Genomic DNA, 48,100 nt, shown 5'->3' on the forward strand with positions numbered 1-48,100 from the left:
TTCCGCAATTTGTCATCCCCGCGAAAGCGGGGATCCATCTTCTTTTTCTTCTTCATCTAAATCCAAATCTAGATCAAGGTCATCTTCGTCAAAATCTTCATCAAGCTCTAAATCATTGTTCTTAGTTTCATTTGGTTTTTTTATTGCGGTAAGTTTCTTGTTTGGTTCAAGATCAAATAGATCATCATCTTCTAAGCCTAAATCATCCTCAAAATTGACTTGGTTTTTTGATTCAATAATACTCTCTTTGGGCTCTTCTTCAATTATGTCTTTATCAAAATCCTCATCAAAAAGATCATCTTTGTCGAGTTCTTCTTCATCAATATCTTCCTCAGGGACTATTTCTTTTGTTACTATGGGGTGAGGAGCCTCTTTGACTTTTGCTGTTTTGAGCGGGGGTTCTTCTGTTGTTTTTAATACAGGGGTCTTAATAGGTTCGTCATCTTTTAGTACGGGTTCTTCTAATATAGGCGCTTCTTGTTGGTAAATGGGTGGTTCCACTTTTACTGATTTTTCTTTTTCAAAACCTACAACTCTAACAATAATCTTGCCGTCTTTTTTCCCGGGTTGGCCGAGTATTACGCGGCCATCGGCAAGCACGATTTGGATGGCATCTTCTATCTTTTGTTCAAAGGAGACTACATCCCCAGGTTCAAGGCTGTAAATCTCAGACATGGAAAGGCTTGAATTGCCGATTGTTGCATGTACGGGGAGTTTGACCGAGTTAAATATTGAGGGTGGGATTTTGTGTATGGGGAGTGGGGAGGATTTTTTGTTTTGATTTAAATCTTTTAAAATGTTTTTGATAAAAGCTCCGCTATAACCGAACGTTATTCTTCCTATATTGCCATTTATGCTTAAATCTATAGGAAAATATACAAATGTTGATTGCAGGCTGATACTCTGGTCCGGCGTTAAGTTTGGCGCCCCGATTTTTAAAAACTGAGGATTTTGTAATACGTCTTTGAAAATAGTGTAATAGCTTGGCATGTATTCATTAAGGAAAGCATCCAAAACAATTTCTTCCGCTTTTGTCAATCCTCTTGACAGCCTTGATGTGTCTTGGCTTCCCAAAGCAAAATTTATCAATGAATCTATAGTTTGTAAATCAAAGGAGATAAAAATTTCATCGTTATAATTTTCGGTTATAATTTTGCCCTGAAAGATTAGCATGTTTGAAGATTTTATAAAGTTTGAATATACATTTTGATGGGCTTCTACGGAATATATTTCTGTCCCGGTTCGCATTTTTTCTTTAAGGGCTTTTGAAAAAGTTAAAGCAAAGTTGTAATGTAAAAGATGTGCTTGTTTTAATTCCTCTTCAGAGAGCCTGTCAAACCCATACAGGCCTAATTTTATCTTTTTGACAGTTGTTTGTGGCGGCTTATAGGTTGTCCAGTCGCCAATCATAGGCGTAAGCTTTAGGCTTCTTTTCTGCGGAGATATATCTGCTTTATTCTTTTCTGCCATTATTTTTTTAAGATCCTAGTCTGCTTATTACCTGGGAAATCATGTCTGATGCGGCTTTTACCATTGATAAGTTTGCGCTCATTGCTCTTTGATATTCAAGGGCTTTAATGCTTTCTCCCGTATAAAAGACATTTGATCCTTCTAATTGACCTGATTTAATGTTTCCTGCTGTGCCTCCTACCGTTAAAGGAATCGCGGGAGACCCTGATGCTAAGCTTTCTGCAAATGTTGTGCCGCTTTTTTGTTCAAGCCCTGATGGATTTTGAAAGTATGTTAATGCTATTTTATAACCTGTTGAGCCTCCCTTGTAAAGCAATTCCCCTGTCCCTTCATTCCATGAATAATCTTGTTGCCAGTCTCCGATCAATCCTGTTATAGGTGCAATAGTTCCCGCTTCATTTAAACCATAAAGTTGCATCCCTTTATCTGTTACTAAATTTCCGTAACTGTCAATAAAAAACTGTCCAGCCCTTGTATAAAGATATGATGAACCCCCATTATTTGAAACTATAAAAAATCCTCTTCCTTCTATACCTAAATCTCCCGGCGCGTTTGATTCAGCAAGCGCCCCTTGAGAAAAATCTAAACTTATATTAGCAATCCCGACCCCTTGTCCCAGTTGTACGGGGTTTGTTCCTCCGATATTGGAAAATGTGGACGCAGGAGTTCCGGATCTTATTAAATTTTCAAATATGGATTGAAAAGATGGGGAAAGTCCCTTATATCCTGTGACATCCATATTTGCAATGTTGGTAGACGTTATGTCCAACGCGGCATTGTATATTTCCATCGCATTTTGGGCCCGGCTCATAATATCAAACATGGAATTACCCCCTTATCGACAATAAGTTTTCAGGAGGGACTATTTTGTCTCCTATTTCAATTGAAAGGGAGCCTCCCTGAACAGAGACCCCTTTGACAGTTCCACTTACTTTTTCCCCGGTTTTTGGATCGACGGCTTCGACTATTTTACCTATAAGATTTGCTTTGGCAACCATCTGATCAAAGACTCCCGATGTTCCAAAAAGTGAACTGGCTGTCTGATTTTGAAAGGGATTGGTTGGCTGAAGTCCGCTCCAAAAAGTATCTTCAGTCTCGTTCTCTTCATTACTGCTCATCATTTTTAATATTTCTGATGTTATAAAATTTTGAAAAGAGGGGACGTCTAAAGATTTTTGTCCCGTGGCAGACGGCTGAAAAATGCCGTTAAAAGTATCCAGAGAAGAGGCATTTCTGTTTAGTATAAGATCATTTGCAAAATTATTAACCGGCAAAGAAATTTCCGTCATGTTCTTGTACCTCCACGATTTTTATTTGATCAAACTTAATATTTGCCAGATCAAGAGCTTCTTCTAATTCGTCAACTGAATCTTGAAGACTTTTCCTAAGTTCCGAAGAAGCTGATATTTGAATTGAAATAAGCCCGTTATGGCTTGCAAAAGAGAGTCCTATATTTCCTAATTGTTCTTCTTTAAGAAGGAGAGATAGCTCAACTCTTCTTTGGCTTTTAACCAGTTTTGCTTGTTCTACTATCTTATCAATTAATATTTGCAAGTCTATCTTTGAAACAGTATTTACATTTGTGTTTGCTTCAAGATTTCCCAAAAAGAATGTGGGGATGATTGTTGGGTTGGGGATAAATTTTATAAGCGCCTCTTTTATATCTTTTACATTGTTTAATATAAAATTATTGTCCTGTTGAGCGTTGCTTGGATCTCTTTGCGAGGTTAAAGAACTTTGCCAAGATTCATCTTTATGGAAGTCGGAAATTTTTTGTGCTTCTTTTGATTGATTTTTAGCCCCATAATCGGCATCTATGTTTGTTGTAAAATTAAAATTTAAAGGGAGAAATCCTACAAGTGACTCTAAACGTTCCCACGTTTTTGATGAGATCAGATTTTTTGTTTTATTTTTCAAGTCAGTTTGAGCTTTTTCTAATTTTTCATTAAAAGAGCCATCTGCACGACTTTGTTCTGCATTTGAGGAGTTTTCAACTCGGCTGACTTGTGAAACTTCTGTCACATTCATGCCTCCATACTTATTTTCGTAACAATAGAGATAAAACTTGTAAAGAAGTTTCCTGCCGCGGGGGAGACTCGAACTCCCAAGGGTTTCCCCATACGCACCTTAAACGTACGTGTCTGCCATTCCACCACCGCGGCATGCTTAAAAGTATATCATGCTCTTAGTGCGTCGACAACGTAATCAAGCTTCATACCGCGTGAACCTTTTACAAGTAAAACAACCCCTTTTTTAAGAGTGGTTCTTAGAAATTCTATCACTTTTTTGTTCGATGTAAAGTGGTAATTTCCTTTTATATATTTTGACTCTTTGCCTATTGTAATTAATAGGTCTATTTTCAGCTTTTTAGCTAGTTTTCCTATGTCTAAATGTAGTTTTTTTGAATTTTTACCAAGTTCCAGCATATCGCCCAGTAGCGCGATTCTTGTTTTAGCCTTATAGCTTGCGAACATAGTAAGAGCGGCTTTCATTGCCAACGGGTTCGCGTTGTAGCTATCGTTTATTATCGTAATGCCATCTCTTCTTTTTATGATTTCCATTCTTTTGCTTGAGGGTTTAAATTTTCTTAATCCCTTTATTATAGATGAATCATTAACCTTCAAAAGTTTTGCGATTTTAACAGCAACAAGGGCGTTTAATAAATTGTGGTTTCCCGGAAGCCTCACCCTGATTTCAGTAGTTATATTATTTTTGAGGCTGTTTCTTCCGAAAGTTATTATATTTACCCCTTTTGGAATGGCTTTTTTCATGTATTTAAAATATTTATCATCTTCTGGAAGAATTGCCGTGTTGCCGGGCTTTAAGAAAGAAAAAATTTCCGATTTTGTTTTTGCTATCTCTTTTTTGTTTTTAAAGTATTTCAAATGTGCTTCGCCTATATTTGTGATTACCGCTATTGTAGGCGCTGTAATTGCTGCAAGCTCTTTTATTTCGCCTTTTTTTTGCATCCCCATTTCTATGACTGCTGCTTTATGCTCCGACCTTAGATTCAAAAGGGTAAGCGGAACGCCTATTTCATTATTGAAATTTTCTTTTGTTTTTAATGTGTTTAGCTCTTGAGAAAGGACTGAGGCGATCATATCTTTTGTTGTTGTTTTTCCCGCGCTTCCTGTTACGCAGATTACGGGGATATCAAACTTCATCCTGTGATAATGGGCGATATCTTGAATGGCCTTTAGAGTGTTTTTTACTTTTATGACAGCGGCTTTTTTAGTTGAAAAAGATTTTGAAACGATTAATGCTGCTGCTCCTTTCTTAATTGCTTTGTCTAAGAAATTATGGCCATCAAACTTTGGGCCTTTTAAGGCAAGAAAAGCATCCCCTTTTTTTATTTCGCGAGTGTCGGTTGAAATGGAATTTATTTTTTGATTTAGATTTCCGTTTAGCAGTTTACCATTAGCGGCTTTTAATATTTCTTCTATAGAAAACATGATTGTATCATATCGATTGCTTGCAGATCGTGATCCCCCTTAATAAGCCATTCTTTATACTTTTCAATATTTAGGTTGTCGTCGCTCATATAAAACTTTTCCTGTATTTAAGATTTTGTTGATAAAGGAGCCTTCTTTTGCTTTTAATGTTTTTACTTCATCTGGAGTATATACAAATATATCCATAGGATAAATAATATCTTTAAGAAGTTTTCTCACTTCTATATCTCTTTCATCGCGACGAAGAGGGGATTCTTTAATGACTAGTAAATCTATATCACTGTCTTTCCCTGAAGTTTCTGATGCTGTAGACCCAAACAGGACTAATTTTTCCATATTAGATCCGGATACGATTTTTTCTACTATTTTATTAATTATAGATTTATAATTTTCCATTATTTATAAATTATAACACATAAGAAAAGGTTTTGTGCGGCCTCATATCGGGGATTTGCTTTAGGCTGAAACGAAAAAGCTATCTCCCGCCGATAACTATCTCGGGAATTCTAATTGTCGGTTGGGCGTCTGATACGGGCGCGTGGTCATACTTTCCGCAAACCCCCACCTGAAAACCGAGATCTGATCCTACCATGTCGATTGTTTCCAGAACTTTTGGCCCGTTTCCCGTAAGAATTGCTCCTCGGACGGGCGATGTGATTTGCCCGTTTTCTATAAGATAAGCTTCATTGATTTCAAAAACAAAATCCCCGTTTGTAATGTTTACCTCTCCTCCTCCCATCCTTTTGACAAAAAGGCCGTTTTTGACCGAACTGATAATTTCTCCAGGATCTGTTTTTCCCTGAGCTATTAATGTATTTGTCATGCGTGGCACAGGTTTTGTACGAAACGATTCTCTGCGGCCGTTTCCTGTTGGTTTTATTTCAAGTTCTCTTGCCGTGTACCAGTCATTTAGATAGCCTTTAAGAATCCCATTTTCTATTAAAATTGTTTTTTGGGCATGAGTCCCTTCATCGTCAAACGCGTAAGATCCAAATTTTCCTTGTAGAGTTGTGTCATCCATGACGGTAACAAGAGGGGAGGCGACCTGTTTTCCGATTTTGCCGCAAAAAATTGAAGTCCCTTTCATTATAAAGTCGGCTTCAAGCGCATGTCCGCATGCTTCATGGATAAGGGTTCCGCCGGCTTCGGAAGATAGGACTACCATCATTTTACCGGATGGGGCATGCGGGGCATCAAGCATTTTTATGGCTCTTTCTGCTGCCTTTTTCGCATATTCTGCGGCAGGATAAAGATCAAACAGTTCAAACCCGACAGTTCCTCCGGGAGCTTCGTAGCCTGTTTGCAAAACGCCATTTTTCTCGGCGATTACGTTTATAAAATATCTGGTGCGGATTCTATTATCTTCTACGTATATCCCTTCGGAATTTACGATGGTTACAGCCTGATTAGAGTCTGAGTATCTGACAGTGACCTGTTTTATTTTATTTCCAAAAGATCTTGCCGTTTTATTTAAAACCTCAATCATTCCTATTTTTTCTTCTATGGGGATTTGATCGGGTCTTTTTTTTATTGTTTCTAATTGAGATGAAATTTGAGGTGTAAGTTCAAAGTCGGCATTTGATTTTTTCCCTTTTATTAACGATGAAACTTTTATGGCGGCTTCTTTTAACGCGGTAAAAGATGTCTCTGTTGTTGATATATATGATGTCTCTTTGTCTGATATCAGCCTGATTCCGGCGCCCATATCTCTTCCGGATAAGATCTTTTCTATTTTGTCGTCTTCACAGAGGATTGAATTGCTTCCTGTCTCTTCAATAAAGACCTCAGCAAAATCTCCGCCGTTTCGTAGGGTTATCTCTAATAATTCTTTTAATTCTTCGCGTGAAAGCATGATTATTTAAGTCTCTTAATAAAGTTGAAAGGAGTTGTTATTTTAATGTTTTTAAAAAATCCTATTTCTAATAGATGCTTATCTCCTGTTACAATAAAACTTGCATTCCCATCGATAGCTGATGATAAAATCATGTTGTCGGTCGGATCTTTTGTTATTTTATTTACTTTGGATGAAACATATGTTAATTGTGTCAACTTTAAGATGTCTTGTTCTATTTTATAGAGGTGGTCGTTTGGTATGTTGAATTTGTCTCTTAAAACCTTTTGTATCTCCCACAAAATGTAATCAGAGGATATGATTATAATTTTTTTATTTCTTGCAAAGGCTATTATTTTTTGAGGAATTCCACCAAATAATATAGCTGAAATATAAACATTAGTGTCAAGAACAACCTTTTTCATCTCTTTGGACTTCTTATCTCGTTAATTGCTTCCTGTATGTTTTTTTTCTTTATTTTCTTTGTTTTTGCAAAATTTTTCCCCCAGAAGAATATTTCATCCCAATAATCTTGTTTTGGTTTTTCTAAAACAACTTCGTTGCCGTTTATCAGCTTTACCCTTAATATATCGCCTGTTTTTAATGGCATTTTTTTTAGTGTATCCGTTGGTATTTCTATAAGACAATTTTTTGCTATTTCATCCTTTGTCATTTTACAACCTCCTACAAGGCAACTCTTTTATTTTTTAATTATAAAGCACTTTTGCTTTTTATTCAAACTTAGATTTAGCGTTTGCTTGGGTGAGGACACAAGGCTGTCCTGCTTGTCTTAGGGCTTATTTCTTAGGGATTATACTCTCTAGCATTCACCCCGATTAGAAAATCGGGGTTCATACCTGAATCAATAACTAACAAATTGTCAAACATTACTCGAGTATGAAGGGCTTGTTGCATAATAGCAGTTTTTGCAATTTGTCATCCCCTCGAAAGCGGGGATCCATCTTGTTTTCTGAGAAATAGATTCCCGTTTTCACGGGAATGACCATTTTGCAACAGTCCCATGAATAATCGGGGTTAAAGTGACGTTATTTAGGGCGGAGCGAGGATTCTATGAAATTATATTTTTCTAAAACTCTTTCCGAGCAATTCTCCTTATTTACCATATCGAGCTTTGATTGAGCTTCGGTAAATAAATTAAAATCCATTAAAATTCCAGCTTGTATGATTAAAATTACATCTCTTTCCCATGGGAAAGCCAGTTTTAATTGAAGATCAAAGTATTTTAGTGCTTCGGGAAGATTGTGTTTTTTTAATTCAATTACTGCTTTATACTCATTTAATGTTCTTAATTGTAAATTAGATAGTTCTGATTTTCTTGCATCTAATTTTTGCAAAGTTTTTATTGTGTTACGAGGATCGTTTAACCTCAGATATAGTCTCGTGAGAATTAATAATGCTTCGATGGCTTCTTTGCTGTTTGGAAAATGATATTGTATGTCGTTGAATTTGATAAGCGCTTTCATATCTTTCCCCTTATCTAAGAGAGCTAACCCTTCATCCAATAATATTTCACTTGCAGATTTCTCATGGCCTGCCCCTTCAAATCCGAAATGGTGTCTGTCCAGCGCCTCCAGCGGGCTGGCCTCGTCGGCAGCGGTGATATCTATTTGTGTTGCCACAATTTTATCTTGTCTTACTTCTAATACTACGCTCCATACATGATTATGATTTTGTAAATATCCAAGAAAGAGATTCTCCATCTTCCCATTTGCTTTTTTAATTTCTGTAAATACAGCCTTAAATAAAGTTATATAATTTCTGCAAACTCCTCCACCTTCTTTTATTCTTTCCTCAAGAGGCTTATCAGGTCGATCTATTTTATCGGTTTTATCTTGGAATCTTAGCAGACTCATTGTTATTTGAGCTGCCAATTCGAGCGCCTGTTTTGGGGTTAGCGATTGAATCTCTGTACATCCTAATTGTGATGCTATGCTTTTAATGTTTACATTGAAAGTATTTTCATCGCTTAAATAGTAATAATCATAGTTTGTAACTCCGTATGGGTTTGTAAATATTGATAATTCAGATCCAAGTGATGGTTTGGTGGTTGCTTCGTTAGGGTTGAAATTGTCATATGGAATAGTTTCAACAGGCAAACTATCAAAGGAAAATCCCTTTCCTGTGAATTCAGAGGATTGAGCTATGGCCAGGAAATATTCAAGTTGTAACGACATTCTATCAACTATTTCCATATTATTTTCTTCCCTGGGGAAATATTTAAATGCTTTTGCTAGAAATTCTTTGGCTTTTAAAAATTCGCTATTCGCACGATAAAAATCATATAATTCATAGTTAACAGCAAAACTTTCTGGATATAAAACTTTGTTTCTATTTATGAAAAAATCTAAAGCATCTGACGCATTGTTAAATAATTGTGACCATGTTTCTCTTTCATCATTGTTGCTCATAGATAGCCCCATAAAAGAGATTGCAAATAGTGTCTTGCTGATGAAAAAGAAGGATCTAGTTTATGTGCTTTTTCGGCGTATTTTAATGCTTTATCTGGATTATTTAATTCCATAAAACATGTTCCAATATTAAGCAATATTGATGAATCGTTTGGCGATAGGCGGAGCGCTTTTTCATAGAAATCTATAGCTTTTTGATATTCTCCTCTTTCTAAATTTATTGTTCCCATCAAATAGTTATAGTCGTAACTATTTGAATCTTCACCCCGATTAGGAAATCGGGGTTTAGTTCTAAGGGTTTCTTCTAGGCGATCAAGAAGAAGCGCTGATCTTTCAAAGTTTTCTTTGCCACCCTGGTAGTAAATGGCATTATTTAAGGCAAGACTTATTGCCGCATCATCAGGATATAAAGAGTTTAACCTTGTTAAAAGTTCTTCCGCCTTTTCATATGCCATACATACAATATATGTATTAGCTAAACTATAAATCATAGATCTACTTAGAGGATTTTTTGCTAATCCTTCTCTCATTATTTTTATCCCTTCATCTGATTTCCCTTCATTTGCTAGATGGTTGGCTAGGTTTATATATGCTCTGACATCTTCAGGGTTCTTACTTATACATTGTCTTAGCATAGGCTCTATCTTACTTTTTATTCTATCTGCTTCCTCCTTTTTATTAGACAACATCAAGCTTTCATATAATGTTGCATAAGCCTGATAAAGATTTGTTGCTGAAAGATCAGATTCTCTTGTTAAAACAAGAGTTAGAATGTCTATCGCTTCACTGCAGCTATCAGTTGTTCCGGATGTTGTGCATATAAATCTGGCAATATTGATCAGCTCTTCACCGTTTTTATTTAGCTGCTCTAGCCCTTCTTTTGTCTTGGTAGCGCTTGCAAAAGCCAAACTAAAAGAATCTCTGGCTTTTGCAAGGCCATCTGATTCTGATAGATATATTTTCCCTAATTCATAATAGAGCTCTGAGTTGCCAGGAAATTTTTTTAATCCTTCCTCTAAATATCTTATTGCTTCACCTGTATTATTTGATAGGCTTGATATGTCGATAAAATTTTCATAGTCTGCTGTCCCATCTTCTATTTTTGTTTTTATTTTTAACATCAAATTTTCTTTTTCAGTATCAAAACTTATTTGTTCCCCTTTAAAGGTAAAGAGGGTCTCTTCTCCATTTTTAAATAGAATTGTTACTTTGCCTGTTTGTAGGTTTAGATTTTCTGGATCAGCTTTAATCATTTCTGATAAAAGTTCATAAGCCTCTGTAAGCTTGTTGTTGTCTATAAATAAAGATACTAAGGCAAATTTTACGTCTGTATTGTCTGTAAAACGTTTTAAAGCCTCTCTCCCCAAAAGTAGGGCTTCCTGTAAATCGCCAAGATCTTTTGTCATATCTATTCTTTCGAGGAATTTCTCAGGAGTCATGGTTGTGGGGAGTTGTTCAATTTTGGCTTGCAGGTCTAAAATGGTTGGCAAGGAAGCGGTAGTCGGCGGATGAATTTCGGCAACCTTAGCCCATTCAAATATTTTATCAGCATTATTTATATCTTTGCATTTTACGTATATGGGGAATATGATTCCCAATATCTCTTTTTGTATCCGCGTGTTAAATTGCGAGCCAAAAGCAAGCAGCCTTAACTCGGCGGCATCTTTAGGATTGTTTTGGGTTATGGGCGAATCTATGGGGACATTTTTTGCTTCATTTAAAAAGACCGTGAAAGCTTTTCCCATATTGTCGGGATCTAATTGATATTCTATATATTCCTGTTGAATTAATTCTTCAGCTGCCAATCTTTTTGTTTTGTCGGTAGGGGTGATCCTGTTAAGCTGAGCGTCTTTGTCAAAATAAAGTTTCCAGGCTGTTTCTTCCGAAATCCCTTCTCTGTCAGCATATTCAGAAACTTTTTGGCTGGCAAGAGCGGCCTCTGTTTCGTCAATTACTTCTCCTTCGACTCCTGATTGGGAACCTTTTTCGCCCGTTAATTTCCATCCCCTAGCTGCGATCGCGATAAAATCTATTTCCTGCGGGTTTATGCCAAGCGCTTTTAATTCTTCAGAATTTAATCCGTCTGAAAGATCGACTTTAACAGAATCTTTTGGCTGGGACTCGGAAGAGGAGGTTAAAGTTATGGTGTCTCCTTCTGTTTTTGCGTATACGAATGTTTGATCGGAGTTGTCCCCTTTGTCATTTGTCGCTTTGAGCTTTGCCAGTTGTTCCTGGCTTAAGTTTTTGTTGCCATATTTTAATATAGTGGCATAAGCATCACTATTAATTTTTGGTTCGCCCATAGATTTCCCCAAAAAATAAAATAACCCTACTAACAGGCATGCCCTCAAAAGGAAGACAAATTAACCCCCGATTATGATAATCGGGGTTAAGGTTTTTTGTATCGGGTAATATTTATTTTTCTATAGTATTTATCGTAATACCCAGCCAAAAACTTGTGCGATTGCAAAATAACCTGAAATTTCCATAAAACCATCCTGATAACTTCGCAAAAGAGAAAAGGGGGAATTTAAAATGACACTAGCCAACTATTTTGCGTTTGAAAGACCTAATCCGATTCCTGGTCGTTTATCTCAACAATTAAAGGCAACGAAGATTTTTAAGCGATTGAATATTCCAAATATCCGTCTGTCGGTCATTGAAGATTTTGCCGGTCATATAGTTAAGCGGTTTATTCCTGGCAAGGTGGATTTAAAGGAGTTTTTAGCGGATGTTTCAGGCTATGATTTTGGCAAAACGGCAAAAAAGAATTTTGGAGAATTTACTTTTAAAGCGGTATTCCCTTCTATTTTAAAAGCGGCAAGAAAAGTAGGATATGAATTATATCCTGACAGAAAACTGGTGAATAGTAATCATTTTGAAGATAATTTAAGAGTTATCTTGAGCAAAATGTCGGGAGTTACAAGGCTTATGATAGTTGGTATTATTGTCATGGGAAGCAATAAAACAATTCTTAGAGCTTTAAATGGATCTAAGACGCAATCGGCAATGACCATTTCTCTTGCAGCAAGGGTTATTGCCGCATTGGTAGTGGATAATCCAATAATGGAGAAGAAGGTCGGGGTTCCAACAAGGCCAAAACATATTCAAAAAGATCAGCCGGAAAAGCCTGATTTTATGTCTCTGCCAAATGCTTACAACAGTGTCGATTCTCTCCCCCATGAAGCTTTAAGACATCCTGATGTTGTCTGCATAGGAAGCGGACCCAGCCTTGCCGCGGTTGTTGAAATATTAAGAAAACATCCGAATAAAAGTGTCTTGATAATAGAATCAGGCGGACATTTGTCGAATGAGGAAAAAGGCGGACTCACTCAAATGAGAAGAACCGTTTTAGGATATGAACAGGCTGGATTGACGACCGCATTGGGTTTTGATTTTTCAAACGGTATTTCGAATGCTCTATTTGGGGCATCAATCCCCATGCCAAATTTGGTAGGGGGAGGACCCGGTATTTTTAGCGGGACAATAGAAGATCCAGAACCTTATATAATACGGCAGATTTTTTCCGGAATGAATGTTGATCATTTAAATGAAAGAGCTGAAGAGATGCTTGGGGTTGGCCTGATTCCAAAAGAATTAATGCCTCAGGGAAGTATAGAGTTTTTAGAAACAGCCCTCTCAATGGGTTATAGCGGCCGTCCTCTTAATGGGATGAATATGGCAAGAAGACGACCTAATCAGACGCTTTGTGAAGGAAGGGCAGAATGTCCGTCTCAATGTCCGATCGACGCAAAAGAGAACCCGTTTTTAAGAGAGGCTTTGCAATATCCTAATGTTATACTTGTCGCAAATACGGAGGCGCAAAGAATAGAGTTCAAAGGTGATGAGCCTGTTTTAATTCCTGTTATTTCTAAGCTTTCTGGTAGAAAATTTAATATAAATGTAGAGGGTGAGGCTAGAATCCTTGTGGGGGCGGGGACTTTTGGTTCTGCAAAGCTTCTTGCAAGATCAGGCATTTCTCCAAAGGGGAGGATAACATTTCATCCAGCGTCAGAAGTTTCAGCCTTTAATCCTGACATGGGGCTTGTTGATCCAAGAGGGAGACTTCAGTCTTTCCTTGTCGAATTTCGAAAAAACATAGAAGGAGTTCAAGGGGCCAATGAAGGAGTAAGACCTTATTTTCCTCTCCTTCTTTTAGCATCCCCCGGAATAATAGGAGAGAGAGCTGTTGAATTATTAAATTTATATCCACGGACAGAGACTTACGGAATAATGATGAGTGAAGGAGATGATTCCGGCGGATCTTTTATCCGCATTCCTGGTTTTAATGAATTACAGATGATTTACAAAATGAGCCAGGAAGACAGGCTTCGCATGAAGATGCTGGCGTTTAAAACACTTGAGATAGCTGCCCACACGAAAAGGGGCCTTTTTTTAAGGGCGCTTACTTTTCCTCTTTTTCCAAGCAAGCTGGCGGGAGAATTTTCTCAATTAGGATTTTTTCACAGAGATGAAATTGAAAGGTTTAAGGGACATCTACTTGATAATAAAACATTCATGTTGAATTTAGGATTTCATCCGTTGGGATCTTCGACTGGAAATATTGACAGGAGAACAGGGTTGCTTCTGGGGAGAAAAAGGACATATGTTATTGATGGCTCAAGCATTACAATAACAAAAGTAAACCCGACAAAGACAATTGTAGTTAATGCAATGGATAAAGGAGATAAAATTGCAAGAGATATGTAGCAGTGGTAAACTTATGACCTGTGGAGTTGATTGATTAGTGGATATTTCTCTGGTTCCGCGCGGATATTATCGAAGAGGGAATTTTTTCTCTAAAATAATTCACGATACACTACATAAGAAAACCCTCTCTTCTTCAGGCACGCCTTTTTATGTTACAAAACAAAATGTCTTAATTTCTCCATCCCAATATTTAGGGCATATTGATAGTTATGTAAGACGGGCGGAAAAGCTGGCTTTGAGCTTTGAACCAAAAGATCCTTTAGGAGCTTGCAGAATAAGGAGCGCTTTTTCTCTTGCAAACAAAACTCATTATGGACAATTTAGATTGAGTGGTGAGCCTTATATTATTCATCCTCTTTCAGTTGCTGAATTTTTAAGAAAACGTGGTGCAGACGAAGAGACTGTTGTTATAGCTTTGCAACATGATATTTTGGAAGATGGAATTATTGACGGGAAAAAAGCAACTAAAGAGTTTTTGGCAGGAGAGATGGGAGAGGCTATTTCTTTTGGCGTTGATGGTGTAACTCAGTTGGGAAAACCTTCTCTGGTAGATAAGCATTCCAAACATGTTGAATACGCGATTAAAAATATCAGGGTAATACTTGTTAAACTTGTTGACAACCTTCATAACATGAAAACACTCCGTTATAAGAAGCCTGAAAGACGAAGGACTATATCAATGGAAGCTTTAAATGTATATGCTCCTCTTGCAAACCGTCTTGGAATATGGGATGTTAAACGTGAACTTGAAGATCTGGCCTTTAGATGGCTTGATCCGAAAATGTTTAGGAAGATCAGATCGAAAAGAAAAACTCTAATATCTTCCAGCGTAGAAAGAATTTCAGAGATTAAAAAAACGTTGCTTCCCGCCTTGCAAATGATAGATCCCGATGTGAGACTGGTTTTAGAAACAAGATGTATATATGAAATTTACCAGAGGATGCAAAAAAGGAATATTTTAGATGTGGAGCATTTATCCCCCGCTGATATCTGGAGGGTTAATGTTGTTGTTTCTGATAGAGAAAAATGTTTTACCGCCTTGGATTATGTCCATAGGATGTACCACCCGGATAGAAATAATTTTCCCGACCACATAAACTCTCCGGAACCAAATGGAGCGCAATTTTTGCATACATATGTGATGGTTCCAGGCTTTGGTATGTTACTTGTTCAAATAAGAGATCCACAGATGCAGGCATATTATCATTCCGGAATTATAGCAAATCCTTCGCTTATGAAGGATTCTTCATGGCTGGTCGGATTGCTTAAAGACTTAAGAAGCCAGATGCTTACTGTTGATGATGAAGTTTACAATGTGATGGAGCAGCATATTTTGCCAATTACTGTTTATACCGATAAAGGAGGAGAATTTCAGACTCTTTTCGGCTCAACGGTGTTGGATGCGATCAGAGTATTTGGTGAAAAATCTTTTTTACATGCCCTTGTTGATGAAGATGAGAAGAGTCTTTCTCGTCAGCTTGCCGATGGGTGTACCCTATCTATTAGGACAGCGGAAAATATTACGGCGAAGCTTACATGGCTTAATAGTCTTAATACTTTAGACGCGATCCATACCCTGCAAGATTATTTAAAGAGCTTGAGTGATGAAGAAATTTTATCAAACGCTAAAAAAGCTTTGGATAAAGGCAGCCAAAAATTTTATTTGCCGGCGGAGGTCTTGATTAAAACAAGGCTTTTTAAAAAATATATTTCTTCTTTGGGGTTTGGCTCTGTAGAGGAGTTTTTAAGAAAAGTCGGCATTGGGGAGATACGCGTTCAACATGTTGTTCCTCAGATGAATAATGAAATTTATAGAGAAGAATTGTTAAAAGCTGAAAAAAAAGAATATGCGCCATATTATTATTTTATAAGAACTCTGGACAGATCTCAGATTTTAAGCCGTCTTTCCTGGTCTCTTTGCACGCGATTGGGTTTTAATATGGTTGAATTTTCTCCTGTTTATACAGGTGAGGTTTTTAGAGGGAGAAGAGAGGTTATTGTTGTTTTTGGAGTTGAGCTTTATAGGGGAGGGATTGATGATAATATGGTCTCTGAAATTCAACGGTTGCAAGTGCAGACGATAGCAGAAAGGGTTCTTCTTTATGACCCTAAAATAATAAAATATCCCAATATTGGGTATGGAGCGTTATCGAAAAATGAAGTTGATGCGTTGATTTTATTGAAAATTAAAACAAAGTAGTGACATAAATTAGGATTTTCCCCAACTATCTCCAGCCCCAATATCCACCACAACAGGAACATCAAGCGGGATCGCTTTTTCCATCTCTTCCTGGACGATCTTTTTGATCGTTTCTATTTCATTTTCTTGAACTTCAAAAACAAGTTCATCATGTACCTGCAATATGAGTTTGCAGTTTACAGTGTACAGTTTACAGTAAATATTAATCATTGCTATCTTTATCATGTCAGCTGCGGTTCCCTGGACTTTAGTATTAATCGCTGTCCTTTCTGCAAATCCGCGGAGGCCCTGGTTTGGTGAATTGATATCGGGAAGAGGGCGCTTTCTTCCAAGCATTGTTGCAACATATCCGTTTTCCTGCGCCTCTTTAATTGTCTTATCCATAAACTTTTTTACTCCCGGGTAACGATTGAAATATTTTTCAATAAATTGTGCCGCTTCCGTCTTTTTGATATTTAAGTTTTTAGCTAATCCAAAATCCGATATCCCGTAAACTATGCCAAAATTGACAGCTTTGGCAGAAGAGCGCATCTTTTTTGTGACTTCATTAATTGAGATGTCAAAAATTTCCGCCGCGGTTGCCGTATGGATGTCTTCGCCGGATTTAAATGCTTTTATCATGTTTTCATCTTGCGATAGATGAGCCAAAACCCTAAGTTCTATCTGCGAATAATCAGCGGCAAGGATTTTATACCCCTTTTTCTGCGGAACAAATGCCTCTCTTATTTTTTTTCCCATATCGGACTTTATAGGAATATTTTGCAGATTGGGTTTTGAGCTTGAAAGGCGACCCGTTGCCGTTATTGTTTGGTTAAAACTTGTATGGATTCTTCCCGTATCTTGTCTTATAAGAGTGGGAAGGGCGTCGACATAAGTCGATTTTAATTTTGCTACTGTCCTGTATTCCAAAAGTTTCTCGGCTATTTCAAAGTCTTTGGCCAAAGTTTCCAAAACTTCCGCGTCGGTCGAAGCCCCTGTTTTTGTTCTTTTTATCATAGGGAGTTTTAATTTTCCGAAAAGAATCTCTGAAAGTTGCTTCGGTGAATTTAAATTAAAAGTCTCTCCCGATATTGCAAAAATGTTTCTCTCAAGATCTTTTATCTGTTCATCCATTTCATGGCTTAATTTTTCAAGCTCTTTTGAATCGACAAAAACCCCTGTTTCTTCCATTTTAATTAAAACTTCAAGGAGAGGCATTTCAACTTCGTGAAAAAGTTTTTCCATTTCCTCTTTTTTTAACAGGTCTTCAAAAACAGTTTTTAAACTAAAAGTAACCTCCGCGTCCGAACAGCCGTAATCTTTTGCTATTTCAACAGGGACTTCCGCAAAGTTGTTTGCTTCCGCTTCTTTTCCTATCAGTTCATCAAGTTTTATCATCTCATGACGCCCAAGATACTGCGCACCTGCCCGTTTCAAGCTGTACCTTTGGACAGTTGGATCAATCAAATATGCCGCGACCATTGTGTCAAAATATGGTTGAGCGACTTCAATGTCGTATTTTAAAAGAACTTCGACATCATATTTTAAATTATGACCGATTTTTAGGGTTTCTTTATTTTCTAGTACAGGCTTTAACGCGACCATGGTCTTTTTGATGTCAAGGTTTTTTTTCTCTTTATGCCCTAAAGGTATGTAAAAAGCCTCCCCACGGTTCATTGAGAAAGATATCCCTATCAGGTTTGCGGAAAAAGTGTCAAGGCTATCTGTTTCTGTGTCAAAAGCGAACGAATCGGCTTTATGAAGTTTTTCACAAAGTTCTTTTAAGTCTGATTCGTCTTTTACAAGTTTAAAATCAAACTTTGATATTTCCATGCGTTTTGCTTCAACTTTTTCTTCGTTTGTTAGAGTCTGTTTTTTTTTATATTTGTTTATGAGAGACTTAAATTCAAATTTTTCAAAAGCTTCGACAGCTTTATCCCAGTTAATCTCCAGTTTTTTTGAAAAATCTACCTCTATCGGTGCATCTGTTACAATAGTGCCAAGCCTTTTGCTTAAAAGTCCTTTCTCCTGTTCGTTTTTTAGCGTCTCTTTCAATTTTGGCTTTTCAATCTTATCCGCATTGGCAAAGATATTGTTTAGCGTTCCGTATTTTTGCAGAAGTTCTGTTGCAGTCTTTTCACCAATCCCCGGCATCCCCGGAATATTATCAGATGTATCTCCTTTTAGAGCTTTAAAATCGATTAACTGTGTGGGGGCAAGCCCGTATTTTTCTATAACCGCTTTTTCATCATAAACTATAATATCGGAAATTCCTTTTCTTGTTGTCAGAACTTTTATCCTGTCGTTTACAAGCTGGAGGGGATCCAAATCACCGGAGACTATTTCAACATTAAACCCTTCTCTTGAAGCTTTTATGGCGAGGGTTCCTATGACGTCATCCCCTTCAAACCCTGCAAGCTCAAGCATGGGAATATTTATCTTTTCCACAAATTCTTTTATAAGGGGCATTTGCTCATAAAGAGAAGGAGGCGCCTTTAACCTTTTTGCCTTGTACTCTTTATATTCTTTATGGCGGAATGTTGGCTCTCTTCTGTCAAAAGCAATTGCCAAAAAATCTGGGTTCTCTTCAATTATCTTAAGGAGCATCATCGTAAATCCATAAATTGCGTTGGTAACAAGTCCTTCGGAGTTTTTCATAGTATCGGGAAGAGCATAGAAGGCTCTATATGCGAGCGAATTTCCATCAATTAGTATTGCTTTTTTTGGGGGCATTACGAAAGTTATTATAAGTGGAGTGAGGGAGGAAAGCAATATTCTTCTGAAGTTCGGGCTTCTTAAAGAAAAAAATTATTGATAAAATAAATAGTATTTTTGCTAAACATCCTCAAGCAGAGGAATCTATTCTTATATGGTGTCACGCGCAAAAGGGACTTTTAAGAAAGGTTCTGATATAGACCTTGTACTTAAAGGGAAAAACTTAGACATTTCTTTGGTGAATAAGATAAATCTTGAAATTGATGATTTTTTGCTGCCATATTCTTTCGATATATCCATTTTAGATCAAATAAACAATTCAGAACTGATTGATCATATCAAAAGAAACGGGATTATTTTTTATTTTTCTAAAAGGGCTTCAGACTCAAAAGCGGATTAAATCTTTTCTCCGACCTGATATCTTACAAACCTGCTGACAACAATCTTTTCGCCTATTTTTGCGGACAGGTCACCTAGAAGGTCTTTGATTTTTATTTTGGTCTCTTTTATAAATGGCTGGTCCATAAGACAATTTAATTCATAAAATTTTTCAATCCTGCCGGCAATAATTTTTTCCATGGCGGCTTCGGGCTTACCTTCCTGTTTTGCCTGATCCAATAGGAGCTCTTTTTCTTTGGCTAATATCTCTTCCGGAACATCTTCCCGAATTAAATATTGAGGAGCTTGCGCCGCTATTTGCATTGCGACATCTTTTGCAAATTTCTGAAAATCATCATTTTTTGCGACAAAATCGGTCTCACAGTTAACCTCAACCAAAACCGCAATTTTTCCGCCGAGATGCACGTAAGAAGCTATTGTTCCTTGAGCCGCGGTTCTTTCAGCCCTTTTAGCTACGGCAGCCAATCCTTTTTTTCTTAAACTGGTGACGGCTTCTTCCATGTTGCCAGCAGCCTCTGCAAGGGCTTTTTTGCAATCCATCATACCGCATCCAGTACTCTCCCTGAGTTTTACTATCATTTCTGTTGTTATTTGAACCATTTTTCAAGATATCCTTTCTTATTCTATTTCTATTGTCTGATTGTTACTAAAATCCGGTTCTTTCTTCAACTTCTTTTTCTTCCTCTTCTTCAACAATTTCAGGGGCTAATTCACTTAAACGTTCTTCTTCGCTTAGCATTAAAGCTTCCTCCATTGTTTCTGTGTCCATGCTGTCAACCGCATTTGCCTGATCTTCTTCAGGAATTGCGATATCTGCATTTCTTTCTTCTGGAGGTTTTGCGAGCTCCCTTGCCACAAGGACCGCCTCTGCAATAATTGATGTTAAAAGTTTTATGGAACGGATTGCATCATCATTTGCAGGTATGGGGAAATCTATATTGTCAGGGTCGCAGTTAGTGTCTACGACTGCGATTACAGGAATGCTGAGTTTTTTTGCTTCGGCAATTGCTGTTGTTTCATTTTGGCTGTCTATTACAAAAATGACGTTTGGAAGTTTGTTCATGTCGCGAATGCCACCAAGTCCTCGGATCATTTTTTTGTGCTCTCGTTTTAAGGATGCAACCTCTTTGCGTGGTAGGGTTTCAAACATACCGTCTATCTCCATTTTTTCAATTTCTTTCATTCTGGAAATAGTCTTTTTGATGGTTTTGAAATTTGTGAGAGTTCCCCCAAGCCATCTATCTTTGACATAAAACATGGAACATCTTTTTGCTTCTTCTTCAATGGCCTCTTGCGCCTGTTTTTTTGTCCCTACAAAAAGCACGCTTCCATTATTTTTTATGACTTCTTTCACAAATTCAAAAGCTTTTTCAATTAATGGAATAGTTTTATGAAGATCTATAACATGTATTCCATTTCTGGAAGAATATATATATTCCTCCATTTTGGGGTTCCAACGTTTACTTTGATGTCCGAAGTGTACCCCAGCTTCGAGCAATTCTTTCATTGTTACTACTGGCATGAAAAATTAAATCCTCCTTTATTAATACATACAAAACTTAATTTTATCATGAAAATATGGGCTTGGCAATTAGGAAAAGATCGGAAAAAAGTGGTGAAAACAGGAAATTACGCCGCGTTTTTTTCGATAATCATGTAGGAAATCAAAATATGCCGTGTGATCTTAAAAAAATTGTTGTTTCTTCTCCCACCTCAGTTTATGCAGGGGAGATTCCTGCTTCCACAAAACTTCTTACTGTTTTTGGACGGGTAATCCCGTTTGCGATGGATAGCACCTTAAAAACAGCTTCGTTTTGCGCATCTTTGTTTAAGCTAAACAATTTTCAAAGAGAACTATTAAGGACAAAAGATATGCGTGTGGTTGATTGGGAATCTTTTGTAAGGCAGGGAGCAAAAGAAGATCAGTTTGCAAAAGAGCTTGCGGTAAACGGGCTTGAAGCTATACGAGGGATAAAAATTGTGGGGATGTATGGGATGGGGAGGCTTATGTCATTAAGATATGTAAGAGGTGTTGCAAATGCCTTTATTGAAGTTACAACTAGAGTTGTTTCTGATGTGGGGAGGGTTGTCAGATTTTTAAGCATAGAAGCAGATGGCAGAAAAGATGTGTCGATTGAATTGAGGGAGAGGGAGAATACAGAATTTGAACATGGGACACAGGTTGAGGTAAGGAGTAGTCTCCTTACTAACCTTAATAATAAAATATTGGAGGGGATTCATAATACATTTAGATTTGTAATGGATGTTGATGTTAAGGCAAATGCCGCGCGGGTTAATAATCCTCAAGAGTGGTTGAGCTTGAAACATGGAGATATAAACAAGGAATCAAAGGGAAAGTTAGAGATACAAGTATCTGGCGATAGTTTTAAGGTAAAAGACAGCGGCCATGGAATGGGGGCTGACAGATTGGTAAAAGGATATTTGGGGTTGGGGAGTTCGGAGGGGAGCTTGGAGAGAGAATATAGGGATGACATACAAGAGGCAGATATTTATTACTCAAGAGATTGTTCTAAAGGAGAGCAAAGAGTTATTAGTAATGGGAGAGTCAGTTTTTTGATGTGTGGGGTGGAGATAATAGGAATAGATATCTCAGGGGTTAATATTGAAAATAATTTGGGGATTGAGCTTGGAATAGGGATCAGGCCTTCTCAATCAAAAGATAAAATTAAACTGGGAGGAGAAGAGGTAAAAAGGATAAGTGAGTTGATTAAGCAGGTTTTGACGATTGCGGGGGAACGCAAGTGGTCAATCTTAAACAGTATAGCAGCGGCGCTGGAATCAAAAGAGCTTTTGTTTGAAATGGGGGAGAAAGATGCCCTCCTTAAGTTCATGTGCGTGGAGGGGAAAAAGGTCAGTGAGATGGAGGCTTGTTTCGAAACCCTCCTATTGCCTAACGAAAGAGGATTTGTTGATCTTAAAGTTTCAAGAAGAAAGGTTTACGTAAGAAGGGAACTTTTGGCTGAGTTTAAGATAAGCGATGCGGGGGTAGAGACCTATGACTCCACATTGTATGAGAGTAGAAGGGGATATATTGTACATTGGGCGGAATTTAACAGTGATGATGTGTGGGTGGAGGTAGGAAAGAATGTGATAATAAACAGGAAGTATCAGGGCAATAAATTGATGTTGAATCTGAGAGCCGGATTTTATGTCGGATATGGAGATAGGGAGATGCCGAAATTCAGATTGCTGTGGCCGTGGGAAGTTGATAATAGCGCCGATAATAGCATGGGGGAAGCAGGGGGAGTTGAAAATACTCATGCAAAAAGAGAGTTAAGCAATTATACGGATTTTTTGAGTAGACTTGGTGAACAAGATAGAAAGGGGGCTGCTGTATATCTGAGGATTTTTGGGGATAGTAAGGAGGCAAGGAGGTTAATTAAAGGTGTAATAAAGCGAAGAGATAAATTGGGAGCTGGACAAATTCCATTGGAAAAAGTTTTATTTAGGGCTAAGGAGCTTAGTAAGGCTAACGTTGATTTTTATTGTATTGCAGGGAGAGAATTTGTCAGATTTTCCAAACCTTTGGATCATATGTGTGAATTATATGAACTTGTGAATGGAAGACTTATTAAAACGGGAATTTTTTCTGATTCCTTAGAACTTTATCATTTTGAGGATGAATTATTCATTGTTGAAAAGAAATTTGATGATAATGGAGGTGAAAGCTTTATTATCTGGCTAAAAGGCAGAGATGGGAAGTTAAGAAGAGTTTTTTCCGGCAATAATAAATTTATTAATCTCTATTCGCATGAAAACAGAATTGTTGTTATTTTTCAGGATAATAGCAGTCGGGATACTCCGTTTGTTGTCTGTGAAGGGTCAAAAGATAGGCTGATATTTGAATATAAGTTTGAAGTTCCGAGGTGTCGGGCTTTTAATTTTTCAGGTGATTCCGTGATAACAGCTGTCGGAAATGTAATTGTAGATAAAACAATTGATGGTGATTTAAAAGAGATTACATTTGGAGAGAAATCTTTGTTATTTGTTTGTAAATATGATGAGGGTTACTTGATTCAGACCTTTTCTTCTTGTGAAGATAAGAAGATATTTCTTTTTCGCCAGGGGGAAGCAACTCTTGAGATAGATTCTCCCGGATTCATGCAAAGAGCAAGAGTTGTCGGGGATAAAATATTCTTGAATGGAATCACAGATAGCCATGTTAATGCTTTTTTTGAGATGGGATTAGATTATAAATTAAAAGAGAGTAGCGCTAAAGAGTTTTTTCTTTTAGATGGTGAAGCCGGATGTTTTTCTTTTTCTAACATGAATAAAATTGATAGGGAGACTTCTTTTTATAAAATAGGGACGCCTCTTCCCGTTTTGATGGTATTTTTTTTAGAAAAAGAAGGCGGTTCTCGCTTTTCAGATTTTGCTTTCTTAGAAGAAAGAAGAGATATTTATAGGTGTGCAGCCATTCCTGCTCATATCCCTACCAAAAAAGCATGGTTTTCATCCAATGATGAGAGAGAAACATATGAGAATCGCCGTCATGAGATGCTCTGCCGTATTGTGGCAGGGGATTATTCAAAAGGAGTTCAAAATCTTGAACTGTTTGGATATTTTCCTGCAAAAGCTGTTGAAAGTTTGGGAGATGAATTGGTTCTTAAAATTGAAGGGAGGCTTTCAACTAGAATTGGTGAAGCATTTAGGTTTCAAGAGGCATATTTGTCATTTATTGAAAAGTTATGGTATGCAAGTTATGGAGAAATAGAAGGAGATCTATTCAGGCGTGTTGTTTCAAGATGGGATATCTTGGTAAATGTCTTAGCGGGGGATATTGAAGAGCTTGAAAGGATCCTGGAGTATTTTGATGAGAAGGGTATCTATATGTATCTTTATAATGGAAAGGAGCTTCCGGATGATCCTGAAGTAAAAGGATTTGTTCATCTTCTAACCCGCGAAGATTTAAAGGTAAGAGAGGCCAATCTCCCTGCAACGGTAAGGGAAATTCCAAAAAGAGGGGGATGGACTGGGATTGTAGAGAGGCATGATTTGGCATTTTACTATTGGGCGGGGCTTTATGATCCCGGCTGGTCGCAAGAAAGAGAAAAGCACGCTAGATTACTTGCAGATTGGACAAGGGGTTATTATAAAGGAGATAGGATCGATCATAAAGTTTTTAAGTCTTACGTAAGGAGCGAAGTAAAAGGACAGGATTTAAAAAGGGATATTTGCGGAAGAGAGTTTATCCAAAATGGGATAGACGCGGGGGCCAAGAAGATGGATATTTTGACATCTACTCAAAGAATAGGGAGAGATTTATATCATTTTGCAACCTATCGGGATGATGGGCGAGGATTATCAGATTCAGGGGTTAAAGAGTTGTTATTGAATTTAGGCGTTTCAGACAAAAGGGGCGGGGGATTAGAAGGTAAAAAGAATATAGGTAAGAACGGGATAGGCTTTGAAAGCGCGTTAAATGATAATGATGTGGTTGTAGTAAAATCGTCATCAGGAGATGGAAATTATGTGGAAGTAGAGCTTCGTGGGAATAACCTTGATGCTCAAGTTTCAAAATATATTAATGGTTTAACTGATGCGGGAGTGAGCGGCTTTGAGGTCTCTGTAGGGAAGAAGATAGGGTCTGTATTTGATGAAGAAGAAAATAAGATAAAGATAGCATTTAGAGAGATGGCGCTGGAGTTTAGAGTAAGGGATATGGCGGGATTGGTCGATCCTGCTGTTTTAAATATTTCTTATAAAGGGGTTGGGATAGCAGAAAGAATTTTAAACAAGGAGAGTCTTGCATTAAAAGGGAGGGGGGTATATTCATTGTTAAAAGTGGAAAAGGAGCATGAGGATAGAGTTGTTCAAAACGGGTTGATAGTAAATCATTCTAAGGAGAGATATTTAAAATATTTTCCTGAGTTTTTAAAAAGATATGTGGAAGATTGCGCTTTTGAGATTGGAGAAAATGAGGAATTGACAAGAGGGAGAGATGATGTGATGGAAGATGAGAGGGTGGTTGCAAATATCTTTATACAACTTGCTATGCAAAAAGCCATAAAAGAGTATCTTCAGACTGGAGAAGAGTTTGGAAATTTACCGAAAGATTATCTCTATTCGCAGCATGTAGAGCTTGGGAATGGTAATTTGGAGGGGAATATTCCCATGGAGGTAAAAACCCTGGCAGAAATTATAAATGGAGGGGATATCAATCTTGTTGATTTGACGGGATATCAGGGGAGAGAAGAGGAATTGACAATGCTTATGACTCTGATTGGAATAAAAGATAGCGATGGGAAGATAATTTCTTTACAAGATGTGCGAGATTCTGTTGCGAGAGGCGCGTTGTTGGAAAGCTCGTTAATATCATCTTCATTTAGAATGATAATGACAAGCGCAACTAGAAGAAGAAGAGAGTTTCTAGAAGCGTATCAAGCAGAAAATGAAAGAGAAGATGTTGCCTATCTGCCTACGCATCTGGAAAAGTTTCAAGCGATGATGCTTGAGATATATCAGGCTATGGGATTACATGATCCGAAAGTCGTATTTTATTCAAATCCTAAAGAGATAAGGATTGCAACCTTTGGACCGAATGTCTTTAAGTTTAGGCGGGAGGCGATTGAGGATGATGCGAAAGAGTTGAATAAAATATTGGCATTGAGGCAGGAAGGGCTCCTTGCTAAACTTGCAATGAGAGGAGAAGATTTGGTCATTAGAGACCTTGCCTATAGGGCGGACACAGCAATTAAGATGTTATCTTCTTTAATAGAAGGCACGGGAATTCATGAAGAAGTACATGAGCATTTTGTCAGACTGGGAATTCCTGAGGGGTGGAGTCATGGGAAGAGATTTAAAGATAGGGCGATCGGCTTTGTCGATGTGATGTTAAAAAATGGTTATAATCCTCTTATTCCCCAGTAGACATCCTAAATTATCTATTCCTCAAAACCCTTTGATTATAAAGCTAAATCAGGTTAAAATTAGATATGGTTGAGCTTAGTTTCCATCAAGAGATAAATCAAGAATTGCAACTTATGCTTTCCCCTAAGTTACTTGCCATGCTTCGCATTTTGGCCCTCCCTTATGTTGAGATAATAACAGAAATAGAAAAAGCCTCGGAAGAAAACCCTCTTGTTGAGATACAATCCAACGAAAAGTTGATGGAATATCTTGAGTACCTGGGATCTAATAAAAAAATCAGGAAGCAGGTCGATTTTGATGAGTATCCGGGATTGGAGAATATAAAAAATACGCCTAAAAAACTGAAGGCTTTTTTATTGGATCAACTGAATTTAATTGATCTTGATGATAATAAATTTGATATTGGCCGTGAGATTATAGAAGAGATAGATGATCGCGGTTATATAAAAAATTATAATGAGGTTAGAGATAAAATCGTAAAAGATTTTAACGTCTCTTTTCATGTTGTAGATGAAGTTTTAAAAGTGATTCAGACATTTGAACCTGAAGGTGTTGGCGCTAGGGATTTTAAAGAGTGCTTGTTGTTACAGGTCCAGAATTTTGGGTTTGAATCTGATAAATTGCAAAAGCTTATAGAAAAAGTTATAAAAAATCATCTTGAAGAGATCTCAAAAAACAATGTTTCTAAAGTGGCGGAGATTTTGAGTATATCCCAAGAGGGGGTTTCCCAGGTAATGGATTTTATAAAAAAAAATCTCAATCCTAATCCGGGTTTAAATTTCGGAGATGAAGCGCAAAGAGTTATTCCATCTTTTTCCATAGAGGTTACGGAAAAAGGCGAAGAGGTAAAACTTGTTAATCTTGAAAAGGAATACGGTCCTAAAATAAATATATCTGAAGAGTATCAGAAAATGCTAAAAGATTCTAAGACGGATAAAGAAACAGTGAAATTTTTAAAAGATAAGCTTGAAAAAGCAAAAGAATTAATAGAAAACCTTCGCAAAAGAGGGGAGACCTCCCAATCAATTATGAATATAATTATAGAGGTGCAAAAAGGGTTTTTTAAAAAGGGGGCGCAAATGCTCCTTCCTTTGGCGCAAAAAGATTTGGCCGAAAGATTAGGCCTGCATCCTTCTACTATTTCTAGGGCATTATCTGGCAAATATGTGCAGACTCCAAAAGGACTTGTTCCGCTTAGTTTTCTCTGCCAAAGGGAGCTTAGCGGTTTTTCTCCTATGGCAATAAAGGGTAAAATTATAGAGATAGTTAAAAATGAAGACAAGAAAAACCCTTTAAGCGATAAAGAGATTTTAGAAACATTAAAAAAGCATTTTGTTGTTGTAGGTAGGCGAACCGTGGCTTCATATCGTAAGCAGCTTGGGATTTTATCGGCAGATGAGAGGATCTCTTTGTGAATAAAAACGAGAAAAAAGCTGTTATTTTAATTGTAGATGATGAAAAGTCATTGCGTGATTCAATGCAGATGCTTTTATCTGATAATTATGAAGTTATTTTTGCTTCTCGGGGACTTGAAGCCATAGAAAAAGTTAAACAGTTTTTCCCTGATCTTGTATTGCTTGATATTCGACTGCCGGAGATTGACGGACTTGAAGTTTTGCGCCGTATTAAAGATATAGATCCTGATCTTGATGTTGTTATGGTTACTGCCATGAATACCGTGCAGTATGCCGTTGATGCCATGAAGGCCGGAGCATATGATTATATAACCAAGCCTTTTGATGTCGGGACAATCTCTTCTTTGATATCAAAAATTTTGGAGCAAAAAAAACTTAGAAATCAGAATATATTTTTGAAAGAGGAAGTGGATAAAAGATATCGATTTGAAAAGATGGTTGGGATAAGCCCTGAAATGCTGGAGCTGTTTTCAGTTATTTCTCAAATTTCAGAAAATGATTCGACGATTCTTATCTATGGGGAATCAGGGACGGGAAAGGAACTTGTTGCCCGCGCGATTCATAATCTTAGCAAACGGAGTAACAATCTTTTTGTCCCGGTAAATTGTGCGGCAATTCCTGAAAATCTTTTAGAATCAGAGCTTTTTGGGCATGAAAGAGGCTCTTTTACCGGGGCGGTCGAGAAAAAATTAGGCAAGTTTGAAATTGCTGATGGGGGAACCCTTTTCCTTGATGAAGTAAGCAGCCTTCCTTTGGCAATGCAGGCAAAGCTTTTAAGAGCCCTTCAGGAAAAGGAGATCGAACGGGTAGGCGGCCAACATCCTATTCCTGTTGATGCAAGAATTGTATCGGCGACAAATATAAATCTTTTGGAGGCTGTCAAAAAAAATGAATTTAGAAATGATTTGTATTATAGATTAAATGTTATTCCTATAAATATTTCTCCTTTAAGGGAAAGGAGAGAAGATATTCCTGTTTTGTTAAAACATTTTCTTGATTTTTATAACGTTGAGTTCGGTAAAAAAATCAAAGGGTTTTCCGTCGATTGTGAAGATGCTTTAATAAGTTATGATTGGCCCGGCAATGTAAGGGAATTGCAAAACCTTATTGAGCGTTTGGTCGTTTTATCAAAAGATGATGTAATCTTGGAAGAAAAACTTCCTTTAGAGATTAGACAGGCGGGGGGAGACGGGTTTATAGAAATAGATCCTGGCCTTGACACTATGAATCTTCGTTTGGCTTCCATGAAATTTGAGTCGGAGTTTATTAAAAAGGCGTTGGAAAAAGTTGGAGGGAGAAAAAATAAAGCGGCCGAGCTTTTGGGGATTCATCGTAATACTCTTATTCAAATTGAAAAAAAATTAAAAAAACAAAATTGATCCTATCTAAGAATTATGTTAGCATTTAGAAAATGAAGGAGATTTCTTTTTGTTCCCATGCACAAGAAAAATTCAAAATACTAGAAGAGCATGGGTTTTCTGTTAGCAAAGAAAAAGTATTGGATGTTATTAAAAAACCTGATAAAAAAGAAAAAGGATTTAAAGATAGATTCATAGCTCAAAAAGCCATAGACTTTAAGCATGTTTTAAGAGTTGTTTATGAAGAAAAAGACAATTTAATAGTAATAATTACTTTTTATCCAGGGAGGCGAAGTTATTATGAAGGTTAGATATAATAGGGAAGCGGACATTGCTACACTTGAACTTAATTCAAAAAAAATTGATCATGCTCAAGAAGCTCAAAATATTATTATACATTTTTCAAAAGATGACGAGCCCGTCCTACTTGAAATATTAAATGCAAGCGAATTTTTGACTGGGATAACAAAAGCAACTATTCGTTCGACAAAAGAAAAAGCTGTTAAGCTTTAGAAGCCTCAACTGGTTGAATGATTGTTGTTGTACGGAGTATAATAACTTTATTATTTTTTGAAAGGGGATAATATTATGAATTTTGATATAAAAGATAAAAATTTGGCTTCTGTTGGAAAAAAACGGATTGAATGGGCAGATAATGATATGCCCGTGTTAAGACAGGTTAAAGAGAAATTTACAAAGGAAAAGCCGCTCCTCGGGCTTAAAATGTCTGCATGCCTCCATGTTACGGCAGAGACTGCAAATCTGGTTAGGACATTAAAAGCTGGTGGCGCTGATATCGTTCTTTGTGCGTCAAACCCTCTTTCCACCCAAGATGATGTTGCAGCCTCGTTGGTTTTTGATTATGAAATATCTGTTTTTGCCATAAAGGGTGAAGACAATAAGACCTATTATCAACATCTTTATGCGGCGCTCGATCATAAGCCTCAAATTACAATGGATGACGGAGCTGACCTTGTCTCGGCAATTCATAAAGAAAGAGCTGAACTTATTCCCCAGATTATAGGGAGTATGGAGGAGACAACAACCGGAGTTATTCGTCTTAAAGCAATGGAAAAAGATAAGGCTTTAAAGATCCCTATTATTGCGGTAAATGACGCGGCAACCAAAAATCTTTTTGATAACAGATATGGAACCGGACAGTCGACAATTGACGGGATTATTCGCGCGACAGATGTCTTGCTCGCGGGTAAAAATGTGGTGACAGTTGGATATGGCTGGTGTGGAAAAGGTTTTGCAATGAGGGCCAGGGGGTTGGGGGCTAATGTTATTGTGGCTGAAATTGATCCTGTTAAAGCCCTTGAAGCTGTGATGGATGGATTTCGTGTTATGCCTATGGTAGAAGCCGCAAAAGTTGGAGATGTTTTCTGTACGTTGACGGGAGATATTAATGTGATAGATGTCCATCATTTTGAAGTTATGAAAGATGGCGCTATAGTTTGTAATTCCGGCCATTTTAATGTGGAAATAAATATTGAAGGATTAAAGAAAATCGCAAAATCTGTGAAAGAGAATGTCAGAAATTTTGTTGATGAATATACTTTGAAAAACGGGCATCGTATTAATCTTTTGGCTGAGGGACGTTTAATTAATTTATCTGCCGCAGAAGGGCATCCTGCCTCTGTTATGGATATGAGTTTTTCTACCCAGGCGCTTGCTTCCGATTTTTGTATTAAAAATAAAGGGAAACTTGAGCCTAAAGTTTATTATGTTCCTCAGGATATAGAGGATTGGGTTGCAAAACTAAAACTTAAATCTATGGGTATAGAAATAGATGTTTTAACCGCTGAACAGGAGAAATATTTGGCTTCTTGGAGTGAGGGGACATAATATAAACCCAGATTATTCATAATCGGGGTAAAGAGAATAGGGAAAAAGGGCAACTTAGAAGGAGTAGGTTTTGATAAAGGTGACTGATGTATAATATGGCAGATGATAGACTTATAGAAGCTATAGAGAGTATCCGCAGGGACAGAAAAGATCCTCTACGCTATATCTTTTTTACCTTTTTAAATGGTATAGCTTATGGTTTTGGCATAGGCATAGGAATGACGGTTATTCTTGGATTTATCTTGTTTGTTTTGACTCATGTTATTTCTGGCATGGTAGATATCCCTTTAATAGGACATTATTTTAATGAACTTGGAAAGATAATAGAATCTTATAGCGTCCAGAATGCTATAATAAGAAGATAGATGCAATTTTTTATTATAACAGCGTCAGTTCTTTTATTTGATCAGTTTTCGAAATTTCTTGTTCATCGCTTTATGTTTGTAAACCAAAGCATTCCAATCATAGAAAATATTTTGCATTTAACTTACGTTCAAAACAGTGGGGCTGCTTTTGGTTTGTTTAGAGGTAAGATTTTATTTCTTTTAATAACGGGAGTACTGGTTATTGCCGCGATTTTTTATTTTCATGAGCGGCTAAGATTTGATGATCATCTTCAAACGCCTCTTGCTCTTCTTTTGGGTGGGAGTCTTGGCAATATGTCAGACAGGGTTTTTCGCCGTTATGTAGTCGATTTTATCGATTTTAGAATATGGCCAGTTTTTAATGTCGCGGATGTTATGATTAATGTGGCGGTCTTTTTTATAATTTTTATTGTTCTTAAGGAGGGAAAATGACGTGCATCCAATTTTGCTTAAAATAGGCAGTATGACTATTTATTCTTATGGATTTATGTTGGCGCTAGGTTTTTTAGCCAGTATTATCCTTGCTTGTTTTTTGGCGCGTAAGATATCTATTAAGCCAGAAAATATTTTAGATGTTGCAATGTTTGTTTTTATTGGGGCAATTATCGGCGCCCGTACTTTTTATGTAATATTCTTTTGGTATGAAATTAGAAACCCATGGGAAGCTTTTATGATATGGAACGGCGGTCTTATATTTTATGGCGGTCTTGTTTTTGGCCTTTTAGGGCTCATTTGGGCGTGTAAGATATTTAAAATTTCAGTTATGGACATGCTTGATATTGCAACTCCTGCCACTTTTTTGGGATACGCAATCGGAAGAATAGGTTGTTTTTTAAACGGATGTTGTTATGGTGTAAAATGTTCTCTCCCTTGGGCTGTAGAGTTTCCTCATCTTTTAGAGCTTCGTCATCCTACTCAGATTTATGCCTCTATTTCTGGTTTTATTATAATGGGTATTTTGTTGTTTTTGTTTTATAGAAGAAAGTTTCAGGGACAGATTTTTGCTCTGGGAATCATTTTTTATCCTTCTTACAGGTTTTTAATAGATTTTATAAGGGATAATACACGCTATTTATTTGGTTTAACAAATGCCCAAATAGGATCAATTTTTATTATTATTTTCGGTCTTATACTTTATGGAATATTTAGTAGACGCGTCGAAATTAAATAGACGGCTTGACATTTTTGTTTCGTCCTTGGATGTTGGGCTTTCAAGATCTCAGGCTTGCAATTTAATAAGAAACAATGACATTTTGGTAAATGACAAGGCTTCTAGACCTTCCTATAAATTAAAAATAAATGACAAAGTATCTGTCAATATTCCCAGGCCAAAAGAACTGAAGACTGGAGCAGAAGATATCTCTTTAGATATTATTTATGAAGATTCAGATATTATTGTTATAAATAAACCTCGCGGGATGGTTGTTCATCCTGGAGCTGGCAATTATTCCGGGACTTTGGTTAATGCTTTACTTTATCATTGTAAAGATTTATCGGGAATAGGAGGTGTTTTGAGACCGGGAATTGTCCACAGACTTGATAAAGATACGTCAGGCGTTATTATTGCGGCAAAAAGTGACGAGGCCCATAAAGCTTTAAGCCGTCAATTTAAAAACAGGACAATTAAAAAGATTTATTTAGCTTTGGTTAAAGGGATCGTTAAAGAAGATTCAGGAGTTATAGATGTACCTATAGGAAGGCATCCCGTGAATAGGAAAAAGATGGATGTGGCAAGTCCACAAAAAAAGCAAAGATTTCGGAAGGCTATTACACATTATAAAGTTATTAAAAAATTTAAAGATGTTACTTTGCTTGAGATTGAACCTAAGACGGGGAGAACTCATCAGATAAGAGTTCATTTGGCAAGTATCGGACATCCGGTTGTTGGCGATGTTTTGTATGGAGGTTCAAAGTATAAGGCTCAAAGTACGGAAAAAAGCGGGCAGTTGTTGCATGCCAAGAGTATTAGGTTCATGCATCCAACAACTGGAAAATATGTTGAGTTTGAGGCAGACGTTCCTGAAGACATGAAAAGTTATTTATGACTCAAATAGTAGCAATTTCCATCTGTCAAAAAAACGGTGCAGGCCGTAATCTGTGTGTATTGTTTTTTGTTTAAAATATTATAAACGATGACAAGAATCCTATTGCAGATGGGAATAGAACCAAAAGTGATTGCTCTCCTCCCATATCAATGCCGGTTACCTTGAAACTTGTATAGACCGCTAACCCGATCAGCAAACTTACCCCACTCCCTTTTAATATTCTTTTTATGATGATCATTTTAATCATCTCCTATATTTATATCGGGGGGCTATTTTGGAAATTTCAGGTTAAATGATAATATATTGATGAAGGGAGAGCGCCAGGAAGGGCTAGAAAAGTGAGGAATGTGCCCCGATATGGGGTTAAAGAGAGGAAAAAAAACAATAGGGGTCTGTTGCATAATGGTCATTCCCGTGTGGCTCCCCGCTTTCGTGGGGATGACAAATTGCAAAAACTGCTATTATGCAACAAGCCCAATAGGGGTTATAGGAGATTAGAAATGATAAGCAGGGAGAAAGCCATAAAAATTAAGGCGCTTGCGATTGATATCGGAAACAGTTCTACCGCTTTTGGATTGTTTGAAGGTGAGCGGCTAAAAAAGCGTTGGATTTGTGATACAAAAAAACTTAAAAAAGCTGATTTGAAAATTTTTAAGGATTGCAAAGTTGTTGTCTCTTCTGTTGTTCCATCTGTTGATAAGCTTATAAAAAAGATTTTATCAGGGGCAAGATTTATTGATCCTTCCAAGTTTGATTTATTAAAAATTAAAATTAGAAATAAAAAAGAAATCGGAGCGGATAGGGTTGTTAACGCTTATGCGGCAAAAAAACTGTATGGATATCCTGTCATAGTTGTGGATTTTGGCACGGCAACTACCTTTGATGTCGTTTCAAGTAAAGGTGAATACATTGGAGGCTCTATAGTTTCGGGCATTCGAATGACCTGCGATGCGCTTTCTGAAAAGACGGCAAAACTTCCTAATATTACAATCAAGCCCCCCAAAAAAATAATTGGTGGTTCAACTGTTGAGGCGATGAGATCCGGAATTTTATATGGCTATGTATCTCTTGTTGAAGGAATGATTGCAAGGCTTCAAAAAGAGATGGGCGTAAAAGTAAAAGTTGTCGCAACAGGCGGTTATGCAAAATTAATTGCGCAATATGCTAAAGGGATAGATGTTGTTGATATGAACTTAACGCTTAAGGGGTTGTCTCTAGTGTAGGGTATGAAATTATTAGCGAGAGATAAGAGGCGTTGTAGTCATTAAAATAAAAAGTTATCCCTAATCCTGAAGGGGTTTGTTCTTTTTTAATCGGTTGGGTGCAGAAAGGTGTTTTTAAGAGTAAAGATTGTGGTTCCCAGATCCCACCAATAGGATTATTTTCCATATCAATAAATGCAAAAGCTACTTCACCTATATTTTCATCAGAAGTGATACTATTTCCTACTCCATCTACAAATCCAATTAAACTAAGGCAAGCTTTCTCGCCAGAAGAAAGATGTCCAATTATATCCTGCGGGTAACCGTAAAATATGCCAACATTTCCTGTTTGGCTTGGGTTGTTTCCCCAGAAAGAGGTATTGTGTGTATCTGGATTAGTTGGAGAAGTTCCACAACTTTTACCAAATGAATCGCAAATCCATGTCCAATTTTTTGATTCCCATACAGTGGTTAAATCTGGTTGAGGTGTTGGAGTAATCATTGGAGATGGTGTTGGCTCAGTTGGGAGTGTCGGAGTTGGAGTAATTATTGGAGATGGTGTTGGCTCAGTTGGGAGCGTTGGTGTTGGGGTAATTGTTGGAGTAGCTTCTGGAGCTAGAGGATCTAAAACAATATTGCTGTTGCTTTCGCAATTGATCAATGATGCAACTAAAAATAATAATATAATATTATTCGATTTATTAAATCCAATGTTCCTGTGTAGAATTAAATTTGATTCTCTTCTATGACAAGTTGGGGCTGTTATTGGTCTCATGAATAATTATCGAAAAAGAGTGAGAGAATTTCACCCCGATTATTCATACCTAAGGATTCTCTCAACAACCTACTAGAATTCTGTTCATCCATGAATAATCGGGGTTCAAGTAATTTTAAAACAGCCCAGGTTTTATCCTTATTTTCTGCAATCTCATCTTAAAATTTTCGATAGATATATGTGATAACAAGGGAAAGGCATGACTTGTAGAGTGAAAAAAAACGATGAACCCCGATTGTTTACTGTAAAACTAAAAACTAACCCGACTATCATAATCGGGGTAAAAGAGAATAGGCTTTGAATGTGAGGAGATTTTAAGTGGTAAAAATATCTCAATTTGGACAGAAGGCCCCTTTAAAAAGAATAAAAGAGATAATCCTTGGACAAGCTTCCCCTAAAAAAAAAGATTATTATGCGCAATTATCCAGAGCTGGTTTTGAAAAAAATCGATAAATAAATTATGGGAGGCAAACATAGAATTAGATGGTTTGCTTAAATTATCTAAATATTGTTATACGTTAAATGAAGGAGAATTTGCGCTTTATTATTCGGATTTAGTTGCTCATTTTTTAAGTAAAAAGAGTGTAACTGTTCAGTATTGTATTGACCTTGCCAAGATATGTGATAGTAACGGAACTCGTATATTATCCCGAAATGCTAACATAGGCAAGTTTTTATCAGAAGCTTTTCCTTTAAAAGATGTTAAAAGAGTTGCGGACTTAAAAGATAGTGAAGGGAGGACTATTTTTAGAAACGATGAAATTGAATATAAATGCAGACTTGATGATATAAGAAATCTTTTGAAGACCGGCATCTCCTTAAAAACAGTTGAAAGACTTGTGAGTGAAGTAGTATTTGATAGTGGGGCAACTGTTTTTCAAACACCGAGAGATATTATTAGATTTTTAAAATCTGGCGGAGATTTAGAATATGCACAATCTGCGATTGGGATAAGAGATCATGAAGGAAGAGAAATTTTTAATGAATTTACATTAGGCTTGTGTAAAGAGAATGGCTTTACGATTCTGCAGCTGCGACAGATTGTTGATATTTCAGATACAGAAAGTCATACTATTTTTTCTGATGGAGAAGATGTTTATGCTGTATTGCGGAGGGATCAATTAAAACTCGATTTGGTTTCCTTAAGAAATACAGAGGAGGCTACGGTTTTTAGAGATGGAGCTGATATAAACAGGTTTGTGGCGGCAGGAGGGACATATGAAAGGGGAAGCGAGTATGTATCTGTACGAGTTAATGGGGCAACAGCTTTTAACGGTCATGATATAGCGGTTTTGCAATCTAATGGAGTTCCCGCGGATTACACGCAAAAAATGGTTGAAGCTGGGCTTAACGCGGATACTATTATTTATTATTATAAATTGGGACTAAAGTCCATAGATATTGATTTTAAGAATGACGGCAGACCAAAAGCTCTATTTTTATATCCTACAGACGATCCTACTTTTTTGGGTGATTGTGTTTTTAGCGAAGAGAGAGCTATAAATGTAATTTCTATTATTAAAGATCATTACGATATTAAGCTTAGGGCTATATCTACAGTTGAAGAGATGTGTAAATGTTTGGATGAAGATAGTGATCTTAAATTACTTGTGTTGGGGGGGCATGGATCAAGAGAGACTCTTACTTTTGGATGTAGCCGTCCTAAATATGGGATACACTATTCTGATGATTCTAGAGAGTTAAAAGTTAGTAAATTTAATTTGAAAGAACATTTAAGAAAATTACCTGAGGATCTCGTCATATTTCTTGACTCATGTTTAAATGGTGAGGGTGGTGCGGAAGGAGAAAACATGGCGAATTATGTGGCCCAAAGTGCTCCGGGGAGGAAAGTTATCTCTTCAATGGTTGCTTTTAATGGTGGGGATATATGTTTTCATAGTTTTATACCTTTTGATATAGATATATTTAAGCATTTGAAAAGGGGGACATATATTCCGGAAAATGGATGGAGAAAAATAAAATTTTCACCAACAGATACCCTAATCTGTTCGTCTATGAACCCCGATTTCGTAATCGGGGTGAATAATCGGGGTTTAAGTTTTCCTTTTTTGCATTTGCCTAATAATCCTACAAGAGAAAGATTTTATGAAATGATAGAGAGGGCAAGAAGTTCATTAATTATGAATGAAATAGTAAGTGGCTTTGATTTGGAACTTATCGAGAGTAGAGACTATTGTGATGATTGTAATACTGGATATTTTGGGTTAGAGTATGTTTTCTATAAAAGATTTATGCAACCGTGGGCAGCAAATGGTAAAGCTTCTCTGTTTTTGTATTATAATGATTCTTTGACAGGAAAAGAGCTAATTCCTCCCTTCCCTTTTCTTTTCTCTAAAGGGTTTAGGCCTGTTGATTATCCTTTAAATGGAGACGTAGTCGCTTATTTTTTGAGAAAATTTGATAGACCGGAATATTTTGGAATATATGATGATGGCCGAGTGATTTCTAAGTTAGGGTTTGGTCATATTGTTAGGCATGATCTCTCTTTAGTCCCTTATTCTGAGTATACTCCTACAGATTCTGTGGCATTTTTGAGATATTTTGGTTAGAAAATCCCCCATCGAATTCTCTCTCTTAAATTGGTATAATAAACAAAAAGAGGAGCTGTTATGTCAGAAGAACTAAGCGATTTGTTGAAAGTAAGGCGGGAGAAACTTGAAGATTTTAAAAAGGCCGGTGTCAATCCGTATCCTTATAAATATGAGCGGACTATTACCGCGATTGAAATACTTCAAAAATTTGAAGGAATAAAAGAACACGAAGAGAGCCCCGAAATTGTTTTTATTTGCGGGCGTGTTATGGCAAAGAGGGGACATGGGAAAGCTTCATTTGGACATATCCAGGACGAAACCGGCCGTATCCAGATTTATGCTAAACAGGATATTATAGGCGAAGCAAGCTACGAGCTTTACAGAAAAGTTGATATGGGCGATTTTATCGGCGTGAAAGGGCATATTTTCAGGACCAAAACGGGAGAACTTACAGTCCGTGTGGAAGAGTGGGTAATGCTTTCAAAAAATCTTCATCCGCTTCCTGAAAAATGGCATGGACTCCAAGATAAAGAGCTTAGATATCGTCAGCGTTATGTTGATTTGATGGTAAATCACGAAGTTAAAGATATTTTCGTAAAAAGATCAAAGATAATCTCAGGGATCAGAAAGTTTCTTGAAGAAAAAGGGTTTATGGAGGTTGAGACTCCGATTTTGCATGTTTTGCAGGGAGGCGCCGCTGCCCGACCTTTTAAAACGCATCATGAAGCTTTGGATATGCCTTTGTTTTTGCGAATTGCTCCTGAACTTTATCTGAAAAGATTGTTAGTCGGCGGATTTGAAAAAGTTTTTGAAGTCGGGAGATCTTTCCGTAATGAAGGGATATCTTTCAAGCACAATCCCGAGTATACGATGCTTGAAGCTTATCAGGCATATGCCGACTATAATGATGTTATGTCTCTTGCGGAGAGTATGATTTCAAAAGTCATAGAAGAAACGGTTGGGACCCTCGAAATAGAATTTAAAGGGGAGAGACTTGATTTTAAGCCTCCTTTTAAAAGAATCCCTTTGCTTGAAGCCTTAAAACATTATGGACATATTGATATAGATGGGAAATCGGAAGATGAGATAAAAAACATCGGGAAAGAGAAAGGGATAGAGGGGGCGCTTGAAATAGGGGTCGGCAAGGTTATCAATGAATTGTATGATAAATTTGTCGAACCGAATCTTAGACAGCCGACGTTTATAATTGATTATCCAATCGAAACATCTCCGCTTGCCAAGAAAAAAAGAGATAATCCCCGTTTGGTTGAAAGATTTGAATTGATTGTTGCCGGCATGGAAATAGCCAATGCTTTTTCCGAGCTTAATGACCCAATCGATCAGAGGGAGCGATTCCAGAAACAAGCAGACCTTAAAGCGGCAGGTGATCTTGAAGCTGAATCCATGGATGAAGACTTTTTGCAGGCTTTGGAGTATGGCATGCCGCCAGCAGGCGGGCTTGGGGTTGGAATCGACCGCCTTGTTATGCTTGCGACAAATTCTCCATCAATTAGAGATGTGCTGCTATTTCCTCATATGAGACCGTTGCTTAAAAATGAAGATATGGCATGAAAATTGCTATATATTCTTGAGGAGGCGCTAAAATATGGCAATTACGAAGGAAGATATAGAAAAAATGTCAGAAGTTTTTCTTACAAAGACGGAATTTCGTTCTTTCACTGATGAAAATTTATCAGTAAAGAGTGATGTTGCGGTACTGAAAAGTGATGTTTCGATACTGAAGAGTGATGTTTCGATACTGAAAAATAAAGTTTCTGACCTTGAAGTCTTGATGTCAAAATTTGACATAGGGCAAGAACAATTGATTAGAGGTCAAGATAAATTGTTGAAAATGTTTGAAAATTTATTTACTGAACAAAAAATAAATTTTGTTCAATATAGACGGCATGATGACCAACTAATTAACCATGAGGAAAGAATCGTAACTTTAGAGGCAAAGGTTTAATTGATGAAAGTTGTAGATATATTTGAAAAAGATAAACTTACTCTCTCTTTTGAGTTTTTCCCGCCTAAAACAGAAGATCAGGAAAGAAATCTTTTTTATGTGATTTCGGAACTTAAAAATTTTAATCCTGATTTTGTCTCTGTAACTTATGGCGCTATGGGGACAACACGAGACAAAACATTTTTATGGTCCAAAAAGATCAAGCATGAGCTTAAAATTGAACCCGTTGTACATTTGACTTGTGTTTATGCAGATAAAGATACAGTGGAAAAGCAGGTCAGGGAATTAAAAAAATACGGGATAGAAAATATCCTTGCCCTAAGAGGAGATCCTCCCATTGAAGATATTTATATTCCGCCTAAAAACGGGTTTTTATATGCAAAAGATCTTGTCTCTTTTGTAAAAGAAATTGCTTGTGATTTTTGTGTCGGAGTTGCGGGGTTTCCCGAAGGGCATTGTTCTATTTCCGACTTAAGCGTTGATACAAATTATTTAAAAGAGAAGATAGAATCTGGCGCTGAATATGTTATTACGCAGATGTTCTTTGATAACAGGTATTTTTTTGATTTCAAGGAGAGATGCGAAAAAAAAGAAATTTCTGTCCCTATAATCCCGGGGATTATGCCCATTACAAATGTCGGGCAGATAAAAAAAATGACACAGATTTGCGGGGCTACAATTCCAAAAGAATTGCTAAATAAGATAGAAAAACATTCTTCTGATTATGCCTCTGTAATGGAAATAGGCGTTGAACACGCGATTAAACAAACTTTAGAACTTGTCAAAAACAATGTTTTAGGCCTTCATTTTTTTGTTATGAACCAGTCTGGCCCTGTCTCCAAAGTTCTTTCAGCTTTATAACTTTTTATTTTTTCTGAAATTTTTCTGAAAAGATTAAGATGAAGCTTTGTCAACAAGAATAATGTTTTATTATTACTTTTAAAAAGAGGGTGATTTGTTTTGAGGAGTAGTTTTACTTATAAAAAAGGTGGTTCATCGTCAACTTATAGGACTGTTGCAGCAGATTGGCTTAAACCTGCTGGCCCGATAAGTATGTTTCAGCCTTTTGCATATGATATGGCATTTGCTGTCAGGCGTATGGCAGGAGACTCTCAAGTTTTAACGATTTCTCCAGATGGTTTTTGCGTTTCTGATAAGTTGTTAGCATTGAATACTTCTTATCCTAAAGGTTTATGTGACAAGCTTATTTTTGGTGGCATTAGATCTATTAAGGTAAATCGTCCATTGAGAACGATAGAGGTTACGAACGGTTTAGTTGCGATTTTTGAAGTCGTAATGAATCCAAACGGGAAAACTTTAGAAGGAGTTATTAAAGAGCTTACGGATAAAGGGATTATTGCTCCTGAGCTTGTTGCTCAGGATGATAAAAAAACGGAGACTGAGCCCCCTTTATTAATTAATGCGGTTAAACCTTCTATTCCTGTTATCAGTGTAGGAGATAGGCCCCTTAAAGAGCAATTAGATGAAGTTTTTCAGTATTGGAGGGAGATTCTTTCTCCATCCTTGACAAATCTTATAGAAGAAAACCATTATAACGCAGAACAGGCTGAAAAAGCTTTGGATATTGCAAGAAATGTAAGAATCGATTTTTTCTCTTGGGATGGGCTTGGCGCAAAAGATGCTTCAAGATTTTCAAGGCTTTTGTATCATTTATATATTGAAGCAACAGGAGGGCATATAGCAGGGATTCCTCGGCGTCAACCGGGGACCACTCTTCAAACAGAAATTTATTATAGACTGGGGTTTAAGCCTGTTACTAAAGATGACAAAGATAAAGATAAACGAGTTACGTATGAATGGGATTCATATACGAGAGATAAAGAATTTCTTTCATTTTTGAAGAAGAGATTTTTTGATGAATCTACAGGTAAATTATCTCACCATAAATATAAAGAAAAAAAACGAATATATAATGGAAGGTTTGGATTAGGTAGACTTACTTTTGATGAAATCTTGTTACTTGAAGCCATTTTTAGGGGAGAAGTTCCTCTTATTGATGGGAAAGAGAACCTGTTTAAAATGAAAACAAATGAGGCTGTTTCCTTGGTGGAAGGGAAAGAAACAGAAAGAGACCCTTATTCAAAAATAATAATAGAGATGAGAGAAAAATTTCCTTTCTTTGGAGTATACCTTCCTATGGATGAGGTAAGATGGTGTAAAGATGTTATTTCCCGAAAAATTGATTTATCATTTAAAGATAGGATTCGTGTTGAGAGAGTTTTAAAAAGGGTTATTTTAAAAGAAATTGGACTGTTGGAATTTAATGCAAGAGAGATAAAGTGGATAATAAATTATATACTTTGCCATATTCTACTTCATCAAACAGACTATGTGTTTCATATGGCAAAGGAGAGAAAGAGCCTTACTTTTAATGGAAAAGAGATACAACGTGCGATAGCGGAGAGACTTAAAGAGATCAATCAAACAGGAAAACTTTTTCCTGAAGAGGCGTTGATGATACATCATGATGGTAAGATTGTAGTTTCTGCTGAGCATCGTCAAGCCCTTGAAGAACCTGTTTTACAGATGATTGTAGACTACATGAAGACTAATGTTCTTTCTGCGCAAAATATTATAACCGCATATGAAAAGGGGTATGAATCTCTTCATAAAAAAGATTCAGGAGATGTCAAATTGGTTAGAACAGAAGATGGGACACCTATTGTATGGACGGAATTTTTATCCATACTTGAGCTTTATGAAAAAGGGGAATACCCTCCTGTTTTGATGGAAGATCCTCTTTGGGAGAAATTTCAGAAGACATAATGGCTTAATTTTTCTCTCTGGTGTAAAATGTTTGTAATGCAGGAAATTTTGATAATTGATGATGAAAAAGATATTGTTTCCGCAATAGAATACAATCTTGTAAAAGATGGGTTTAAAGTTTCAAAAGCTTTTGACGGCCATAACGGGCTAAAGCTTGCAAAAGATAAAATTCCGCAGTTAATTTTACTTGATCTTATGCTTCCTGGTATCCCAGGGCTTGAAGTTTGCAAAATATTAAAAAGCGATCCTAAAACCAAAGAGATCCCTATAATTATGCTTACAGCAAAAGTGTCTGAAACTGATAAAGTAGTCGGGCTTGAGCTTGGAGCCGATGATTATATTACAAAACCTTTTAGCATGAGGGAGCTTTTGGCTCGAGTAAAGGCAATTCTCAAAAGATATGGAAAAGAAGACCCTCTTATTTATTCTCCTATTATCAGATTTTCTAATCTTGAAATAGACTCAGAAAAACATGTCGTTAGAGCTTTGAATAAAGAACTTGAATTGACTGCAAAAGAGTTCGACCTTTTAAAATATTTTGCCGAAAATGAAGGGAGGGTTCTTAACCGTGAAAAGCTTCTTGATAAGGTTTGGGGGATAGATGTTGCAATTGAAACTCGTACTGTTGATGTTCATATAAGACGGTTAAGGGAAAAACTTGGTAAGGTGGGAAGCTATATCCATACTTTGCGTGGAGTAGGATATAAGTTTGAGGCTAAAAGATGAAAGGCTTTAAAAAAATTAAATATGCGCTTTTTTTTGCGTTTTTTGGTATATCTATTTTAAGCTTGTTTTTGTTTATTTTTTTGTTTTTTTCCCCCCTTTATTCGATCCCTTATAAAAATGAAATTATAAATCATGTTCATAGGGCCTCAACTATTGCCTTGTTTGTTTCATTGTTTGTTGCTGTGGCGGTAAGCATTCTTTTCTCTAAGTTTTTTTCAGATCCGATTATAAGGTTGTCTGAAATTGCAAAGATGATTGCGAAGGGCAAATTCCCTCAAACAATAATTCATAAATCGAAATTTGAGATAGGAGAGCTGGAAAAATCGATGGAGCTTATGAATGAAAGTCTACAGACTACAATCCAAAAATTTTCTTCAAAAAACAGTCAGATTTCTGCCGTTTTATCAAGTATGAATGAAGGCGTTTTGGCCGTTGACAGGAGAGGCAGGGTTATCTTCGCAAATTCTGCGATTGAAAAGATACTTGGCGTTACAGAGCCTGAGATTTTGCAAAAAACCATAAGAGAAGTTATTCGCAATAACGAAATAACCGATATTGTTGAAAAATCTTTAAAAACAGGCGAGCGAGTAAAAGAAGAGATTAATGTTGTTCTTCCGTTTGAAGGCGTTTTTGATGCTAATGCCAATCCGGTTATTGATGAAGAGAAAAATATTTTAGGGGTGGTTTGTGTTTTGCACGATATTACAGAAATAAGAAAACTTACGAGACACAGGTCTGAATTTGTTGCTAATGTTTCACATGAGTTAAAGACTCCTCTCACAGCTATTCGCAGTTATGTTGAAACTCTTCTCCTGGGGGCTATTGGTGATAAAGAAAATAATATTAAATTTTTAGGGAAAATTGATAAACATGCTAAAAATCTTTCGGCGTTGATAGATGATATTCTTGAAATTTCAAAACTGGAATCAAAAAAAGAGCTTGGTCCTTTTGTGAGGATCGATATTACCAAAATTATGGAACATGCCGTAGATACCGTTCTGGAAAAAGCCCAGAAAAAAAATATAATATTTGGAAAAAAATGTCAGGGAGAATCTATTTTTGTTTTTGGCATAGAAGACCATATTTATAGAGCTATTTTGAATGTTTTGGATAATGCTGTTAACTATAGTAATCATGGCGGAAGCGTAAAGATTTCGTGCGCAAAAAATGATGGAAAGGTTGTTATATCGATTTCAGATACAGGAATAGGAATTTCAAAAGACCATATTCCAAGGTTGTTTGAGCGTTTCTATAGAGTTGATAATGCCCGCTCACGAGATCTTGGGGGGACAGGGCTTGGTCTTGCGATTGTTAAACATGTTATGAGTGTGCATAATGGAGAAGTAAATGTAATAAGTAATGAGGGGACAGGTTCTACCTTTACCTTAATTTTTCCTGGCATTTAACTTTAACCTCGATTATCATAATCAGGGTTAAAGCTTTTCAGGTTCGGTGTGAATATTTATAATAGTTCCTTCTCCGTATCTTCCTTTTATTTTATTTTCGATTTCAGTATTAATATTGTGCGCCTCAATGATGCTTAATGTCCTACAAACTCTTATATGAATGTCGATTACTATTTTATTCCCGATTTTCCTTGTTTTTAAATTATGCGGATCCTTTGCGCCGCTTGTCGTTTTTACAATGCCAACTATTTCATCTTCTGTTTTTTCATCCAATGATTCTTCAAGTAGTTCATTGATACTTCCTATCAAAATAACATAAGCGGCTTTTAATATGAAGAAGCTTACAATAATTGCGGCCAGAGGATCGAGTATAGTCCCTTTCTGTCCGAGTAAAATTGCCCCTCCGATTCCAAACAATACGCCGATAGAAGAAAACGCATCGGCCCTATGGTCCCATGCGTTTGCGATTACAGCCTGGCTTTTTATCTTAGCGCCGATTGTGATAGTGTATCTATAAAGTAATTCTTTGGTTGTTATGGAGACAACTGCGGCTATTAAAGCGATAATCCCTGGAGTGGGGAGGGGATTTTTTAATATTATTACTGAATAGATGTTTTTTCCTCCGGTATACAAGATTCCGATACCTACAAAAAAGAGAGTAAGGCCGATTATTGTTGTTACAAGTGTTTCAAATTTCCCATGACCATAATCATGATCCTTATCGGAAGGTTTTTTTATTATTTTAAGGCTGAGTAGCAATATTATATCTGTAATAAAATCGGACAATGAATGGATGGCATCTGCTATCATCGCTTCACTTCTTCCAAATATTCCTGCAAATAATTTGAATGAAGTTAAAGCTAAATTCACAAATAGTCCGGCCCATGTGACATGGCTCGCTCTCTTTGCTCTAAATTCATCTGAATTAATTTCTGTTTTATCCATTTGATTGTTGTTAAGCTCATCCTTCGACAAGCTCAGGACAAGCTCAGGACAAGCTCAGGATGACATTTCGAAACACGCCCTTAATTATAAACCAGTAATTATTAATGTCTAGTTTTTTCAAAAAGAGAGCTTCTCAGTCTTAACCCCGATTATGATAATCGGGATTCATAGTCTAGCGGGAGGGAAGTAACTTTGTAACCTTTTTGTAACATTTTCTTCATATTCTCTTAATAATCTTCCTGGATAATGTAATTGTAAGTTTGTTAAATGATTTTTTTATTGGGAGGTGAATTAAATTAGAAAGCAGTAAGCGGATGTAGGGGCGCAAAGTTTTGCTCTTTTAATAGGAGGTATATTATGAAAAAAGTTTCTTTATTAATTTTTAGTTTAATCATTTTATTGGGATTTACATCGGCTTCTATTGCGGCAACTGTTGATGAAATAAAAATTTATTTGGAACAGCTCAACCAGAAGCTTATGCAGGCAAAAGCTGACAAGGATTTTGACAGGATAAAAAAAGTGCAAACTCTGATTTCTAAAACCAGTAAAGAATTAGAAGAAGCTAAAGTGGAGGATGATTTTGCAAGCGTTGATGAAAGCGTTCAAGATGTAAAAGAAGAGATGAACCTTGCCTTTACAGATTTAAAGAGTCAGATTGACAAAGTTAAAAAAGATAACAGTGATGTAAAAGTAAGCTCCGAAATTCATTTTAATTGGGTTAATACAGGGACTGGCTCTACCGGATTTGATGTTACCAGGGCATACATCAATTTCAAAAATAAACTTGATTGGAATGCTTCTGCTCGTATAACGCTTGACGTTGCAAGATTAAGTACAAGCGTTGATACCCAAAGCCGAAATCAGCAGCTTTCTGACTATCTAAAATATGCGTATGTCGAAATACCACTTGGAATCTCTTCCTCGATTTTTCCCAACTTAACAGGAAAAGTTGGCCTTCAGCATACTGTGTGGATTGATTGGGCGGACAAAATGCTTGGAATGCGTTTTATAGCAAAGAGCCTTGTTGATAATGAAGGGATTATGTCTTCTGCCGACTTTGGATTAGGGGCGTTGGGTAAAATATCAGCTTCAGGGCTACCAGAAATTGAGTATCATACGACACTTATTAACGGTTCTGGCTATAAATCCGCCGAAACCAACACAAGCAAAGACTTTGGAATTAGGCTTAATTCAACTGTTTATGAAAACGAAAAAACAGGAAATATTATTGCTGGGCTATTTGGCAATATAAAAGGAATTGATACTAATGATACAGATGGAACAAGCAGGCAGGTTGGGACAATGGTTGGATTAAAAAATAATATGGGAACTATTTATGGTGAATACATTTATGGAACAGGAATTTCGGGCTATAGCTTTGGCGGCAAATATGAGCTTTATCCAAGGTATACTCTGTTTGCGCGTATGGATAATTATGATCCCAACAGAAGTGTTTCTAATGATCAAACAGACCGTGCTTTTTACGGCATAACATATAAAGCAGGGGATAATATTGATTTTGCCATAGATGCGCAAAGCCAAACAAGAGCTAACGCAACAACAACTGCTCTATATTTTCATACAAAAGTCGAAATGTAGCCTTTGCTCAGCGCCCTCCCCCAATTTATAGATGGTTTGAGGGTTGGAAGACATGAACCCTCTCCCAAAGGGAGAGGGGATTAAGGAGGAGAAAAAAGATGTTAAAAAAAATGTTATTAGTTTTACTTTCACTTGTTTTTGTTTCGGGAGCGGCCATGGCTGTTGACTTAAGCGGTGCGGGGGCCACATTCCCATACCCGATATATTCAAAATGGATTTCTGACTACTCAAAAGCGACCGGTAACAAAATAAACTATCAACCAATAGGTTCGGGAGGTGGGATACGTCAATTTACGTCGGGCATTGTCGATTTTGGAGGATCTGATGCTCCAATGACAAACGATGAAATTTCAAAAGCGGGAGGAGATATTCTTCATATCCCGACTGTAATGGGCGCAGTATCAGTTGTTTATAATCTTCCGGGGATAAAAGGCTTAAAACTTGATGCTAATTCCTTGGCCGGTATTTTCCTTGGGAATATTAAAATGTGGAATGATGATGCAATTGCAAAATTAAATCCTTCCGCAAATCTTCCCAATAAAGCAATTACTGTTGCTCATAGGAGTGACGGGAGCGGAACAACAGATATATTTACAAATTATTTAGCCAAAGTAAGCACCGGTTGGGCCTCAAAAGTTGGTGCCGGAAAAGCGGTAAATTGGCCTGTAGGGGTCGGAGGAAAAGGAAATTCCGGAGTTGCGGGAGTTGTTAAGGTTAATGAAGGGGCAATTGGTTATGTTGAGTTATCATATGCTATGGAAAACAACCTTTCTGTTATATCTCTAAAGAACAGGGCAGGATATTATGTAATTCCATCTCTTGATTCTACTTCAGCCAGTGCCGATGGAGCTCTTAGCAAAATTCCGTCAGATTTCAGAGCCGACCTTACAAATGCGCCCGGCAAAAATTCTTATCCAATTGTCGGAATGACCTGGCTTTTGGTTCACAAAAACCAAAAAGATACTGCAAAGGGAAAGACTCTTGTCGATTTTTTGAAGTGGTCGCTTACAGACGGACAAAAATACGCGGCTGATC

The 48,100-nt window shown here is 36.9% G+C and carries 38 protein-coding genes, 1 tRNA gene and 1 pseudogene; 23 read left to right on the forward strand and 17 right to left on the reverse strand.

Going from position 1 to position 48,100, the window contains the following annotated elements:
• Window positions 1-12 precede the first annotated feature (12 nt).
• The 12 genes from A2290_01725 to A2290_01780 form a co-directional block, all read right to left on the reverse strand.
• On the reverse strand, window positions 13-1,470 hold the full coding sequence (locus A2290_01725; GenBank protein ID OGC14552.1) for a hypothetical protein: 1,458 nt from the start codon (window positions 1,468-1,470) through the stop codon (window positions 13-15).
• A gap of 7 nt (window positions 1,471-1,477) precedes the next feature.
• Window positions 1,478-2,293 (reverse strand): hypothetical protein, encoded by an 816-nt coding sequence (locus A2290_01730; GenBank protein ID OGC14553.1) that lies wholly within the window; start codon window positions 2,291-2,293, stop codon window positions 1,478-1,480.
• 4 nt (window positions 2,294-2,297) lie between these two features.
• Entirely contained in the window at window positions 2,298-2,759 is a 462-nt protein-coding gene (locus tag A2290_01735; GenBank protein ID OGC14554.1) for a hypothetical protein, read from the reverse strand.
• Window positions 2,734-3,492, reverse strand: coding sequence for a hypothetical protein (locus A2290_01740; GenBank protein OGC14555.1), 759 nt, complete (start codon window positions 3,490-3,492; stop codon window positions 2,734-2,736). Before A2290_01740 ends, A2290_01735 begins: the two co-directional genes overlap by 26 nt.
• 59 nt (window positions 3,493-3,551) lie before the next feature.
• Window positions 3,552-3,632 (reverse strand) — tRNA-Leu (locus tag A2290_01745).
• Window positions 3,633-3,647: 15 nt separating this feature from the next.
• Window positions 3,648-4,922 (reverse strand): hypothetical protein, encoded by a 1,275-nt coding sequence (locus A2290_01750; protein OGC14556.1) that lies wholly within the window; start codon window positions 4,920-4,922, stop codon window positions 3,648-3,650.
• Window positions 4,923-4,985: 63 nt separating this feature from the next.
• On the reverse strand, window positions 4,986-5,318 hold the full coding sequence (locus tag A2290_01755) for a hypothetical protein (GenBank protein ID OGC14557.1): 333 nt from the start codon (window positions 5,316-5,318) through the stop codon (window positions 4,986-4,988).
• A gap of 79 nt (window positions 5,319-5,397) precedes the next feature.
• On the reverse strand, window positions 5,398-6,774 hold the full coding sequence (locus tag A2290_01760) for a peptidase C69 (protein OGC14558.1): 1,377 nt from the start codon (window positions 6,772-6,774) through the stop codon (window positions 5,398-5,400).
• A gap of 2 nt (window positions 6,775-6,776) precedes the next feature.
• Window positions 6,777-7,178 (reverse strand): putative toxin-antitoxin system toxin component, PIN family, encoded by a 402-nt coding sequence (locus A2290_01765; GenBank protein OGC14559.1) that lies wholly within the window; start codon window positions 7,176-7,178, stop codon window positions 6,777-6,779.
• On the reverse strand, window positions 7,175-7,426 hold the full coding sequence (locus A2290_01770; GenBank protein OGC14560.1) for a hypothetical protein: 252 nt from the start codon (window positions 7,424-7,426) through the stop codon (window positions 7,175-7,177). Before A2290_01770 ends, A2290_01765 begins: the two co-directional genes overlap by 4 nt.
• A 373-nt stretch (window positions 7,427-7,799) precedes the next feature.
• On the reverse strand, window positions 7,800-9,182 hold the full coding sequence (locus A2290_01775; protein OGC14561.1) for a hypothetical protein: 1,383 nt from the start codon (window positions 9,180-9,182) through the stop codon (window positions 7,800-7,802).
• Window positions 9,179-11,485, reverse strand: a complete 2,307-nt coding sequence (locus tag A2290_01780) for a hypothetical protein (GenBank protein ID OGC14562.1) — start codon at window positions 11,483-11,485, stop codon at window positions 9,179-9,181. The genes A2290_01775 and A2290_01780 overlap by 4 nt, the downstream gene beginning before the upstream one ends.
• A gap of 232 nt (window positions 11,486-11,717) precedes the next feature.
• On the opposite strand from A2290_01780, the gene A2290_01785 reads away from it, so the two are divergent.
• Both A2290_01785 and A2290_01790 read left to right on the forward strand, forming a co-directional pair.
• Window positions 11,718-13,892, forward strand: a complete 2,175-nt coding sequence (locus A2290_01785; protein OGC14563.1) for a hypothetical protein — start codon at window positions 11,718-11,720, stop codon at window positions 13,890-13,892.
• 37 nt (window positions 13,893-13,929) lie between these two features.
• Window positions 13,930-16,092, forward strand: a complete 2,163-nt coding sequence (locus A2290_01790) for a hypothetical protein (GenBank protein ID OGC14564.1) — start codon at window positions 13,930-13,932, stop codon at window positions 16,090-16,092.
• Between the two features lie 9 nt (window positions 16,093-16,101).
• On the opposite strand, the gene A2290_01795 is transcribed toward A2290_01790, so the two are convergent.
• Window positions 16,102-18,804 carry a DNA polymerase I gene (locus A2290_01795; GenBank protein OGC14565.1) on the reverse strand — a complete coding sequence of 901 codons (2,703 nt, stop codon included), beginning with the start codon at window positions 18,802-18,804 and terminating at the stop codon, window positions 16,102-16,104.
• Between the two features lie 74 nt (window positions 18,805-18,878).
• Between A2290_01795 and A2290_01800 the strand changes: the two are divergent.
• Window positions 18,879-19,186 (forward strand): annotated as a pseudogene (locus A2290_01800) (hypothetical protein).
• Here the strand turns inward: A2290_01800 and A2290_01805 are convergent.
• Both A2290_01805 and A2290_01810 read right to left on the reverse strand, forming a co-directional pair.
• Window positions 19,183-19,785 (reverse strand): translation elongation factor Ts, encoded by a 603-nt coding sequence (locus tag A2290_01805; protein OGC14566.1) that lies wholly within the window; start codon window positions 19,783-19,785, stop codon window positions 19,183-19,185. The pseudogene A2290_01800 and the gene A2290_01805 sit on opposite strands and share 4 nt — an antisense overlap.
• 46 nt (window positions 19,786-19,831) lie before the next feature.
• A complete protein-coding gene (locus A2290_01810) occupies window positions 19,832-20,707 on the reverse strand; it encodes a 30S ribosomal protein S2 (GenBank protein OGC14567.1) in 876 nt (291 codons plus the stop codon).
• A 56-nt stretch (window positions 20,708-20,763) separates the two neighbouring features.
• Between A2290_01810 and A2290_01815 the strand changes: the two genes are divergently transcribed.
• From A2290_01815 to A2290_01865, 11 genes are all read left to right on the forward strand, one after another.
• Complete coding sequence (locus tag A2290_01815) at window positions 20,764-26,076, forward strand: hypothetical protein (protein OGC14568.1); 5,313 nt, start codon at window positions 20,764-20,766, stop codon at window positions 26,074-26,076.
• A gap of 65 nt (window positions 26,077-26,141) precedes the next feature.
• Window positions 26,142-27,491, forward strand: coding sequence for an RNA polymerase sigma-54 factor (locus tag A2290_01820; protein ID OGC14569.1), 1,350 nt, complete (start codon window positions 26,142-26,144; stop codon window positions 27,489-27,491).
• Between the two features lie 62 nt (window positions 27,492-27,553).
• Window positions 27,554-28,870, forward strand: coding sequence for a hypothetical protein (locus tag A2290_01825; GenBank protein OGC14588.1), 1,317 nt, complete (start codon window positions 27,554-27,556; stop codon window positions 28,868-28,870).
• 32 nt (window positions 28,871-28,902) lie between these two features.
• Window positions 28,903-29,160: a DUF4258 domain-containing protein gene (locus A2290_01830; GenBank protein OGC14570.1), complete on the forward strand. Its 258-nt coding sequence runs from the start codon at window positions 28,903-28,905 to the stop codon at window positions 29,158-29,160.
• Window positions 29,147-29,362 carry a hypothetical protein gene (locus tag A2290_01835; GenBank protein OGC14571.1) on the forward strand — a complete coding sequence of 72 codons (216 nt, stop codon included), beginning with the start codon at window positions 29,147-29,149 and terminating at the stop codon, window positions 29,360-29,362. The genes A2290_01830 and A2290_01835 overlap by 14 nt, the downstream gene beginning before the upstream one ends.
• A 75-nt stretch (window positions 29,363-29,437) precedes the next feature.
• On the forward strand, window positions 29,438-30,697 hold the full coding sequence (locus tag A2290_01840; GenBank protein ID OGC14572.1) for an adenosylhomocysteinase: 1,260 nt from the start codon (window positions 29,438-29,440) through the stop codon (window positions 30,695-30,697).
• Between the two features lie 95 nt (window positions 30,698-30,792).
• On the forward strand, window positions 30,793-31,062 hold the full coding sequence (locus A2290_01845) for a hypothetical protein (protein OGC14573.1): 270 nt from the start codon (window positions 30,793-30,795) through the stop codon (window positions 31,060-31,062).
• Window positions 31,063-31,494 (forward strand): signal peptidase II, encoded by a 432-nt coding sequence (locus A2290_01850; protein ID OGC14574.1) that lies wholly within the window; start codon window positions 31,063-31,065, stop codon window positions 31,492-31,494.
• A gap of 1 nt (window position 31,495) precedes the next feature.
• Window positions 31,496-32,233 carry a prolipoprotein diacylglyceryl transferase gene (locus A2290_01855; GenBank protein OGC14575.1) on the forward strand — a complete coding sequence of 246 codons (738 nt, stop codon included), beginning with the start codon at window positions 31,496-31,498 and terminating at the stop codon, window positions 32,231-32,233.
• Window positions 32,199-33,107: an RNA pseudouridine synthase gene (locus A2290_01860; protein ID OGC14576.1), complete on the forward strand. Its 909-nt coding sequence runs from the start codon at window positions 32,199-32,201 to the stop codon at window positions 33,105-33,107. Before A2290_01855 ends, A2290_01860 begins: the two co-directional genes overlap by 35 nt.
• A gap of 500 nt (window positions 33,108-33,607) precedes the next feature.
• On the forward strand, window positions 33,608-34,330 hold the full coding sequence (locus tag A2290_01865; GenBank protein ID OGC14577.1) for a hypothetical protein: 723 nt from the start codon (window positions 33,608-33,610) through the stop codon (window positions 34,328-34,330).
• On the opposite strand, the gene A2290_01870 is transcribed toward A2290_01865, so the two are convergent.
• Window positions 34,308-35,084 carry a hypothetical protein gene (locus A2290_01870; protein ID OGC14578.1) on the reverse strand — a complete coding sequence of 259 codons (777 nt, stop codon included), beginning with the start codon at window positions 35,082-35,084 and terminating at the stop codon, window positions 34,308-34,310. The genes A2290_01865 and A2290_01870 overlap by 23 nt on opposite strands.
• Window positions 35,085-35,572: 488 nt before the next feature.
• On the opposite strand from A2290_01870, the gene A2290_01875 reads away from it, so the two are divergent.
• The 7 genes from A2290_01875 (at window position 35,573) to A2290_01905 (ending at window position 44,521) form a co-directional block, all read left to right on the forward strand.
• Window positions 35,573-37,654, forward strand: coding sequence for a hypothetical protein (locus A2290_01875; GenBank protein OGC14579.1), 2,082 nt, complete (start codon window positions 35,573-35,575; stop codon window positions 37,652-37,654).
• Window positions 37,655-37,714: 60 nt separating this feature from the next.
• The gene (locus tag A2290_01880; protein OGC14580.1) at window positions 37,715-39,208 is read left to right on the forward strand and encodes a lysine--tRNA ligase; all 1,494 of its coding nucleotides are present in this window, start codon (window positions 37,715-37,717) and stop codon (window positions 39,206-39,208) included.
• A 34-nt stretch (window positions 39,209-39,242) separates the two neighbouring features.
• Complete coding sequence (locus tag A2290_01885; GenBank protein ID OGC14581.1) at window positions 39,243-39,602, forward strand: hypothetical protein; 360 nt, start codon at window positions 39,243-39,245, stop codon at window positions 39,600-39,602.
• A 3-nt stretch (window positions 39,603-39,605) separates the two neighbouring features.
• Entirely contained in the window at window positions 39,606-40,463 is an 858-nt protein-coding gene (locus A2290_01890) for a methylenetetrahydrofolate reductase [NAD(P)H] (protein ID OGC14582.1), read from the forward strand.
• Window positions 40,464-40,562: 99 nt separating this feature from the next.
• Window positions 40,563-42,389, forward strand: a complete 1,827-nt coding sequence (locus A2290_01895; protein OGC14583.1) for a hypothetical protein — start codon at window positions 40,563-40,565, stop codon at window positions 42,387-42,389.
• A gap of 36 nt (window positions 42,390-42,425) precedes the next feature.
• Complete coding sequence (locus A2290_01900) at window positions 42,426-43,115, forward strand: DNA-binding response regulator (GenBank protein ID OGC14589.1); 690 nt, start codon at window positions 42,426-42,428, stop codon at window positions 43,113-43,115.
• Complete coding sequence (locus tag A2290_01905) at window positions 43,112-44,521, forward strand: hypothetical protein (protein ID OGC14584.1); 1,410 nt, start codon at window positions 43,112-43,114, stop codon at window positions 44,519-44,521. The genes A2290_01900 and A2290_01905 overlap by 4 nt, the downstream gene beginning before the upstream one ends.
• A gap of 27 nt (window positions 44,522-44,548) precedes the next feature.
• Here the strand turns inward: A2290_01905 and A2290_01910 are convergent, their stop codons facing one another.
• The gene (locus A2290_01910) at window positions 44,549-45,466 is read right to left on the reverse strand and encodes a cation transporter (protein OGC14585.1); all 918 of its coding nucleotides are present in this window, start codon (window positions 45,464-45,466) and stop codon (window positions 44,549-44,551) included.
• 357 nt (window positions 45,467-45,823) lie between these two features.
• On the opposite strand from A2290_01910, the gene A2290_01915 reads away from it, so the two are divergent.
• Window positions 45,824-47,065 carry a hypothetical protein gene (locus tag A2290_01915; protein ID OGC14586.1) on the forward strand — a complete coding sequence of 414 codons (1,242 nt, stop codon included), beginning with the start codon at window positions 45,824-45,826 and terminating at the stop codon, window positions 47,063-47,065.
• A 98-nt stretch (window positions 47,066-47,163) separates the two neighbouring features.
• The coding region (locus A2290_01920; protein OGC14587.1) for a phosphate ABC transporter substrate-binding protein PstS at window positions 47,164-48,100 on the forward strand (937 nt) is incomplete at its 3' end.

The organism is candidate division WOR-1 bacterium RIFOXYB2_FULL_36_35 (genome assembly GCA_001771505.1).
GTDB lineage: Bacteria > Margulisbacteria > WOR-1 > XYC2-FULL-46-14 > XYC2-FULL-37-10 > XYB2-FULL-36-35.

Coding starts and splice junctions, on each gene's coding strand:
- A2290_01725 (OGC14552.1), bottom strand. CDS start 1,470: ATGGCAGAAAAGAATAAAGCAGATATATCTCCGCAGAAAAGAAGCCTA.
- A2290_01730 (OGC14553.1), bottom strand. CDS start 2,293: ATGTTTGATATTATGAGCCGGGCCCAAAATGCGATGGAAATATACAAT.
- A2290_01735 (OGC14554.1), bottom strand. CDS start 2,759: ATGACGGAAATTTCTTTGCCGGTTAATAATTTTGCAAATGATCTTATA.
- A2290_01750 (OGC14556.1), bottom strand. CDS start 4,922: ATGTTTTCTATAGAAGAAATATTAAAAGCCGCTAATGGTAAACTGCTA.
- A2290_01755 (OGC14557.1), bottom strand. CDS start 5,318: ATGGAAAATTATAAATCTATAATTAATAAAATAGTAGAAAAAATCGTA.
- A2290_01760 (OGC14558.1), bottom strand. CDS start 6,774: ATGCTTTCACGCGAAGAATTAAAAGAATTATTAGAGATAACCCTACGA.
- A2290_01765 (OGC14559.1), bottom strand. CDS start 7,178: ATGAAAAAGGTTGTTCTTGACACTAATGTTTATATTTCAGCTATATTA.
- A2290_01770 (OGC14560.1), bottom strand. CDS start 7,426: ATGACAAAGGATGAAATAGCAAAAAATTGTCTTATAGAAATACCAACG.
- A2290_01775 (OGC14561.1), bottom strand. CDS start 9,182: ATGAGCAACAATGATGAAAGAGAAACATGGTCACAATTATTTAACAAT.
- A2290_01780 (OGC14562.1), bottom strand. CDS start 11,485: ATGGGCGAACCAAAAATTAATAGTGATGCTTATGCCACTATATTAAAA.
- A2290_01785 (OGC14563.1), top strand. CDS start 11,718: ATGACACTAGCCAACTATTTTGCGTTTGAAAGACCTAATCCGATTCCT.
- A2290_01795 (OGC14565.1), bottom strand. CDS start 18,804: ATGCCCCCAAAAAAAGCAATACTAATTGATGGAAATTCGCTCGCATAT.
- A2290_01805 (OGC14566.1), bottom strand. CDS start 19,785: ATGGTTCAAATAACAACAGAAATGATAGTAAAACTCAGGGAGAGTACT.
- A2290_01810 (OGC14567.1), bottom strand. CDS start 20,707: ATGCCAGTAGTAACAATGAAAGAATTGCTCGAAGCTGGGGTACACTTC.
- A2290_01815 (OGC14568.1), top strand. CDS start 20,764: ATGGGCTTGGCAATTAGGAAAAGATCGGAAAAAAGTGGTGAAAACAGG.
- A2290_01820 (OGC14569.1), top strand. CDS start 26,142: ATGGTTGAGCTTAGTTTCCATCAAGAGATAAATCAAGAATTGCAACTT.
- A2290_01825 (OGC14588.1), top strand. CDS start 27,554: ATGCAGATGCTTTTATCTGATAATTATGAAGTTATTTTTGCTTCTCGG.
- A2290_01830 (OGC14570.1), top strand. CDS start 28,903: ATGAAGGAGATTTCTTTTTGTTCCCATGCACAAGAAAAATTCAAAATA.
- A2290_01840 (OGC14572.1), top strand. CDS start 29,438: ATGAATTTTGATATAAAAGATAAAAATTTGGCTTCTGTTGGAAAAAAA.
- A2290_01845 (OGC14573.1), top strand. CDS start 30,793: ATGGCAGATGATAGACTTATAGAAGCTATAGAGAGTATCCGCAGGGAC.
- A2290_01850 (OGC14574.1), top strand. CDS start 31,063: ATGCAATTTTTTATTATAACAGCGTCAGTTCTTTTATTTGATCAGTTT.
- A2290_01860 (OGC14576.1), top strand. CDS start 32,199: ATGGAATATTTAGTAGACGCGTCGAAATTAAATAGACGGCTTGACATT.
- A2290_01865 (OGC14577.1), top strand. CDS start 33,608: ATGATAAGCAGGGAGAAAGCCATAAAAATTAAGGCGCTTGCGATTGAT.
- A2290_01870 (OGC14578.1), bottom strand. CDS start 35,084: ATGAGACCAATAACAGCCCCAACTTGTCATAGAAGAGAATCAAATTTA.
- A2290_01880 (OGC14580.1), top strand. CDS start 37,715: ATGTCAGAAGAACTAAGCGATTTGTTGAAAGTAAGGCGGGAGAAACTT.
- A2290_01885 (OGC14581.1), top strand. CDS start 39,243: ATGGCAATTACGAAGGAAGATATAGAAAAAATGTCAGAAGTTTTTCTT.
- A2290_01890 (OGC14582.1), top strand. CDS start 39,606: ATGAAAGTTGTAGATATATTTGAAAAAGATAAACTTACTCTCTCTTTT.
- A2290_01900 (OGC14589.1), top strand. CDS start 42,426: ATGCAGGAAATTTTGATAATTGATGATGAAAAAGATATTGTTTCCGCA.
- A2290_01905 (OGC14584.1), top strand. CDS start 43,112: ATGAAAGGCTTTAAAAAAATTAAATATGCGCTTTTTTTTGCGTTTTTT.
- A2290_01910 (OGC14585.1), bottom strand. CDS start 45,466: ATGGATAAAACAGAAATTAATTCAGATGAATTTAGAGCAAAGAGAGCG.
- A2290_01915 (OGC14586.1), top strand. CDS start 45,824: ATGAAAAAAGTTTCTTTATTAATTTTTAGTTTAATCATTTTATTGGGA.